At 67.0% G+C, this 56954-nt stretch carries 53 protein-coding genes and 2 pseudogenes (2 of these 55 cut by a window edge); 23 read left to right on the forward strand and 32 right to left on the reverse strand.

What is annotated here, in order from left to right:
* Window positions 1-634, forward strand: partial view of an IclR family transcriptional regulator gene (locus A5724_RS26635; RefSeq protein ID WP_067809304.1) — the 3' portion only. 170 nt of this gene lie to the left of the window's left edge; 634 of the gene's 804 nt are visible here — the last part of the coding sequence; its start codon lies off the left edge, out of view; it ends in the stop codon at window positions 632-634.
* Here the strand turns inward: A5724_RS26635 and A5724_RS26640 are convergent.
* The 5 genes from A5724_RS26640 to A5724_RS26660 all read right to left on the reverse strand — a co-directional run bounded on the left by A5724_RS26640 (window position 616) and on the right by A5724_RS26660 (window position 5681).
* A complete protein-coding gene (locus tag A5724_RS26640) occupies window positions 616-1827 on the reverse strand; it encodes an MFS transporter (RefSeq protein ID WP_082965293.1) in 1212 nt (403 codons plus the stop codon). The two genes, A5724_RS26635 and A5724_RS26640, sit on opposite strands and share 19 nt — an antisense overlap.
* Window positions 1815-2207 (reverse strand): VOC family protein, encoded by a 393-nt coding sequence (locus A5724_RS26645; protein ID WP_067809307.1) that lies wholly within the window; start codon window positions 2205-2207, stop codon window positions 1815-1817. The genes A5724_RS26640 and A5724_RS26645 overlap by 13 nt, the downstream gene beginning before the upstream one ends.
* A gap of 102 nt (window positions 2208-2309) precedes the next feature.
* Complete coding sequence (locus A5724_RS26650; protein ID WP_067809309.1) at window positions 2310-3611, reverse strand: amidohydrolase family protein; 1302 nt, start codon at window positions 3609-3611, stop codon at window positions 2310-2312.
* Window positions 3605-4678: a CoA transferase gene (locus A5724_RS26655; protein WP_067809311.1), complete on the reverse strand. Its 1074-nt coding sequence runs from the start codon at window positions 4676-4678 to the stop codon at window positions 3605-3607. Before A5724_RS26655 ends, A5724_RS26650 begins: the two co-directional genes overlap by 7 nt.
* A 13-nt stretch (window positions 4679-4691) precedes the next feature.
* Complete coding sequence (locus tag A5724_RS26660; protein ID WP_197518788.1) at window positions 4692-5681, reverse strand: MaoC family dehydratase; 990 nt, start codon at window positions 5679-5681, stop codon at window positions 4692-4694.
* A gap of 21 nt (window positions 5682-5702) precedes the next feature.
* Here A5724_RS26660 and A5724_RS26665 point away from each other — a divergent pair, with 21 nt between their 5' ends.
* Together A5724_RS26665 and A5724_RS26670 are read left to right on the forward strand one after the other, a co-directional pair.
* Window positions 5703-6857, forward strand: coding sequence for an acyl-CoA dehydrogenase family protein (locus A5724_RS26665; RefSeq protein WP_067809315.1), 1155 nt, complete (start codon window positions 5703-5705; stop codon window positions 6855-6857).
* Window positions 6857-7576: a GntR family transcriptional regulator gene (locus tag A5724_RS26670; RefSeq protein WP_067809317.1), complete on the forward strand. Its 720-nt coding sequence runs from the start codon at window positions 6857-6859 to the stop codon at window positions 7574-7576. Before A5724_RS26665 ends, A5724_RS26670 begins: the two co-directional genes overlap by 1 nt.
* On the opposite strand, the gene A5724_RS26675 is transcribed toward A5724_RS26670, so the two are convergent.
* The 3 genes from A5724_RS26675 to fadD4 are packed head-to-tail and all read right to left on the reverse strand — an operon-like array spanning window position 7546 to window position 10951.
* The gene (locus A5724_RS26675) at window positions 7546-8502 is read right to left on the reverse strand and encodes a Rieske 2Fe-2S domain-containing protein (RefSeq protein WP_067809570.1); all 957 of its coding nucleotides are present in this window, start codon (window positions 8500-8502) and stop codon (window positions 7546-7548) included. The two genes, A5724_RS26670 and A5724_RS26675, sit on opposite strands and share 31 nt — an antisense overlap.
* Before the next feature lie 26 nt (window positions 8503-8528).
* On the reverse strand, window positions 8529-9413 hold the full coding sequence (locus A5724_RS26680; RefSeq protein ID WP_067809319.1) for an enoyl-CoA hydratase/isomerase family protein: 885 nt from the start codon (window positions 9411-9413) through the stop codon (window positions 8529-8531).
* A complete protein-coding gene (fadD4, locus tag A5724_RS26685; RefSeq protein WP_067809321.1) occupies window positions 9410-10951 on the reverse strand; it encodes a fatty-acid--CoA ligase FadD4 in 1542 nt (513 codons plus the stop codon). The genes A5724_RS26680 and fadD4 overlap by 4 nt, the downstream gene beginning before the upstream one ends.
* Before the next feature lie 107 nt (window positions 10952-11058).
* On the opposite strand from fadD4, the gene A5724_RS26690 reads away from it, so the two are divergent.
* From A5724_RS26690 to A5724_RS33970, 3 genes are all read left to right on the forward strand, one after another.
* On the forward strand, window positions 11059-13746 hold the full coding sequence (locus tag A5724_RS26690) for an adenylate/guanylate cyclase domain-containing protein (RefSeq protein ID WP_067809323.1): 2688 nt from the start codon (window positions 11059-11061) through the stop codon (window positions 13744-13746).
* The gene (locus A5724_RS26695) at window positions 13743-16397 is read left to right on the forward strand and encodes an adenylate/guanylate cyclase domain-containing protein (RefSeq protein WP_067809329.1); all 2655 of its coding nucleotides are present in this window, start codon (window positions 13743-13745) and stop codon (window positions 16395-16397) included. The genes A5724_RS26690 and A5724_RS26695 overlap by 4 nt, the downstream gene beginning before the upstream one ends.
* Before the next feature lie 180 nt (window positions 16398-16577).
* On the forward strand, window positions 16578-16793 hold the full coding sequence (locus A5724_RS33970; protein ID WP_156752462.1) for a hypothetical protein: 216 nt from the start codon (window positions 16578-16580) through the stop codon (window positions 16791-16793).
* Window positions 16794-16810: 17 nt separating this feature from the next.
* Here A5724_RS33970 and A5724_RS26700 read toward each other — a convergent pair whose 3' ends face one another.
* The 3 genes from A5724_RS26700 to A5724_RS26710 form a co-directional block, all read right to left on the reverse strand.
* Entirely contained in the window at window positions 16811-18640 is a 1830-nt protein-coding gene (locus A5724_RS26700) for a phosphoenolpyruvate carboxykinase (GTP) (protein ID WP_067809331.1), read from the reverse strand.
* 217 nt (window positions 18641-18857) lie between these two features.
* Window positions 18858-20297: a hypothetical protein gene (locus A5724_RS26705; RefSeq protein ID WP_067809334.1), complete on the reverse strand. Its 1440-nt coding sequence runs from the start codon at window positions 20295-20297 to the stop codon at window positions 18858-18860.
* Window positions 20290-21237 carry a hypothetical protein gene (locus A5724_RS26710; protein ID WP_067809336.1) on the reverse strand — a complete coding sequence of 316 codons (948 nt, stop codon included), beginning with the start codon at window positions 21235-21237 and terminating at the stop codon, window positions 20290-20292. The genes A5724_RS26705 and A5724_RS26710 overlap by 8 nt, the downstream gene beginning before the upstream one ends.
* A 149-nt stretch (window positions 21238-21386) precedes the next feature.
* On the opposite strand from A5724_RS26710, the gene trmB reads away from it, so the two are divergent.
* The 3 genes from trmB to A5724_RS26725 all read left to right on the forward strand — a co-directional run bounded on the left by trmB (window position 21387) and on the right by A5724_RS26725 (window position 25822).
* Window positions 21387-22148 (forward strand): tRNA (guanosine(46)-N7)-methyltransferase TrmB, encoded by a 762-nt coding sequence (gene trmB / locus A5724_RS26715; RefSeq protein ID WP_067809340.1) that lies wholly within the window; start codon window positions 21387-21389, stop codon window positions 22146-22148.
* 62 nt (window positions 22149-22210) lie between these two features.
* The gene (locus A5724_RS26720) at window positions 22211-22846 is read left to right on the forward strand and encodes an NYN domain-containing protein (protein ID WP_232004997.1); all 636 of its coding nucleotides are present in this window, start codon (window positions 22211-22213) and stop codon (window positions 22844-22846) included.
* Window positions 22847-22891: 45 nt separating this feature from the next.
* Entirely contained in the window at window positions 22892-25822 is a 2931-nt protein-coding gene (locus A5724_RS26725; protein ID WP_067809345.1) for an MMPL family transporter, read from the forward strand.
* Here the strand turns inward: A5724_RS26725 and A5724_RS26730 are convergent.
* Complete coding sequence (locus A5724_RS26730) at window positions 25819-26976, reverse strand: AI-2E family transporter (protein ID WP_067809347.1); 1158 nt, start codon at window positions 26974-26976, stop codon at window positions 25819-25821. The two genes, A5724_RS26725 and A5724_RS26730, sit on opposite strands and share 4 nt — an antisense overlap.
* 110 nt (window positions 26977-27086) lie before the next feature.
* Here A5724_RS26730 and A5724_RS26735 point away from each other — a divergent pair, with 110 nt between their 5' ends.
* Together A5724_RS26735 and A5724_RS26740 are read left to right on the forward strand one after the other, a co-directional pair.
* Complete coding sequence (locus tag A5724_RS26735; protein ID WP_067809349.1) at window positions 27087-28208, forward strand: YbhN family protein; 1122 nt, start codon at window positions 27087-27089, stop codon at window positions 28206-28208.
* 12 nt (window positions 28209-28220) lie between these two features.
* A complete protein-coding gene (locus A5724_RS26740; RefSeq protein WP_067809572.1) occupies window positions 28221-28589 on the forward strand; it encodes a DUF3054 domain-containing protein in 369 nt (122 codons plus the stop codon).
* On the opposite strand, the gene A5724_RS26745 is transcribed toward A5724_RS26740, so the two are convergent.
* The 4 genes from A5724_RS26745 to A5724_RS26760 form a co-directional block, all read right to left on the reverse strand.
* Window positions 28586-29923, reverse strand: a complete 1338-nt coding sequence (locus tag A5724_RS26745) for a HAMP domain-containing sensor histidine kinase (protein ID WP_067809351.1) — start codon at window positions 29921-29923, stop codon at window positions 28586-28588. The two genes, A5724_RS26740 and A5724_RS26745, sit on opposite strands and share 4 nt — an antisense overlap.
* Before the next feature lie 3 nt (window positions 29924-29926).
* Entirely contained in the window at window positions 29927-30595 is a 669-nt protein-coding gene (locus A5724_RS26750) for a response regulator transcription factor (RefSeq protein ID WP_197518795.1), read from the reverse strand.
* Window positions 30596-30651: 56 nt separating this feature from the next.
* Window positions 30652-31035 carry a heme-binding protein gene (locus tag A5724_RS26755; RefSeq protein WP_067809356.1) on the reverse strand — a complete coding sequence of 128 codons (384 nt, stop codon included), beginning with the start codon at window positions 31033-31035 and terminating at the stop codon, window positions 30652-30654.
* A 162-nt stretch (window positions 31036-31197) separates the two neighbouring features.
* Complete coding sequence (locus A5724_RS26760) at window positions 31198-31767, reverse strand: hemophore (RefSeq protein WP_067809358.1); 570 nt, start codon at window positions 31765-31767, stop codon at window positions 31198-31200.
* A gap of 318 nt (window positions 31768-32085) precedes the next feature.
* Between A5724_RS26760 and A5724_RS26765 the strand changes: the two genes are divergently transcribed.
* Genes A5724_RS26765 through A5724_RS26775 form a run of 3 tightly spaced genes read left to right on the forward strand, consistent with a single transcriptional unit; the run spans window position 32086 to window position 35950 of the window.
* Window positions 32086-35022, forward strand: a complete 2937-nt coding sequence (locus A5724_RS26765; RefSeq protein ID WP_067809359.1) for an MMPL family transporter — start codon at window positions 32086-32088, stop codon at window positions 35020-35022.
* Entirely contained in the window at window positions 35019-35540 is a 522-nt protein-coding gene (locus A5724_RS26770) for a hypothetical protein (RefSeq protein ID WP_067809362.1), read from the forward strand. The genes A5724_RS26765 and A5724_RS26770 overlap by 4 nt, the downstream gene beginning before the upstream one ends.
* A 2-nt stretch (window positions 35541-35542) precedes the next feature.
* A complete protein-coding gene (locus tag A5724_RS26775; protein ID WP_067809363.1) occupies window positions 35543-35950 on the forward strand; it encodes a CoA-binding protein in 408 nt (135 codons plus the stop codon).
* Here A5724_RS26775 and A5724_RS26780 read toward each other — a convergent pair.
* Window positions 35947-36636: a hypothetical protein gene (locus A5724_RS26780; protein WP_067809365.1), complete on the reverse strand. Its 690-nt coding sequence runs from the start codon at window positions 36634-36636 to the stop codon at window positions 35947-35949. The two genes, A5724_RS26775 and A5724_RS26780, sit on opposite strands and share 4 nt — an antisense overlap.
* Window positions 36633-37205 (reverse strand): hypothetical protein, encoded by a 573-nt coding sequence (locus tag A5724_RS26785; RefSeq protein WP_067809367.1) that lies wholly within the window; start codon window positions 37203-37205, stop codon window positions 36633-36635. Before A5724_RS26785 ends, A5724_RS26780 begins: the two co-directional genes overlap by 4 nt.
* 152 nt (window positions 37206-37357) lie before the next feature.
* Here A5724_RS26785 and A5724_RS26790 point away from each other — a divergent pair, with 152 nt between their 5' ends.
* Complete coding sequence (locus A5724_RS26790; RefSeq protein WP_067809369.1) at window positions 37358-39334, forward strand: M13 family metallopeptidase; 1977 nt, start codon at window positions 37358-37360, stop codon at window positions 39332-39334.
* A 55-nt stretch (window positions 39335-39389) separates the two neighbouring features.
* Here the strand turns inward: A5724_RS26790 and A5724_RS26795 are convergent, their stop codons facing one another.
* Both A5724_RS26795 and A5724_RS26800 read right to left on the reverse strand, forming a co-directional pair.
* Entirely contained in the window at window positions 39390-40436 is a 1047-nt protein-coding gene (locus A5724_RS26795) for a L,D-transpeptidase family protein (RefSeq protein WP_067809371.1), read from the reverse strand.
* Window positions 40437-40579: 143 nt separating this feature from the next.
* Window positions 40580-41812 carry an MFS transporter gene (locus A5724_RS26800; RefSeq protein WP_067809373.1) on the reverse strand — a complete coding sequence of 411 codons (1233 nt, stop codon included), beginning with the start codon at window positions 41810-41812 and terminating at the stop codon, window positions 40580-40582.
* A gap of 96 nt (window positions 41813-41908) precedes the next feature.
* Between A5724_RS26800 and A5724_RS26805 the strand changes: the two genes are divergently transcribed.
* The gene (locus A5724_RS26805; RefSeq protein WP_067809375.1) at window positions 41909-42298 is read left to right on the forward strand and encodes a PPOX class F420-dependent oxidoreductase; all 390 of its coding nucleotides are present in this window, start codon (window positions 41909-41911) and stop codon (window positions 42296-42298) included.
* A pseudogene (locus tag A5724_RS34795) lies at window positions 42295-42490 on the forward strand (MTH1187 family thiamine-binding protein); the annotation flags it as partial. The gene A5724_RS26805 and the pseudogene A5724_RS34795, both read left to right, overlap by 4 nt.
* Window positions 42491-42521: 31 nt before the next feature.
* On the opposite strand, the gene A5724_RS26815 reads toward A5724_RS34795, so the two are convergent.
* Window positions 42522-42812: a metal-sensitive transcriptional regulator gene (locus tag A5724_RS26815; protein WP_067809376.1), complete on the reverse strand. Its 291-nt coding sequence runs from the start codon at window positions 42810-42812 to the stop codon at window positions 42522-42524.
* 1 nt (window position 42813) lies between these two features.
* Window positions 42814-43404 (reverse strand): DUF305 domain-containing protein, encoded by a 591-nt coding sequence (locus tag A5724_RS26820; protein WP_067809378.1) that lies wholly within the window; start codon window positions 43402-43404, stop codon window positions 42814-42816.
* Between the two features lie 73 nt (window positions 43405-43477).
* Here A5724_RS26820 and ilvD point away from each other — a divergent pair, with 73 nt between their 5' ends.
* The gene (ilvD, locus tag A5724_RS26825; protein ID WP_067809381.1) at window positions 43478-45178 is read left to right on the forward strand and encodes a dihydroxy-acid dehydratase; all 1701 of its coding nucleotides are present in this window, start codon (window positions 43478-43480) and stop codon (window positions 45176-45178) included.
* Window positions 45179-45215: 37 nt separating this feature from the next.
* Here ilvD and A5724_RS26830 read toward each other — a convergent pair whose 3' ends face one another.
* From A5724_RS26830 to A5724_RS26855, 6 genes are read right to left on the reverse strand one after another with little or no spacing between them, the layout of a single operon-like run.
* On the reverse strand, window positions 45216-45584 hold the full coding sequence (locus A5724_RS26830; protein ID WP_067809383.1) for an SRPBCC family protein: 369 nt from the start codon (window positions 45582-45584) through the stop codon (window positions 45216-45218).
* A 37-nt stretch (window positions 45585-45621) separates the two neighbouring features.
* Window positions 45622-46284, reverse strand: a complete 663-nt coding sequence (locus tag A5724_RS26835; RefSeq protein ID WP_067809385.1) for an O-methyltransferase — start codon at window positions 46282-46284, stop codon at window positions 45622-45624.
* 10 nt (window positions 46285-46294) lie between these two features.
* Window positions 46295-46771, reverse strand: a complete 477-nt coding sequence (locus A5724_RS26840; protein ID WP_067809386.1) for a TIGR04338 family metallohydrolase — start codon at window positions 46769-46771, stop codon at window positions 46295-46297.
* The gene (locus tag A5724_RS26845) at window positions 46768-47517 is read right to left on the reverse strand and encodes a DUF2786 domain-containing protein (protein WP_067809389.1); all 750 of its coding nucleotides are present in this window, start codon (window positions 47515-47517) and stop codon (window positions 46768-46770) included. Before A5724_RS26845 ends, A5724_RS26840 begins: the two co-directional genes overlap by 4 nt.
* A gap of 50 nt (window positions 47518-47567) precedes the next feature.
* Window positions 47568-48554 carry a hypothetical protein gene (locus A5724_RS26850; protein ID WP_067809391.1) on the reverse strand — a complete coding sequence of 329 codons (987 nt, stop codon included), beginning with the start codon at window positions 48552-48554 and terminating at the stop codon, window positions 47568-47570.
* Window positions 48551-49390 (reverse strand): alpha/beta hydrolase, encoded by an 840-nt coding sequence (locus A5724_RS26855; RefSeq protein WP_067809393.1) that lies wholly within the window; start codon window positions 49388-49390, stop codon window positions 48551-48553. The genes A5724_RS26850 and A5724_RS26855 overlap by 4 nt, the downstream gene beginning before the upstream one ends.
* A gap of 13 nt (window positions 49391-49403) precedes the next feature.
* On the opposite strand from A5724_RS26855, the gene A5724_RS26860 reads away from it, so the two are divergent.
* Window positions 49404-50423: a sigma-70 family RNA polymerase sigma factor gene (locus A5724_RS26860; protein WP_304528355.1), complete on the forward strand. Its 1020-nt coding sequence runs from the start codon at window positions 49404-49406 to the stop codon at window positions 50421-50423.
* Window positions 50424-50499: 76 nt separating this feature from the next.
* Here the strand turns inward: A5724_RS26860 and A5724_RS34800 are convergent.
* Window positions 50500-50604: pseudogene (locus A5724_RS34800) on the reverse strand (hypothetical protein); the annotation flags it as partial.
* Window positions 50605-50709: 105 nt separating this feature from the next.
* On the opposite strand from A5724_RS34800, the gene A5724_RS26870 reads away from it, so the two are divergent.
* The gene (locus A5724_RS26870; protein WP_067809397.1) at window positions 50710-51834 is read left to right on the forward strand and encodes an NDMA-dependent alcohol dehydrogenase; all 1125 of its coding nucleotides are present in this window, start codon (window positions 50710-50712) and stop codon (window positions 51832-51834) included.
* On the opposite strand, the gene A5724_RS26875 is transcribed toward A5724_RS26870, so the two are convergent.
* The gene (locus A5724_RS26875; protein WP_067809399.1) at window positions 51815-52258 is read right to left on the reverse strand and encodes a MarR family winged helix-turn-helix transcriptional regulator; all 444 of its coding nucleotides are present in this window, start codon (window positions 52256-52258) and stop codon (window positions 51815-51817) included. The genes A5724_RS26870 and A5724_RS26875 overlap by 20 nt on opposite strands.
* Before the next feature lie 68 nt (window positions 52259-52326).
* On the opposite strand from A5724_RS26875, the gene A5724_RS26880 reads away from it, so the two are divergent.
* Together A5724_RS26880 and A5724_RS26885 are read left to right on the forward strand one after the other, a co-directional pair.
* Entirely contained in the window at window positions 52327-53079 is a 753-nt protein-coding gene (locus A5724_RS26880; RefSeq protein ID WP_067809402.1) for a pirin-like bicupin family protein, read from the forward strand.
* Window positions 53057-54328, forward strand: coding sequence for a sorbosone dehydrogenase family protein (locus A5724_RS26885; RefSeq protein WP_067809404.1), 1272 nt, complete (start codon window positions 53057-53059; stop codon window positions 54326-54328). The genes A5724_RS26880 and A5724_RS26885 overlap by 23 nt, the downstream gene beginning before the upstream one ends.
* On the opposite strand, the gene A5724_RS26890 is transcribed toward A5724_RS26885, so the two are convergent.
* On the reverse strand, window positions 54325-54618 hold the full coding sequence (locus A5724_RS26890) for a GlsB/YeaQ/YmgE family stress response membrane protein (protein ID WP_067809407.1): 294 nt from the start codon (window positions 54616-54618) through the stop codon (window positions 54325-54327). The two genes, A5724_RS26885 and A5724_RS26890, sit on opposite strands and share 4 nt — an antisense overlap.
* A gap of 165 nt (window positions 54619-54783) precedes the next feature.
* Between A5724_RS26890 and A5724_RS26895 the strand changes: the two genes are divergently transcribed.
* Window positions 54784-55866, forward strand: a complete 1083-nt coding sequence (locus tag A5724_RS26895; protein WP_067809410.1) for a phosphodiester glycosidase family protein — start codon at window positions 54784-54786, stop codon at window positions 55864-55866.
* A gap of 82 nt (window positions 55867-55948) precedes the next feature.
* On the opposite strand, the gene A5724_RS26900 is transcribed toward A5724_RS26895, so the two are convergent.
* Window positions 55949-56954, reverse strand: partial view of a PE-PPE domain-containing protein gene (locus A5724_RS26900; RefSeq protein WP_067809412.1) — the end only. 1271 nt of this gene lie beyond the right edge of the window; only the last 1006 of its 2277 coding nucleotides appear in the window; the start codon falls outside the window, past its right edge; the stop codon is at window positions 55949-55951.

Below are 56954 nucleotides of genomic sequence, written 5' to 3' on the forward strand. Positions count from 1 at the left end.
GTTGGCGCATCACGGCTTTGTGCAGCAGGAACCGGTTACCCGGGCGTATGTCGCGGGCCCCGCGCTGGTGGAGGTCGGACTCGCCGTGGTGGGTTCCCTCGACGTTCGCGAGCAGGCGAGGCCCGTCATGGAGGAGCTTGCCGCGGAGACCGGCGAGACCGTGCACCTCGGTGCGCTCGAAGGAAATCAGGTCCGCTACGTCGACGGGGTCGAGTCCGAACGCGCGCTTCGGGTGGTCGCGCGGACCGGAACCCTGGCCCCCGCGCATTGCACCTCGCTGGGCAAGGCTCTGCTGGCCCAGTTGACCGATGACCAGGTGTGCCGGTTGTACCCGACGTCGGCGGAACCGTTCCCGGCCCGCACGGACAAGTCGATCACCACCCAGGCCAAGTTGTTGAAGGAGTTGGCGAAGGCCAGAATGCGCGGCTATGCCGTCAATTCGGGCGAAACCGAGGAGGACGTAGGTTCGGTGGCCGTCGCGTTTCGCGACTTCGCGGGCCGGCCTGCCGCCATCGCCGTGGCGGCACCGACGAGTCGGCTTACCGCGCAACGGGTTTCACGCATCGGTGAGCTGATGATCGAGACGATATCGCGGACGCCGATGTCGCCGGGTGCTCAGGCGCCTGCGGACTGAGCACCGCGGCGCGCGCTTGCGAAGCCCGAGGCGGCGGTCGCCAGCATGACCACCGCCAGCAGCACGAAGGCCGCCTCGACTCCCCACACCCCTGATATGGCGCCTGCGACCGCGAGGATGAACGCCTGCCCGACGCGGTTGGTGGCCACGCGCAGGCCCAACGCCGAGCCTCTGCTGGTGTCGTCGACCAGGTTGACGACCCAGTCCATGGTGGTGGTCTGTGACAGACCGAGCGCGAAGCCCAGCACCGACATCGCGATCATCATCGGTGCGAGGTTGCCGCTGATCGCGAGGACCAGCAGGCAGCAGGCGGCGACGCCGGTCGCGACCACGGTCAGCCGCACATTCGGGATCCGGCGGACGAAGAACGGCGTCGCAGCCCGCGCGAGAAGGGCTCCGCTGGAACTGATGCCGAGCAGGATGCCGACTTGTGACGAGGTCAGCCCGACGGCGACGCCGAGCAGTGGCACGTAGACCAACAGCAGATCGACACCGCTCTTGGCGGAGAAACTCGTCATCAAGGCCGCGGTCATTCCTTTTCTGCGCAGCAGACCCCACACCCGTTCGGCCTTGCCCTCACGCACTGTCGAGGGCTGGATGCGGGTCTTCAGCGCGATCGCGGCGGCAGGCAGGGCTGCGACAAAAGCCCACGCCGCGACCAGCAGGGCCGACGAGGTGGATGAGACGCTGGGCTGTTCGGTGTGGCCGATGATCACGCCGCCGACGACCGGTCCGATGATCTGGCCCAGCGCCGAAACGGTGGTGAGGGTGCCGAACCTGCCGATGCGCGCGATCGTGCTGTCGGCCTGGGCCATGATGCTCTGCCCGCCGATGGTCGCGGAGGTGTGTCCGATGCCGAGCGCGGTGGTAGCGAGCGCGATGGCCCAGACCTGTTCTGCGACAACAAGGGCGAAAGCCGATGCGGCCCCGATGGCAAGTCCGAGGCCCAGCATGACCGCGGGGTGGTGGCGCTCGGTCCACCTGCCGAGGCTGACGGCAAGCACGATCGGCGGGACGGCGAAACATGCGGCCGTCACGCCGACCGTGGCGCCGTCAGCGCCAAGGGCGAGTAGTCGGTACGTCGACACCGGCCGGGCCAGGGTGACCGCGACCTGAAGCAGGAAGATCCCTGCGATCGTGCCGAGAAGCCACAGCGGCGGAAGCGAGCGGCCCCTGGTGCTCAGAACTTCCAGCCACGCTCCGGCGTGGCGACGTCGACCTCGACACCGTCCGGATCACGGAACTTGAAGAACCGCGGCGGGTCTGCCGCTTCTGCACCGTAGACCTCGATGCCGCGGTCCTTGAGCGCACGCACGACGGCGCCGGTGTCTTCGATCGTCACGCCGATGTGGTTGGGGCCCATCGCGCCGTAGGTCCATTCGGACCGCTCGATCTCCGGGTTGGGTTGCAGCAGCGAGTAGTTCACCTCGCCGTCGCTGAGGTCGAGGGCCTTGCCGGGGTAGTGGCCCGGCGTCCGTGCGTCGCCGAGACGCTTGAAGCCCAGCACGTTCTCGTAGAACTCGGCGGTCCGCTCGAGGTCTTGTACAACGATTCCGAGGTGTCTGATGCGCACTGTTGTCTCCCTGTTCTGCGGTGAGTAACCATCTTCCGTACTGAGGAAAGCTTTTCTGCAAATCAGACTCTAGGGCTGTCCGAGGTCCGAGTCAACGGCGTCTCAGCGACGTTCGAAGACGACCTGGCCCGCGACAACCGTCGCGGCGACCATCTGCGGGTCGAGTTCGTCGAGCACCTGCGCCGGCGGCGCAGACAGCAGGGCCAGGTCGCCGGGTTCGCCGGCCGCGAGGGCCCGTGGGTGGGCGGGCGCGTCGGCGGAGCCGCAGAACATCGTCAGCGCCTGTTCCGCGCTGACGCATTCCTGCGGCCCGAGTCGGGCGCCCGCGGCGGTGGTTCTGGCCACGGCCGCGCGCATGGTCGCCCAGGGGTCGCCGCGGCCGAATGGCATGTCGGTGGACAGCGCGACCTTCACCCCTGCCTGCAGCAACGACCGCAGTCGCCACAGCGCGTGGTGTTCCTCGGCGGGGACGTCGGTCAGATACTGGTCGCCGCGCTCGGCGACGAAGTTGGGTTGGGTCACGACGGTGACGCCGAGGTTGGTCAGCTCGGACACCATGTCGTCGGGCACGACGGCCGCATGCTCGATGCGGTCCTGCGGGTGCACACTCGCCGCACGCAACGCCGACAGCGTGACGACCAGTTGAGCGGCCGTGACGCAGTGCACGGCGACCGGGGCCTCTTCGGCATGCCGTTCGGCGATCCACGCGGTGAGTTCGTCGAGGTCCAGTTGCGTGTCGTGCAGGATGCGCTTGCCCGGGGCCAGGCAGTGCACGCGCTGCAGCAGTTCACCGTGGCGATGGGCCTGCATCAGTTTGACGACATCGCCGACTTCGAGGTCCGGTGTCGCATCGGTGACGCCGGTGACGCCTGCCGCGGCGAGCCTGCGGCTGACATCGGCCAGGCCACTTTCGTTGCGCTGCAAGTTATCCGACCAGCTACGGTCGGCGCTGCGCAACCGGCCGTCGGGATGGTCGGCCAGCCCGACCCTGTCCAGTCCCGCGGAGTTCAGCGTCCACAGCACACCGCTGCGGTGCTGCACGCGCACCGGCAGCGCTGGGGACACCTCGTCGAGCACGTCGCGGTCGAGTGGTCCGGCGACGGCCTCGTGGTAGCCGACGGCCCTGATCCACCCGTCGCCGCCGACGGGGGCGGCGGCCAGCGCGCGGGCCAGATCGTCGCGGTCGCGCACTTCCGCGGGTCCGACGCGGGCGGAGGTCAGCGCCGCGGCGGCCGAGCGCAGGTGGACATGATGGTCGTGCAGGCCGGGGATGGCGGTGGCGCCCGCGGCGTCGAGTACCTGCTCTCCGGTGTCGGGCGTGAGTGCGCCGACGCCGAGGATCCGCTCGCCGACGCGGATGTCCGCGGGGGTGCCGTCGAGCAATGTCGCGCGCTGAATCAGCATGTTGCCAACAGCTTTTCGACCGACGCGTTGTCTGCACCCAGGGGTGCGCTCTGCGGCACCCTGGCAGGCGTCGCGGTGCACTGCGCGTGGGCGGTGCGGTCGTCGGCGGCGTAGGTGGCGGCGACGGCCGCCATCGACAACTCGATCAGTTCGCCGCCTCCCCGGCTCAACGACTCCACCACCGCGAGCGCGGCGTGCAGGCCGGTCAACGGGTCGGCGATCGCGTCGCCGCAGAACTGAGGGGCGTCCGCAGGGCCGTCGACCAGGCCGCCAGCAACCGCGGCGTCGTCGCCGAACGCCACCCAGTTGGCGCGCTCGCCGTCGGTGCCGTGTCCGGTGATCCGCAGCCAGACCTGGCCGTCGCGCGGGGCGGGCCCCAGGCCACGGCGGGTGAGCGCCGCTGGGCGCGACGACTCGATGACGACGTCGGCGGTGTCGAGCAGGTGCCGTAGCGCCGGGTCGTCGAAATCGACTGCATACGACAGCTTTCCGCCGTTCATCCAATCGAAGAAGGCCTGCGAGCCCGCGCGGGTGCCGTCGGGCCTGGCGCGGGTCTCCACCTTGACCACCGTTGCGCCGGCACGCGCCAGCAGTTGACCACACAGGGGCCCGGCCCACATCGACGAGAGGTCGGCGACCAACAACCCGCTGACGTTGCGCGGCGTGACCGGCGCGGCAAGTGTCATGAAAACTGTTGGGGCGGGCAACGTTTCACCGAGCGCGGCGACAGGAAGGCCGAGCAGGCGGGCCCGCGCGGTGACCTCGGCGGAGGTACGCGTCGCCGTCCATGCCTGCACGGCGGCCCAAGGTTCGACCGCGTCGGATTCGACCAGCGCGGGCACGAGGTCGATGTCGTCCTGCCGCGACAGCGTCAGCGCGCACCAGCCGCCGGCGCTGGGCATCAGCCTGGTGGCCCCGCCCGCGGAGACCCGGCCCTGAGGCGAGAGCCCGAGCAAGGCGGCGCGGCCCGCGATCAGTTCGCCCACGTCGATCGGCACCCCGGTGCACTCGCCGAACGCGTCGGCGGTGTGCCGCGCCCTGGTCAGCACGGCGACCGGGATCCTCATACCGCCATTGTGCTCAGAACTGCACCGCCGAAAACCTCCAGTCCAGCACTTTCCGATCAGGTTCACCGACCGCGTACACCTGTGACCTCAACTTCAACACCCCGCCACGCCCGTCCGGCAACGGATCGGCGGCCTCGACGTGCAACTCGCTGTGCAGGGTGTCGCCTTCGTGCACCGGGCCGATGTGGTCGCAAGACTCCCAGCCGAGCACGGTGACCAGATTCGGCAGCAGTCGCGTGGTCTGCGCCAGAGCCAATCCGATGGTGTGCCCGCCGTAGACCAGCCGCTGCCCGCCCACCCGCCAATCATGGTGTGTGGCAGCGACATTGAGCGTCAGTCGGGCCAACTCCGGTGCGCTGGTGACCACGTCGGCCGTGCTCTGCAGCACCGCGCCCGCCATGCCAGGGTCGAAGTGTGCCCCGGGCACTCGCTCCCGGTACGCCTCGGCGTCCCAGTCGGAGGTCGGATCGGGCGGCGTGGTGAGTTCCGCGCCGATGTTCGAAAGGTTGTCGTTGCGCCCGGTTTCGCGGTCGGCGCTCAACGGCAGCATCGCGCAGCGGTAGAAGTCGAGCACCAGGCGGCCGACCTGGTCGACGGTGGTCATCCGCAGCGCCGCCAGTCCGGTCGGGGCGCGACCCGGTTTGGCCGAGTTCTGCTTGAGGCCCACCACCTCCGTGCGGGTGAACAGGCTGTCGCCGATGACGGGATAGCGGTGAAACTCCAGGCCCCGATAGAACAGGTTGGCCTTGACCCGCAACGTCGCCAGCGTGCTCTGGCCGATCGCCACGTCGCAGACCAACGCCGGGTGCGCGAGCGGCGCGGTCGCCCCGGTGACCGCATAGGCCAGTTGCGCATCCAGTGCGAGACGCAGGCGGTCACCGATGATCGCCTGGTGCACGCCGGCGGCGCCTTCACTCAGCGTCATCGACGGCGCCGAGTCGAAGACTTGACCGACCTCGAGGTCGTCGAAATATGGGCCGCTCACGAGCGCCGATGTTGCCATTTGGTCGGACAAAGTGTCAATATGGCCGTACAAATGGATCCAGAAGAAACCATGCTGGTCGAAACGGTGCGGGCATTCGTCGACCGGGATGTGAAACCCACTGTCCGCGACGTCGAGCACGCCAACACCTACCCCGAGGCGTGGATCGAAGAGATGAAGCGCCTTGGCATCTACGGGTTGGCGGTGCCCGAGGAGTACGGCGGGGTGCCAGTGTCGACGCGCTGCTACGTGCTGGTCACCCAGGAACTCTCGCGAGGCTGGATGAGTCTGGCGGGCGCGATGGGCGGCCACACCGTGGTCGCCAAGCTGCTGACGCTGTTCGGCACCGAGGAGCAGAAGCGCGCCTACCTGCCTGCGATGGCGACCGGTGAACTGCGGGCCACGATGGCGCTGACCGAACCCGGCGGCGGCAGCGATCTGCAGAACATGAAGACCACCGCGTTGGCGACAGGCGACGAGTTGGTGATCAACGGTTCCAAGACCTGGATCAGCAACGCCCGGCGTTCCGGTCTGATCGCGCTGCTGTGCAAGACCGATCCCACGGCCACTCCTGCGCACAAGGGCATTTCAGTCGTCCTCGCCGAACACGGTCCCGGCCTGACGGTGTCGCGGGATCTGCCCAAGCTGGGCTACAAGGGTGTCGAGTCCTGCGAGTTGACGTTCGACGACTACCGGGTGCCTGCGTCGGCGATCCTCGGCGACGAACGGGGTAAGGGTTTCGCGCAGATGATGAAAGGCCTTGAGACCGGCCGCATTCAGGTGGCCTCGCGCGCGCTGGGCGTGGCGTCGGCGGCGCTGGAGGACGCGTTGCAGTACGCGCAGGATCGGGAGAGTTTCGGCCAGGCGATCTGGAAACACCAGGCCGTCGGCCACTACCTGGCCGATATGGCCACCAAGTTGACCGCCGCCCGCCAACTCACCTTCTACGCCGCCGACCGCTACGACGCGGGCGAACGCGCCGATATGGAGGCGGGTATGGCGAAATTGTTCGCCTCTGAGGTGGCCATGGAAATCGCGTTGAACGCCGTTCGGATCCACGGCGGCTACGGCTATTCCACCGAATTCGACGTCGAACGGTACTTCCGCGACGCGCCGCTGATGATCGTCGGCGAAGGCACGAACGAGATTCAGCGCAACGTGATCGCGAGTCAATTGGTGGCGCGCGGCGGAATCTGATGAAACCCGCGTACCAGGTGCTGCGCGAAAAACTGCGCGAGGAGATCGCCGCGGGCCGGTACAGCGACGGGGCCCGACTTCCCACCGAGTCGGAACTGGTTGCGCAGCACGGCTTGTCGAGGCAGACGGTGCGGCGGGCGTTCCAGGACCTGGTGGCAGAGGGTGCGGTGTACCGGGTGCCGGGCCGCGGCACCTACGCCAGCGAACCGGGGCGGTATCTGCGCCAACTCGGGTCGATCGAGGACCTGATGAGCCTGTCCGACGACACCTCGATGGAGGTGCTCGCGGGGTTGCGGCGCCGCGTCGACGTCGATGCGGCCAGCAGGCTGCGCCTGGACGACGACGTGGTGTATTCGGTGGTGTTCCGGCGACTTCACGACGGCGTTCCGTTCGTGGCCACGACCGTCCACCTGGTGCCGTCGGTGGCCCAACAGGTGCTGACGTCGGACGCGCTGACCGACGGCGCGGTGGGCACGCACACGGTGATCGGGTTACTCGAGCCGCATCTCGCCGAGCCGATAACCGAAGCGGCGCAATCGATCACGGTGGCGCCCGCCGATAACGCCGTTGCCGCCGCGGTTGGCTGCCAGCCAGGGCACGCCATGCTGCGGGTGGACCGGTTGTATTCGGATGCGAGCGGCAGGCCGGTGGAGTTGTCGGTCAGCCACTTCCTGCCCGAGCAGTACACCTACCGAGTGACGCTGCGCAGATCGGGCTGATTGGGTGGGTAGAACTCGCGCGCCCAGGCCCGCAGGTCGCGATGTTCGTCGGCCTCCGACGGCGCCAACGCGGGACGGTCGAGATACCGCAGGTGCGACCAGATCTCTACGTCGGCGGGCAGCATCCGCTTGGCGGCGGCCAGGCGGTCGTCGTAGTCGAGGTCTTCGGACACCCAGTAGGTGGCGAAGATGTCGGTGGTGTTGTCGTCGACCGGCGTCGGGCAGATCGAGATGATCTGCATGCCGTCGCCGTGGTCTTCGCAACTGAAGCTCAAACCCAGTCCGTACCAACATATCTCGACAGGATCGCCGCCTCCGAAGCCGATGGTGGCCTGCCAGCTGCAGGTGTCGGACCGTGATGCGAGCAGGGTGGGGCTGACCGGGACGTTGTGCACGAACCGGTAGTGCTGTCGATCGACCGAGCTTTCGGCGACCACCTGGGGATGCACCGTCACACCGGCGAAGAACTGCTTCTCGTCCGGCCCGATCGGGCGGAACCAGTGCTTGCCGATCCGGCCGTCCATTCCGCCCCACGCCCGGGGCGCGGGCCACGCGGGCTCCCGGCGCCGCTGATCGTGCCACACGTAGATGCTCTCGTTGAATTCCGCCGTCGGCCAGCAGCGCACCCGGCCGTTGTCGTCGGCGCACGGTTCGTACGGGATGCGGACATTGTGTCCGTCGGCGCCGCTCCACACCCAGCCGTGGAACGGGCACTGGATACCGCCCTCGACCACGAAACCACCCCGGGACATGTCGGCGCCCATGTGCTGACAGTGCGCGTCGAGGACGCGCACGACCCCGTCGAGATCGCGGAAGGCCACCAAGTCGGCACCGAAGTAACGCAGCGGCTTGACGTCGCCGACCTCCAGGTCGGCACTCCAAGCGACCTGGAACCAGCCAGTGGGTCGCATGCTGGGCAACCCCATGCCGATTAGCCTGCCACTGTTGGCCGCTACCCGCTGCGACACTCGTCGATCAGCCCCCACCGCAGGGCGGTCGCCGTGTCGATGGTGCAACCGGACAGCACCAGATACGCCGTCCGCCACCGACCGATGCGCCTGGTGATGCTCACGGTCCCTCCGGCGCCGGGGATCAGACCCAGGCCGAGCTCCGGAAGCCCGAGCACGGCGTCGGGATGCGACCGCACCCATCCGCAGTAGGCAGCCATCTCCAACCCGCTGCCGAGCACCTGCCCGTGCACCTCGGCGCGGCAGTTGCGGCCAAGGCGGGCGGTCAACTCGTCGAGCACGAGCGCAGGGCTGTAGCGCGTGCGGGCCAGGTGTGCGGTGGCCGGATCGGCGAAGGTGCCGAATTCGGCGAGATCGCCGCCGCTGCAGAACGAGGGGCCGTTGCCGGTCAGCAGCACCTGCGCCACCGACGGGTCCAGCCGGGCGACCTCGAGCGCTTCGAGCAGGGCTGCGCGCATGTCGGTGGAGAACGCGTTGTGCCGCTGCGGGCGGTTGAAGCGGATGTGCAGACGATCGCCGATGCGGTCGGCCTGTACGGGGTCCGGGAGGGCGGGCACGGTGGCGGGGCCGCGTTCGGCGAGCCAGCGCGCGAACTCCGGACCGGACTGCAGGGTCGAGTAGGCCAGCGATTCGGTGACGACCCCTGCGCGGGTGGATCCTGCCGGATCGATCGAGCGCAACACGTCGTCGCAGACGGCGGCGGCCTGCGGCCAGCGCGCGCAGCGCTCGGTGAGTTCGGCCAGCGCGTAGGACACCGAGGGCACGGTGATCGCGCGACGGTCGTCGCAGTCGTCTTCGGTCAATGTGAAAGTCGCGTCGTCGGAAGGCGTGCCGACGGCGAGGAGCACACCTCCCGACAGCTCGATCACGAGTACTTGTTTATCAGCTCCTGCTTGTACAGCTTGCCGGTATCGGTGCGCGGCAATTGGGCTTCGAACGAAATCGTCCGCGGACACTTGTAGTGCGCCAACCGATCCCGCAGCCAGCCGAGTAGTTCCTCGCCGAAGTCGTCGGTGGCGTCGGCCGGATCGACCGTCTCGACGACACCCTTGACGCTCTGCCCCATTTCGTCGTCCGGGATGCCGAACACCGCGGCGTCCATCACCTTGGGATGGGTCACCAGCATGTTCTCCGCCTCTTGCGGGTAGATGTTCACCCCGCCGGAGATGATCATGTGGTGGCGCCGGTCGGTCAGGTAGAGGTAACCGTCCTCGTCGAGGTAACCGATGTCGCCCACGGTTTTCCAGCCGTGCACATCGCGTGACTTGGCGGTCTTCTCCGGGTCGTTGAGGTATTCGAAGTCGAGGCCGCCCTCGAAGTAGATCTCACCCGCCTGGCCCGGCGGCAATTCGTTGCCGTCCTGGTCGAGGATGTGCAGCGCACCCGCCATCGGCTTGCCCACCGACCCGGGATGCGCCAGCCAGTCGTCGGCGGTGATCAACGTCGAACCGATGGCCTCCGAGGACGCGTAGTACTCGTCGACGATCGGCCCCCACCAGTCGATCATCTGCTTCTTGATCTCGACGGGGCACGGTGCGGCGGCGTGCATCACCCGCTTCAGGCTGGACAGGTCGTAGCGCTCGCGGACGGATTCGGGCAACTTCAGCATCCTGGTGAACATCACCGGCACGAACTGGCCGTGGGTGACGCGGTGCTGCTGGATTGCCTGCAGACAGCCCTCGGCGTCGAACTTCTCCAGCACGACGGTGGTGATGCCGCCGGCCTGAATCTGCATCGACCACACCGACGGTGCGGTGTGGTACAGCGGGGCGGGGCTGAGGTAGACGGCGTCGGGATCGAGCCAGAAGCTGACCAACATCGACATCAGCCCGGGCACTTCGGCGGGCGGCAGGTGCGGCAATTCGCGTTTGATGCCCTTGGGGCGGCCGGTGGTGCCCGACGAGTACTGCAGCAGGTCGCCTTCGATCTCGTCGTCGATCGGCGTATCCGGTTGGTCTGCAACGCATTCCGGGTAGCGGTGCCAGCCGTCGAGGTCGTCGGAGGCGCATGTCGCCGACGTTTCGGCTCCGGAGGCGACGATCCGTAAGTCTGGCGCGGTGTGCTCGGCAAGGTTCTCGCACGTCTTCCTGAGCGCGGCGGAACCGACGACGGCTTTGGCGCCGCTGTTGTCGATGATGTAGGCGACCTCGGCCGCGGTCAGATGGGTGTTGATGGGGACGTAGTAGAGCCCGCAGCGTCGCGCTGCCCACATCACGGCGTGGAAGTGCTCGTTGTTCTCCATCAGGATCGCGACGGCGTCACCCTCGTGCAGGCCGTGCTTGCGAAAGAAGTGGGCGAGGCGGTTGGCTCGGGCCTCGAGTTCGGCGAATGTCAGCACCGTCCCCGACGGATGGATGATGATGGCCGGCTTGTCGGGGTTGGCCGCTGCGTGTTCGCGAATCTGCATACGCCGACTTTACGATGATCCACTTGACAGGTGTCAAGACCCCTGTGTTCACCCCCGTTGTGCTGCGCCAACCTACGATTACGGCACCGGGGGAACGGGGGTGCGTGATGGCCGTCGACCAAGCGCCGCACCCTTCCTCCGCGCTTCTTACTTTCCTTTTCACGGATATCGAGGGGTCGACGCGGCGCTGGGAGGTCGACCCGAAAGCGATGCGGGGGGCGTTGGCGGTCCATGACGAGCTCCTTGGCCGAGTGGTCGATGAGCACGGAGGGCACCTGTTCAGCCACACAGGCGACGGGGTATGTGCGGCGTTCTCCTCGCCACGCGCGGCCGTCGACGCCGCCGTCGCCGCTCAACGCGCGCTGGAGTTACCGGTGCGGATGGGCATCGCGACCGGGGAGGCGGAGGCGACGGGACGCGACTACTTCGGCCCCGTCTTGAACCGGGCTGCCCGCGTGATGGCAGCAGGGCATGGCGGCCAGATTCTGCTCGACGGCACGACTGCCGGCTTACTGAGCGGGGTTGATCTGAAGCCAATGGGGAGGCGGCGCCTACGCGATATCACCAAGCCGACCGAGCTGTTCCAGGTCCGAGATTCCGGCCTGCCGACGGATTTCCCCCCGCTGCGGACGCTCGACCCAAGTGTGGGCAACTTGACGCCTCAAGCCACCAGCTTCCTCGGTCGCGAGGCGGAACTGGATCAGGTACACGCGGTGCTGAGCGCCCATCGCTTGGTCACGTTGACAGGCGTCGGCGGCGTCGGCAAGACGCGACTCGCGCTCGAAGTCGCCTCCCGCACCGCGCCCGACTTCGTCGACGGAGTATGGGTGATCGAATTGGCTCCCGTCGGTGATCCTGCCGCGGTGCCCGAAGCAGTGGCGGCGACCCTTGGCATCACTCAGCAGCCCGGCATGACTACGGCGCAGAGTGTCGCGGCCGCATTAGAAGGCCGCTCGCGGTTACTGGTTTTCGACAACTGTGAGCACGTTCTCGACGCCGTGGCCAACCTGGTGCAGGCGATCTTGGACCACTCATCTACCGTCGCCGTCCTTGTGACGAGCCGGGAAGGCCTGCGGCTCAACGGCGAACAGCTATGGCCGGTCCGGCCGCTCGACGTACGGGGTGGGCCGGACTCGGCCGCGGCGAGGCTGTTCCTCGATCGGGCGTGGGCGGTGTCGCCGGAAATCTCGCTGTCGGACCCGCACGAGGCCGACACCGTGGTCGAGATTTGCCGCCGGCTCGATGGCATCCCGCTGGCCCTCGAGTTGGCCGCGTCACGAATGCTTTCCATGACCGCGACTGAATTGCTGGATCGTCTTGATGATCGCTTCCGGCTGCTCGCCGGTTTCCGTCGAGGGGTAGAGCGGCATCAAACGTTGCACAATGCCGTCCAGTGGTCATATGACATGCTCGACGTGAGCGAGCGCGTACTACTCAACCGTTGCTCGGTGTTCGCCGGCGGATTCGATCTCGGGGCGGCGGCGGCGGTTACCGGTCAGCAGGATGAATACGCCACTCTTGAACTGCTTGACGCGCTGACGCGCAAATCCCTTGTCATGGCCGACAAGTCGGCTCGGCAGACGCGCTATTCGATGTTGGAGACCATTCGGCAGTTCGCCTACGAGAACCTGGAGACAGCAGGCGAAGCCGACCAAGCCCGCACCGCGCATTCCCGCTACTTCGCGGATTGTGAGGCAGCTGTGCTCACCATGTGGGACAGCTCGCGCCAGCGTGAAGCCTACGACTGGCTCACGAACGAATTGGCGAACTTGCGCACGGCTTTTCGATGGGCAACTGACCACAGCGACCTTGACACCGCAGCAACGATTGCCGCCTACACGGCATTCCTTGGCGGATGGATAGAGCTGCACGAGACGTCAACGTGGGCTGAGGAACTCGTTGCGCGGGCGCGAGTCGTGGACCATCCGCGCTTGGCGCAGCTGTATGTGGCGGCGTCGGAATGCTATCGGACCGGTCGGATCGACGACGCGCTCGGCTATGCCGAAGCAGGCGTCACCTTGATCCAATCCGGTCGATACGACCCGATCATTCACGACATCGAACCCACTGCGTTGGGTGGCACCTACATCACGAAGGGGATGGCCGATCGATGGCTTGGCCTGTGCCGCGACAGGTTGACCGACGAGGCACGTGCGCATCCATACAATCGAGGCTCCCTCGTGATGGCACTCCTCACCGCAGGCAAGCACGAGGATGCCATCGCGGCCTGCGACGATGTGTTGAAGTCGATTGACCACACCGACAACCCGGGTGCGGTCGCGTATGCGTTGCTTGCATACGGATACGCCTGTCGAACCAGCCGCCTCCGCGATGCGTATGAAGCCCTGCGCCGCGGTCTGGATATCGCGCAGGCGAGCGGAAATCGGATGATCGAGTCATACTTGGCGGTCAATCTCTCGACGTTCGGCCCCGATGACTCCACACCGGCGGAGACCCTCGACTTCCTCTCTCTCGCAATAAACATCCTGTACGACTCTGGCACGTACTCGCACATGGTCAGTCCATTGGGCGTCCTTGCGGCGCACTTCGACAGGATCGGTAGATACGAAGCAGCCGCGACGCTCATCGGTTTCGCCGCGAACGCGTTCGCGCTGGCAACGTTCCCTGAGATCAGGAGGACCGGTACCCACCTCCGAGAGGTACTGGGAGATCAGGCTTTCGAATCATGTACCGCGTTGGGCGGCGATATGACGAATGCGCGCGCAGCCCAGTATGCGCTGGAGCAGATCGCGGATGCGCGCGCAGATCTGCTCGGTGTCGGCGGGCCGCCATGACCGTGCTGACTTTCTTGTTCACCGATATCGAAGGGTCCACCCGGCGGTGGGAGGCCGACGCCGACGCGATGCGGACGGCGCTCGACGCGCACAACAGAACCCTTCGGGCTGCGGTCGAGGCGCATGCCGGCAGCGTCTTCAACTACACCGGCGACGGCATGTGCGCGGTATTCGCTTCTCCCCGTTCGGCTGTCGACGCAGCGGTAAGTGCGCAGCGGAGTTTGGAGTTGCCCGTGCGGATGGGCATCGCGACGGGTGAAGCCGAGTTGCGCGGTGACGACTACTTCGGCCCTGTGCTCAACCGCACCGCACGCGTGATGGCGGCAGGCCACGGTCGCCAGATCCTGGTCGACGCGGCCACGGCTGACCTCGTTACCGGCGTTGACCTCATTTCGCTTGGCCCCAAGCGGTTACGCGATATCACACGTCCCGTCGGCATCTACCAAGTCAGCGCACCCGGCCTGCGCACCGACTTCCCTCCGCTGACGACCGCTGACTCGGTCCCCGGTAACCTGCGCTTGCCAGCGACCAGTTTCATCGGCCGCGACGCCAACGTCGCCGAGGTCGAGACGGCGTTGAAGGCGCATCGCATGGTGACACTGACCGGGGTTGGCGGCGTCGGCAAGACACGGCTGGCCTTGGAGGTCGCCTCGCGTGCGGCAACCAATTTCGCCGACGGCGTGTTCGTCATCGAGTTGGCTGCCGTTGACGACTCTGCCGCTGTTCCCGATGCTGTCGCTGCCACGTTGGGCATCACCCAGCAGGCAGGTCAACACATGTCAGAAAGTCTTGCAGCGGCTTTGGAGGGCCGTGTCCGGCTCCTGGTGTTCGACAACTGCGAGCACGTGCTCGACGCCACCGCCGACGTCATCGACACCATCTTCACCCGATCGACATCGGTGAAGATCCTGGCCACGAGTCGAGAAGGTCTCGGCCTCAACGACGAACAGCTATGGCCGGTGCCCTCCCTCGACGTCGCCGCCGGGGCCGACTCGGCCGCTGCGGCGTTGTTCATGGACCGCGCGCACACCGTTTCACCCACGGCGTCGATGTCGGCGCCTGACGAGGCCGCAGCTGTCGTGGAAATCTGCCGCCGACTCGACGGCATCCCGCTTGCGATCGAGCTTGCCGCGTCGCGCATGGTGTCGATGACCGCAGTGGAGGTACGCGACAGACTCGACGACCGGTTCCGATTGCTCGTCGGTTCTCGGCGTGCGCTGGAACGCCACCAAACGCTGCGACACGCGGTGCAGTGGTCCTACGATCTGCTCGACGAGCCCGAGAAGGACCTACTGGCACGGTGTTCGGTGTTCTCCGGTGGATATGACCTGTCCGGGGCATGTGCCGTCGGCGACTCCGCTGACGAGCTGGCAACGCTCGATGCCCTCGACGCGTTGGTGCGCAAGTCCCTTCTGGTCGCGGACAAGTCGACATCGCGGACTCGGTACGTGATGCTGGAAACCATTCGGCAGTTTGCGGCTGAACAGCTCGTCGCCGGTGGTGCAGCCGACACGGCACGCTTCGCGCACGCGCGCTATTTCGCTGAGCGTGAGGCAGATGTGATGGCGCTCTGGGTGGGTCCTCGTCTGCGTGAGGCGCACGAATGGTTCGCGGTGGAGTTGCCGAACCTACGTACCGCCTTCCGCTTCGCGGCAGATCGAAACGAACTCGACATCGCAGCTCCGATCGCGGTGTGCGCCGCCTTCGTCGGTTACTACGTCGAGCAGTACGAACCGGTCGCGTGGGCAGAAGAATTGGTGGAACCGGCGCGGGCAGCAAACCACCCGCGGCTTGCCCAGCTCTACATGACGGCGGCCATGTGCTACTTGGTCGACCGAACCGATGACTTCTTGGCGTATATCGCGGCCGGCGAGAAGGCGATGGAGAGCGGCGACTTCGATGTGGTACCCGTCGAACTCGAGGCTACGCTCGGCGGTGGGTGGCTCTATTCCGTCGGCGCCGAACACAGTCTCGAGTGGGGTCGCCGGATGCTCGCGCGCTGGCCGGACCGCCGTGACTGGGTACTTCCCCATCTCGTGTTCGCCTTTACTTTCGCAGGCGAGCACGACCAGGCGTTGGCGGCTTCGGAGGAATTGTTCGCGAATGTCGACGGGATGCGAAATCCGGCCCTGGTCACCGGCGCTCTGTTCGCGTACGGCTACACCCATCGCAGGCGAAAGCCCGATGTTGCCTACACAGCCCTTCAACGCGCGCTGGCCGTCGCACAAGCCAACGGCATCCGGCAAATGGAATCGGTTCTTGCGTCTACCCTTTCGAGCATCGCAGTGGGACACGCCAGCCCAGCGGAGGCGCTCGACTACCTCGAGCTCGCCATCCGGAGCTACTACGACTCCGGCAGCCTGACCTTCATCTCAGGCCCGTTAGGACTGCTCGTCGCCGTGTTCGACCGCCTCGGCTGCTACGAGCAGGCGGCTACGATCAGCACGCTGTCCGCCCCCGCGATCTCTCGCGCGACGTTCCCTGAAATCACCGCCGCCATCGCGCATCTGCGGCGGGTGCTGGGCGATCAGACCTACGACTCGCTCACGCGGTCGGGTGCCGAGATGACCCACGCCGCGCGGGCGGCGTATGCGCTCGATCAGATCGAACGTGTTCGCGCCGACCTGCTGAATGCGGATGGGTCACGATGAACGTCGTCACGTTCTTGTTCACTGACATCGAGGGCTCGACGCGGCGCTGATCGCTTTCGCGTTCGAGCAGACCGACATCACGCGGGCCCACCTGCAGCAAACGTAAAGCGCCCTGTGGATTCGCCACCAAGCGTCTGTGCCGGATCATTTCAGCGCGTCAACAACGGTAAATTCGGCTGAGTGCGTAGATATTTCGGCATGCTCGGGGCTACTGCCGTAGCCACTGCCGCGATGGTCGTCGTTCTGACCGCACCTGCACCGCAAAGCCCCATCAACGTGTGCGCGCTGCTGCCGAGCATGGACGCCTGCCAGCCACCGGATGTCCGTAGAAGCGCTTTCGTCCGAAAGACCAATCCGCCGACCATCACCCAGGTCGCCCCGAACTCGGGCTACTGAGCGCTGCGAGCGGAAGACTAGTCGGCTTCGGCCAAGCGGTGCTTCAGTGCGTCGAACTCGTCCTTGATGCCGGTCGGCAGCTTCTCGCCGACGAACTCGAACCACTCCTCGATCAGCGGGATCTCCTGGCGCCACTCGTCGACGTTGACCGCCAGCGCGGCGTCCACGTCGGCGGGGTCGACGTCGAGCCCCGACAGATCCAGATCCGCGGCGGTCGGCACGATGCCGATCGGCGTGGTCTTGCCGTCCGCCTTGTGCTCGACGCGGTCGATGATCCACTTCATCACGCGGCTGTTCTCGCCGAAGCCCGGCCACAGGAAGCGGCCGTCGTCGCCGCGGCGGAACCAGTTGACGAAGAAGATCTTCGGCATCTTCGACTCGTCGGCGTTCTTGCCGATGTCGATCCAGTGCGCGAAGTAGTCGCCGACGTTGTAGCCGAGGAACGGCAGCATCGCCATCGGGTCACGGCGCACGGTGCCGACCTTGCCTTCGGCGGCGGCGGTCTGCTCGGAGCCCAGCGTGGCACCGATGAAGACGCCGTGCTGCCAGTCGCGGGCCTCCGTCACCAGCGGCACCGTGGTCTTGCGGCGACCACCGAACAGGATCGCCGAGATCGGCACGCCCTGCGGGTCGTCCCACTCCGGTGCCAGCGTCGGGCACTGCGACATCGGGGTGCAGTAGCGCGAGTTCGGGTGCGCGGCCTTGCTCTCCGTCTCGCGCAGGACCCAGTCGTTGCCCTTCCAGTCGATGAGGTGATCGGGCTCGCCCTCCAGGCCTTCCCACCACACGTCATTGTCGTCGGTCAGCGCGACGTTGGTGAAGACGGTGTTGCCGGCCTCGATGGTCTTCATCGCGTTCGGGTTGGACTTCCAGTTGGTGCCGGGAGCGACGCCGAAGAAGCCGAACTCCGGGTTGACCGCATACAGCCGGCCGTCCTTGCCGAACCGCATCCACGCGATGTCATCGCCGATGGTCTCGGCGCGCCAGCCCGGAATCGTCGGCTGCAGCATCGCGAGGTTGGTCTTACCGCAGGCCGACGGGAATGCGGCGGCCACGAAGTAGGCCTTGTTCTCGGGGGAGATCAGCTTGAGTATCAGCATGTGCTCAGCGAGCCAGCCCTCGTCGTGGGCCATCGCCGACGCGATGCGCAGCGAATAGCACTTTTTGCCGAGCAGCGCGTTGCCGCCGTAACCCGAGCCGTAGCTCCAGATCTCGCGGGTCTCGGGGAAGTGGCTGATGTACTTGGTGTCGTTGCACGGCCACGGCACGTCCTTCTGACCGGGCTCGAGCGGTGCGCCGATCGAGTGCAGTGCCTTGACGAAGAACCCGTCTGTTCCCATCTTGTCCAGGGCGGCCTTGCCCATCCGAGTCATCGTCCGCATCGAGACGACGACGTACTCGGAATCGGTGATCTCCACGCCCAGCTTCGGATCCTCGGCGCCGAGCGGGCCCATGCAGAACGGCACCACATACATCGTGCGGCCCCGCATGCTGCCGCGGTACAGGTCTGTCATGATGCGGCGCATCTCGGCCGGGTCCATCCAGTTGTTGGTCGGGCCCGCGTCGATTTCGCGCTCACTACAAATGAAGGTGCGGGATTCCACCCGCGCCACGTCGGAGGGGTCGGACAACGCAAGGTACGAATTCGGTTTCTTCTTGTCGTCGAGTTTCTTGAAGGTCCCCGCCGCTTCCAGCTGTGCGCACAGCCGCGCGTTTTCCTCGTCGGAGCCGTCGGCGAACACCACCCGGTCCGGCTGGGTCAGCTCCGCGACCTCGGAGACCCAGGCGAGCAACTCCTTGTGCTTAGTCGGTGCGGTGTCCAGACCTGGAATGGTCGCTGCTGTCATCAAAACTCTCCTGCGTAGGTTTCTGCCAGGACGCAGGCCCCGATGCACCACCCCATTCGGAACGGCGGCGCATTCGGTCGTCCCTTTACAGAGGTTAACGTGGGTCACATACCCGCCGTTAGTGGGGATTATGTCCGATCACTCACAGGAACGATTCAGATGCGCAATTGGAGGCGTTGTACCGATTCAGTTCTCAACTGACTACATATATAGGTAGCTAGTCCGATCGGACCGCCGCGCCGTACAGCTCCTCGCGCACCGCATCGAGGGCCTGCCGCAACGGCGGCAGCCTGCTATCCCGCGCGACCGCCGCCTTGGCCGTGGCCGCCGCATGCTCACGCAGTTCGGCGTCGATCTCGGCAATCCGGTCGGTCGCGGTCGCGCTCTCCATCTCGTCGCGAGCCGCGAGCGCCGTGGCGAGTGACGTCTCCGCCGCCAGCACCCGGGTGGCCACCCGCTCCTCGACCGTCGCGCGCAGCGCGGCCGTCACGTCGGTGACCCAGCGGTCCAACACCGCCCGGTCCTGCAGCAGACCGCGGATGCCGACGACCCAGACCGTCAGGAGCAATCCGACCAGGCCGCCCGCCACCAACCCCGCGATCGTCAGCCCCGGCGCAAGCCCCGCGAACAGGCGGGTGGTGGCGAGCGCGACCCCGAAGCCGAAACCTGCACCCAGGACCATCGTCAGCTGCGTCTCCAACCGCCGGGACTTCACCGGTGGGCGGGTCACCTCCGGTTTGACCGCAGGCGGGGGCGGTTCGGGCGCCGGCAGTCCGAGTTCGGTCGCGACGTCGCTGAGGTGTGTGGTGACGCCCTCGTCCACTTCGTCGATCACCTCGTCGACCCGGGTGTGCACGTAGGACTCGAAGGCGCCGAGCTTTCGCCGGGTGACGTCGGCGGCGTCCTCCTGCAGTTCGGCCCGCACCGATGTGCAGCGGTTGCGCGCGAAATAGGTCAGCTGCACTCGGGCCTGCTGGATCTGGCTGCGCAGCGCGATGGTGTGTTCGGACTTCGACAGGCGCCTGCTCCGCAGGATGTCGTCGCGGCTCTTGCGCAGCGCCGTCACTCGCGCCTGGCGGTCCGCGCCCTCCGCCTCGGCCTGATAGCGGTCGATCACCGCGGTGAGTCGAACTTCCCACGCGCGCAACCTGTTCCGCCGTGGCACGTCAGGATCGTCGAGCCGCTGGCGCAGCACGTCGACGAGTTCGTCGAGCTTCGGTTCGCCGAGATCCGGCGCGGCCGCCGCGCCCACCCACTGCACATGCTCATAGCGTGGCGCACGCGCCGCGAGCAACGCGCGATCGGTGGCCAGCACGTCGCGCCAATTGCGGTGCGCGTCGATCTTGGTTACCACGCCGACGATCAGGTCGGTGTAGTTGCCGGCGAGATCCAATAGGGCGCAATCGGATTCGGTCAACGAGGCGATCCCCGACACCGCGAACACCACCGCGGTCGGCGCGTGCGTGGGCCCCAACTCGTCGGATTCGACGAACGTGCGGTCCGGCATCCGCTCCCGCAGCGCGGCGATCAGGCTGCTGGTGCCCGCCAGCCACGGGCCCGTCACGAGCACCACGTCCCTGGTCTGCACGCCGGGCGACGTCAGGCCCGGATTGACGGCCGCCACCACGGCATCGGCCTTGGCCACCGGATCAGACATGGTCCTGCCCGAGCAGACGCAGGGAGCCCCGCACGATGTCGGCGCCGCATTGGCGGTGCAACGCGCTGACCGGTCCCCGGCTGTAGCGCCGCCATTGCACCGCGCGACACAGGTGCGCCGCCGCGTCCCGGCCGCGGTCCACGCCGACTCCCGCGGCCTCCAGCACGTCCACCGCCGCCGTCATCGCGGCCAGCACAGCCGCGTCGGCGGTGAGCAGTCGGCTGAGCTCGTCGTCCCCGAATTGCACCGCCAGAGCATGCAATTGGGTGATCGCGGCCCGCAACCGGAGATACCGCACCGGTGCGCCTGCGGCGTGGACGTGTGCGACCACCCGGTCGATCTGGCTGGCGCGCCGCAGCACCGCTGAAACGTCGCCGCCCTCGTCGAGGGTGAGCAGCGCGCGGGCGATGCCGAACCGGTCCAACGACGCGAGCAGTCGTCGGCGCAGCACGGGCGTAAGGGAATGCCGACACGACACGAACCCGTCCGTCGACGTCACATCCGCGGGCTCGGCGAGCAGCGTGTGCAGCGCCCGCATCAACTCGTCGTCCAGTTCGGCGGTGGCCAGCAGTGCGACCATGGGCACCGTCGGCACCCCGGTTCGCGCCCGCAGGTCGGCAGCGCGCCGATGCGCCCGCGGCAGCGGGCCGCCGTCACCGACGCCGGTCAGGTCGGCCTTGTTGAGCACCGTCACCACCGGCCGGTCGGCGGCCGCCAACGCGGCACGGTCCTCGGGTTTGAGGGTCTCCGCGAGCACCAGCACGTGCACATCGGCGTCCGCTGCATCGGCCGTGACGGCGACGCCCGCCGCCGCCAGTGCTGCCGCCACGGTGCTGCGGCCGACGCCGTCGCGACCCAGCACAGCAACCGGCAATGGATCCGTGAGCTGCGCGATGACACGAGCTAACCGCGGATCTCTGCGGTGTTCAGCGAATCGAATCAGGGTATCGACGAAAATCTGGCGGCCTTCCCGAGTGGTGCCGTCATCGTGGCACCTTCAGGCGCGGGTCGCGAACGGTTGTCCCCAGTACCAGTGGAAGGCAACTGTTGCGTATCAATCTGTACCACGATGCGGGTACTCAGCTTGTTATGAGCGACCATGGACGGATGCAAGCGCCCGGGTCTGATGTCGCCGGCTGCGCGGCTCCGGAGTCCGCGCCGCATCTGCATCGTCGGGTGACCAGCTTTCGGGCCAGGCGTTCAACCCTGTCCGGCGGACAACAGGCCACCTGGGAGCGGCTGTGGCCCGAAGTGGGCATGCAGGCGCGCGACGCCGAGGGACCCGCCACGCTGTTGGACACCGAAGCCTGGTTCGGCCGCTCGGCGCCGGTCGTCCTGGAGATCGGCAGCGGCACCGGCATCTCGACACTGGCGATGGCGAAGGCCGAACCGCATCTCGATGTGGTGGCGGTCGAGGTCTACAAGCGCGGCCTGGCCCAGCTGCTCAGCGCGATCGACCGCGAGGGCGCCACCAACATCCGGTTGATCCGCGGCGACGGCGTCGACGTGCTCGAGCACATGTTCGGGCCGGACTCACTGACCGGCGTTCGGGTCTTCTTCCCCGACCCGTGGCCGAAGGCGCGCCACCACAAGCGCAGGCTGCTGCAACCTGCGACGGTCGCGCTGATCGCCGACCGCCTACGGCCAGGCGGGGTGCTGCACGCCGCCACCGACCACGCCGGTTACGCCGAACAGATCGCCGAGGTGGGGGACGCCGAACCGCGGCTGCGCCGCGTCACCGAGCAGCAGGCACTGCCGATCTCGGTACAGCGACCTGTGACCAAATATGAAGGCAAGGCCCAGCATGCGGGCAGTGCCGTTGCCGAACTGCTCTGGGAGAAGCAGCCATGAGTCTGACCGAAGACATCCGGCACGTAGATCCACAAATAGACGACGTGGCGCCGCCGCAGGCGATGCCGACGGACGCGACGGCCCGCGTGCTGCTGGTCTGGGACGCACCTAACCTGGACATGGGCCTCGGCTCGATCCTCGGCGGCAGGCCCACCGCCGCACACCGGCCGCGATTCGACGCCCTCGGCCGCTGGCTGCTCTCCCGCACCGCCGAGTTGTCGACCGCCCGTCCCGACCTCACACTCGAGCCGGAGGCAACGGTGTTCACCAACATCGCCCCAGGTAGCGCCGATGTTGTTCGACCGTGGGTGGAGGCATTGCGTAACGTGGGTTTCGCGGTCTTTGCCAAACCGAAGATCGATGAAGACAGCGACGTCGACAGCGACATGCTCGACCACATCGCACTCCGGCGCAGTGAAGGGCTGGCCGGCGTGTTGGTGGCTTCCGCCGATGGTCAAGCGTTCAAAGCTCCGCTGGAGGAAATCGCCCGCGAGGGTGTGCCCGTCCAGGTGCTGGGATTTCGCGAACATGCCAGTTGGGCGTTAGCGTCGGATACCTTGGAGTTCGTCGATCTGGAAGACATACCTGGTGTTTTCCGGGAGCCGTTACCGCGAATCGGCCTTGATTCGCTGCCCGAGCAGGGGGCTTGGCTGCAGCCATTCCGGCCGCTGTCCTCGCTACTGGCCTCGCGCGTGTAGACAACTGGAAATGCGCGAGTAGCCACAGACTTAGAAGGAGTTCACGTGTTCGCCTGGTGGGGTCGAACGGTGTACCGATACCGATACATAGTGATCGGTGTCATGGTCGCACTCTGCCTGGGGGGCGGCGTCTTCGGCATCAGCCTCGGCAGCCACGTCACCCAGAGCGGCTTCTACGACGACGGCAGTCAGTCCGTGCACGCGTCCGTGGTCGCCGACAAGGCCTACGGACGCGATACGTCGGGCCACATCGTCGGGATCTACACGGCGCCCGAGGGCAAGACCGTCGACGACCCCGACTTCAAGAAGAAGATCCTCGACAACCTGGACAAGGTCGAAAAGGACCATCCCGACGAGATTCTGCGGTCGATCGGCTACTTCAAGAGCCCCGATGTGCTCAAGACCATGGCCGACGCCGACAAACAGCACGCGTTCATGTCGATTCAGCTCAAGGGCGACAACGACGACGCGATCCTGAACAACTACAAGAAGGTCAAGGACGACCTGCTCAGCGTCAAGGACGAGGGCGTCGACTTCAAGATGGCCGGCCTGCAACCGCTGGCCGCCGAACTGACCGGCACCATCGGCGACGACCAGAGGCGCGCCGAGGTCGCCGCCATCCCGCTGGTGTGCGTGGTGCTGTTCTTCGTGTTCGGCGGCGTCGTCGCGGCCGCGCTGCCCGGCGTCATCGGCGGCCTGACCATCGCGGGTGCGCTTGGGATCATGCGACTGGTCGCCGAGTTCATGCCGGTGCACTTCTTCGCTCAACCGGTGGTGACCCTGATGGGCCTGGGCATCGCCGTCGACTACGGGCTGTTCATGGTCAGCCGGTTCCGTGAGGAGATCGCCGAGGGGTACGACACCGAGGCCGCCGTCAGGCGAACCGTGATGACCTCGGGCCGCACCATCATGTTCTCCGCGGTGATCCTGGTGGCCTCGTCGGTGCCGCTGCTGTTGTTCCCGCAGGGCTTCCTGAAGTCCATCACCTACGCGATCATCGCCTCCGTCATGCTCGCGGCGACGTTGTCGATCACCGTGCTGGCCGCCGCGCTCGGCATCCTCGGTCCCCGCGTCGACGCGCTCGGAGTGCGCACCCTGCTGCGAGTGCCGTTCTTCCGCAACTGGAAGCCGATGCGGGTCTACCTGGAGTGGCTGTCGGAGAAGACGCAGAAGACCAAGACACGCGAAGAAGTCGAGAAGGGCTTCTGGGGCAAGCTGGTCAACCGGGTGATGAAGCGGCCTGCCGCATTCGCCGTGCCGATCATCATCGTGATGATTGCGCTGATCATTCCGTTGGGCGCGCTGTCCCTCGGCGGCATCAGCGAGAAATACCTGCCCCCGGACAACTCCGTACGCCTCGCGCAGGAGGAGTTCGACAAGATCTTCCCGGGCTTCCGCACCGAGCCGTTGACGATCGTGATGGAAAGCGACAACGGGCAACCGATCACTGACCAGCAGGTCGCCGAGGTCCGCAACAAGGCGATGCAGATCTCCGGGTTCACCGATCCGGACAACGACCCGACGAAGATGTGGCAGGCGCGCCCGTATCTCGACGGCGCGTCGAAGGATCCGTCGGTTCGGGTGATCCAGAACGGTCTGGTGAACCGCAACGACGCCGCCAAGAAGATCGAGGAACTGCGCGCGTTGACACCTCCGCGCGGCGTCACGGTGTCCATCGGCGGTACGCCCGCACTGGAACAGGACAGCATCCACAGCCTGTTCGACAAGTTGCCGCTGATGGTGGTGCTGCTGATCACCACGACCACGGTCCTGATGTTCCTGGCGTTCGGATCGGTGGTGCTGCCGATCAAGGCGGCCGTGATGAGCGCGCTCACACTCGGATCGACGATGGGCGTGCTGACCTGGATGTTCGTCGACGGGCACGGGTCCGGGCTGATGAACTACACGCCACAACCCTTGATGGCGCCGATGATCGGTCTGATCATCGCGGTGATCTGGGGTCTGTCCACCGACTACGAGGTGTTCCTGGTGTCCCGCATGGTGGAGGCCCGCGAACGCGGTATGTCCACCGCCGAGGCCATCCGCATCGGCACCGCCACCACCGGTCGGTTGATCACCGGTGCCGCACTCGTATTGGCCGTTGTCGCAGGCGCATTCGTGTTCTCCGACCTGGTGATGATGAAGTATCTGGCGTTCGGTCTCCTGATCGCCCTGCTGCTCGACGCCACCGTGGTCCGGATGTTTTTGGTGCCCGCCGTGATGAAGTTGCTCGGCGACGACTGCTGGTGGGCGCCACGCTGGATGAAGCGGATTCAGGAGCGCCTCGGCCTCGGCGAGACCGAATTGCCCGACGAGCGCAAGCGGCCCGCGGTGCGTGAACCTGACGAAGCGCTGGTCGGCGCCGGCGCACCTGTGCCGCCGCGGCCTCGGCCGCCGCATGACCCGACGCATCCGGAGGGTTCGCCCCGACCGGGTCGGATCGCGGCGCCGCCGCGGGCCAACGTGCCGTCCGGCGCTGGCACCACGCGGATCCCGACCGCGCGTGTTCAGGCCGACGAGCCGCAGACCACGCGGCTGACGATGGCCAGGAACGCGGTCCGTAACGTGGTGAACAACGCGACCGGCCACCGGCCTGCGCCCCCGCCGCCGCGCGAGGAACGCGAAATCGAGTCGTGGCTTGGCGAATTGCGCGGCACCGGGCCCTCGGCCGGTCAACCCGTTGCGCCCCCGGCGCGGCCGTCGGCCGATGCCACCAGGGCCATGCCAACGGGCGCCACGGGACAACGTCCGCGTCCGCCTCGACCGCAGCCCGGCAATGAGCCGACCACCGCGATTCCGGCGCAGAAGCCACCGCTGCAGAACGCCGATGCGCCCGCGACGACGGCCATCCCGACCGCGCGGAAATCCGACGCCGAGGCGGCCACCGAGAAGCTGAACACCCCCGACGAGGAGCGCAAGCGCCGCGGCGGCGGCGTCAGCGCACAGGACCTGCTGCGGCGCGAGGGCCGAATCTAGTCCGCAGCCGGCTCGTCCAGCTCGTCGGGTTCGGCCGCCACCACCGGGGCGCCTTCGGCGTCCTGCGCGGCTTCTTCCGCTGCGGGATCTCTGGCCATCAGCACGCGCACCGCGCTGTTGAGGAACGCCACCGTCGGAACGGCCAACAGCGCGCCGACGATACCGGCCAGCACGCCGCCGCCCGCGATAGCCAGCACCACCGCCAGCGGATGGATGGACACCGCGCGCCCCATCACAAGTGGTTGCAGCACATGGCCTTCCAATTGTTGGACAGCGATGATCAACCCCAGCGTGATCAGCGCGTAGATCACGCCCTTGGCGATCAGCGCGACCACGACCGCGAAGAATCCGGCCACCACCGCACCGACGAGCGGGATGAACGCGCCGAGGAAGACCAGCGATGCCAGCGGCAACGCCAGCGGCACGCCCATGATCGCCAGGCCGGTGCCGATGCCGACGGCGTCGACGAGGGCCACCAGGAACGTCGCGCGCACGTAGCCGACCAGCGACCGGAAACCGGCCCGGCCCGCGTCGCGGACCCGCTCGCGCACGTCGTCCGGGAAAGCCTTGGTGACGAATCCGTAGATGTTGCGGCCGCCGTGCAGCACGAAGATCAGCGTGAAGAGGACCAGCAACGCGCCGGTGACGATTTCGGTCAATGTGCCTGCTGTCGACAACGCCCCGCTGGTGAGCTTCTCCTGATTGTTCTGCAGCGCCTCGATCGCAGACTTGCGGGCACTGTCGATCTGTTGCTGGTTGACGTGCAGCGGCCCCTGGGTCAGCCAGTCCCCCACCCCTTTGATGCTGGTGCTCATCTGGTCGACGAGGGCGGGGGCGCCCTCGACGAACTGGGTGACCACGAACGCCAGAATCCCGCCGACGACCGCGAAACCGCCCAGCAGCACCAGAGCGACCGCGCCGCCGCGCGGGGCGCCGCGCCGGTCCAGGAAATCGACAACCGGCAACAGCAGCGCGGCCAACAGGGTCGCCAGCGCCACGGGCACGACGAGGATTTCGAGCTTCTTCACCACCCACAGCAGCGCCACCACGAACCCGCCGATGACGAGCAGTCGCCAGGCCCAGGCGGCCGTTCTGCGGACTAGCGGAGACACCGACTGATCGGCGACGGAATCGAAAGACGGGGCCGCTGGCATGCCGGTAGCGTAACGGCAGGCCGCGGCGCGACAGGGAATCTCGCGAATCGTCTTCGGCACGCCTGCGTCACCGCCATTATCCGCGCGAACTGCACCGTTACCCTAGTGACGTGTCCCACGACGCGCCGGCGAGCCACGCGCGCAGCCAGGAACGCCCCACCCGGGGCAAGTACTGGTGGCTCCGCTGGGTGATCCTCGGCGCGGCCGCGCTCGTGCTGGCGGTGGAGTTGACGTTGGTGCGTGACCAGTTGGCCAAGGCCTGGCACAGCGTCTACTCCGCGAACTGGTGGTGGGTGCTGGTGGCCATCGTCGCGGCGATGGGCTCCATGCACAGCTTCGCGCAGATCCAGCGCACGCTGCTGCGGTCGGCGGGCGTCAAGGTCAAACAGTGGCGCTCGGAGGCGGCGTTCTACGCGGGCAATGCGCTGTCCACCACGCTGCCCGGCGGCCCGGTGCTGTCGGCCACCTTCATCTACCGCCAACAGCGGATCTGGGGCGCGTCGCCCGTCGTGGCGTCGTGGCAGCTGGTGATGTCGGGCGCGCTGCAGGTGGTGGGGCTTGCGCTACTCGGCCTCGGCGGCGCTTTCATGTTGGGCGCCAGCAAAAACCCTCTGTCGCTTATCTTTTCGCTTGGCGGCTTCCTCGCGTTGATCATCCTGGCGCAGGCCGTGGCGACCCGCCCGGAGTTGATCGACGGCATCGGGGTGCGGCTGCTGTCGTGGTTCAACTCGGTGCGCGGTAAGCCGTCGGACACCGGACTGGACAAGTGGCGCGAGACGTTGAACCAGCTGGAATCGGTCAGCCTGTCGCGCCGCGAGCTCAGCGAGGCATTCGGTTGGTCGCTGTTCAACTGGGTGGCCGATGTCGGCTGCCTGCTCGCCGCGTGCTATGCCACCGGCGGACACCCGTCGATCGCGGGTGTGACGGTGGCGTACGCGGCCGCCCGCGCGGTCGGGTCGATCCCGTTGATGCCCGGCGGCCTGCTAATCGTCGAGGCGGTGCTGGTGCCCGGCCTGGTGTCGTCGGGTATGACGTTGGCCGCCTCGATCTCAGCGATGCTCATCTACCGGTTGGTCAGCTGGATCTTCATCTCCGCGATTGGCTGGGTGGTGTTCTTCTTCATGTTCCGCACCGAGAAGGACATCGACCCCGACGCCACCCTCGACGACGACCAGGCGCCGCAGTTCAGCCCCGACCCCGAGGTCCGACACGAGCCCGAACCCGAAAAGTGAACTCCGCCATTGATTGACACCGAAAGACGGGCCAAGCGAACGGCCACCGCTCTGCTGGCGGACATCCTCTGCGTGATCGTGTTCTGCACCATCGGCCGGCGCAGCCACGCCGAGGGCCTCACAGTCACCGGCATCGCGCAGACCGCATGGCCTTTCCTGGCAGGCACTCTCGTCGGCTGGGTGCTGATCCGCGGATGGCGCAAACCATACACCGTGATCCCCACCGGGGTCGCAGTGTGGATATGCACCGTTTTGGTGGGCATGCTGCTGCGCAAGGCGACGTCAGCTGGTGTACAGACCAGCTTCGTCGTGGTGGCCTCGGTGGTGACGGCGGTGCTGCTGCTGGGCTGGCGAAGCGTCGCGGCGATGGTCCGTCGCTAATCCGAGTTCGCGGGTGGCTCAGGCGAAGTCGAGATGGTCAGCGTTGCCCGAAGACCGCCGAGCGGTCCGTCGGACAGCTTGATGTTGCCGCCGTGCAACGCCGCCTGCTGTGCCACCAATGCCAGGCCGAGACCAGAACCGCCGGGCGCGGCGTTACTGCCGCGGGAGAACCGGCCGAGCACCGTCTGATGTTCCTCCTCGGGCAGCCCACGGCCGTTGTCGTCGACGACGATGGTCAGGGTGTTCTGATACCGGTTGGCGGTCAGCACAATTCGTGTGGCCTGCCCGTGCGTCACCGCGTTCCGCACCAGGTTGTCGACGGCAATCCGTAAGCCGCCCGGCCAGCCCCAAATCGCGCCGAGATCGTCGGCGGCTTCGATCACGATCTCGACTCCGGTTGCGGTACGCATGTTTTCGCGTGCGACGCGGTCGAGCATATCGGTGACGTCGATGAGTTCACGATCCTCTGCCTGCGCCAACTGGCCCGATGCGAGTTGACCGAGCGCGGTGATGATGGCCTCCACGCGGCGCTGCGCCCGCGACAGGTCCTGGACCACCTCTGCTCGTTCCTCGGCGGGCAGATCGTGGATGCGCAGGGTGTCGAGGTCGGCGCGCATCGCGGTGAGCGGGGTGCGCAGTTCGTGTGCGGCGTTGGCGGCGAAATCCTGGGCAGCCTGAAGCGAATTCGTGGTCGCGCGCTGAGCGGCGGCCAGTCGGTACAGCATCTCGCTCATCGCCTCGGACAGGTCCTCGGCTTCCCTGACGCCGCGCACCTCCGGCATCTCCTCGGTGCCCTCACGCAGCCGTTTGGTATGTTCGGTCAGTCTGCGCAACGGCCGGATCGCCGGGCCGGCCAGCACCCATCCGAGCCCCGCGGCGATCAGCACGGTGCCGACACCGACCGCCACGTAGAGCGGAATCCTGGCGCGGTTCAACAGGATACTGTCGGCGCGGATGCCGACAGAGACCAACACTCCGCCCTGTTGTTCGACGGCCACCGTGCGCACCCGGTACTCCACGCCGTTCACGTCGACCGTCGCGGTGCCCAACGGTAGCGACGGCAATTGCAGGCCGCGCTGGAACATCACCTGGCCAGTCGACTTGGACCGCCCTGTGGTCAGCACACCGCGCCGCGGATCGTTGAGCTCAGTGGGGTTGATACTCGCGTCGACGATGGCGTCGAGCCGCCGATCCAGTTGCAGCGCATCGTTGTTCGCAAGGACCACAGAGGTGAGGATGGTGAAAACCGCGACGACCGCGGACGCGGCAGCGGCCGACGCTATCGCCACCCGGGTACGTAGCGACGCGGACCGCAGCGACCGCGGCAACCTCATCGCCTACGGCTCGTCTCGCAACACGTACCCGATCCCGCGAACCGTGTGGATCACCCTCGGCAGCCCGTCGCGTTCGAGCTTGCGCCGCAGATACGAAATGAACACGTCGGCCACATTGGTGTCGACGTCGAAGTCATAGCCCCACACCAGTTCGAGCAGCCGTTGTCGCGACAACACCACACCGGCGTTCTCGGCCAGCACCGCCAGCAGATCGAACTCACGCTTGGTCAGTTCCACCCGCTCGCCGCCGACGAACACCAACCGGCGCGCGGTGTCGATGGTCAGCGGTCCGACGGTCATGGTGTCGGACGCGCGATCCGAATTGGTCGCCCTGCGCAGCAGCGCATGCAACCGCGCCACCAACTCGCCGAGGTCGAACGGCTTGGTCAGGTAGTCGTCGGCGCCGGCTTCCAGCCCGGCGATCCGGTCGTTGACCGTGTCACGCGCGGAGAGCACACAGATCGGGATGTCGTTGCCCAACGCGCGCAACGCGGTGACGACCGCGACACCGTCGAGTTCCGGCATCTGCACATCGAGAACCAGCGCGTCATGCGATTCGCTGGACAACAGCCGCAGCGCTTCTTTACCGGTCGCCGCGACCCGAACGTCGAAACCCGAATGCCGCAGTCCGCGGGCAACGGAGGTTCTGACGTCCGGGTCGTCGTCGACCATCAGTACCGTGCGGCTCGCGCTCTCCTGCGCGGGTGATTCACCAACCCGCACGCGAATTACGGAATGTTGGGCGAAGGGGCGGTACCGCAGCGGTTCTTCAGATCGACCAGCGGCTGCCGGATCCCGGTCAGATCAGCCTTGGTCTGAGGGTTCTGGTTCAGGTAGTCGGTGACCTGGCTGCGGACCTGATCGCGGTTGAGCCCTTCGAGGCTGGTGAAGAACCAGTTCACGTCGGGGTGGGTGAACAGGTATGCCGACGTCGACGCCGAGACACCCGATGCCACGCCTGCCAAGTCGGCAGCGGTGCAGTTGGGCGGGTTATTCGCCGGGTCGTCGGCCATGGCCGAGGGCAGGGCACCAAACAACATCGCACCGGCGATCGCACCGGTGCCGACCGCGCCAGCTACCGCACGACGCGCGGTACGGGCCGAGAGCAACATGGACAGGCTCCTTCAGACGAAGTGGAGAGACCGTAACCATTGGCGGTTCCGACAAATAAGAAGCTAAGCAGAAAGAGGCTCGACTTTCTTGCCTTGCGGTTAACCAATCGTGAGAAATCCACGAAACCGCAGCTCACCCGCCGTCGCGAAAAGGCAGCGTGGCTAACGACTGGTGGCCAGCGACGGACCCGGTAACGGCCCGGAGCCCTGGGTGACCACCGAGGCCGGCGACGGTGTGGCGGGCAGGACCGCGCTGGGAACGCCCACCGTCTGCCTGGTCTGCAACCCACCAGGCAGATTGCCCACCGGCGATACCGGCGACCCCGCCCCCTGCTGCTGGGTGGCCTGCATCAGGCCCATCAGCGCAGGCAGGCTGATCGGCAACTGGCAGCGGGTGGAAAGGCTGATCAACGGCTGCTGCAACTGTTGCATGTCCTTGGCGGCCGCCGGGTTGGCGTCGAAGTACGCCTTGACCGCCGCCAGCGACTGCGGACCGGCCTGCTGCTGCGAGATCGTCGTCAGCGCCTGGTTGGTCTGCGGGTGGCTGTCGAGGTAGGCGCCCATGGAGGTGGCCACCGAACCGATCGTCTTGGCCAGCTCGCTCGCAGCGCAGGGATCGGTGGCCGCCGTTGCTGATGGAACCGCCAGCGCCGCGACCGTCGCGCCACCGACCGCCGAGGCGGCGAACACCGCATACAGGCTGCGGCGCAACGCTTTCGTGGACGAAATCATTGGGTAACTCCTTATGGTTTGCGAACGCTTTTGACGCTTCCGCAAACGCCATGCGATCGGACGATTGGGCTTCCCCGACCCTGGAGTCCTCGGCCACATAGTGCCATTGGAGTCGCTGCGGCCGCCAATCCGGCGAATGGACGCGCAGGCGAAGGACAGGAAGTCCGCAGCATGCGTAACGCTGCGCCGGCCAATCACGAGAGGTGGGTTAGAGCTGCTTAAGGCGTTGCTCAGGGGGCCGATACCCTACCCGACGCTGATATAGGCTCAGCTTCGCAACGCCGGGCAGAAAGCGGGGAGTTCGCTATCCAGCAGTTCATGATGCGCTTGAGCAGCAACCTGCGCAGATATCGCTGGGCGGTGTTCGCTGTTTGGCTGCTTCTCCTGGTGCCCTCGGTCTACCTGGCCGTCAACCAGTCCGGCAATCTCACCGGCGGTGGCTTCGAGGTCGAGGGCTCCCAGTCGCTGCACGTTCAGCGCGAACTCGAGCAGCACTTCCCCGACCAGGGCGCCTCGCCGCTGGCCCTGGTCGCGGCCCCGCGCGCGGATGCCTCCTTCGAGGACATGAACGCCGCGGTGGCCCAACTCCACCGCATCGCGGCCGAGGTGCCCAGCGTCAAGGTGTTGCCGAACCCGCTGGGGGCACCTCCCGGCCAGGGGCCAGGGGGACAGCCGCCGCCGCAACCCGACCGCCCCTACGTGCTGACCCTGCAACCCGACTTCAACAACACGGGCGTGGTCGACGTCGCCAAACAACTGCGCCAGAAGGTCGGCATCAACAGCGACCAGCCCGGCGAGACCGAGAACGGGAAGGTCAAGCTCTACGTCATCGGGCAGGGCGCGCTGGGTGCGGCCGCGACGCTGGCCACCAAACACGACATCGCGCAGGCCGAGCAGTGGAACCTTCCGATCGTCCTGATTGTTCTGCTCGCGGTGTTCGGCTCGCTGGCGGCCGCCGCGATGCCGCTGGTGTTGGGCATCACCACCGTGGTTGTGACGATGGGACTGGTCTACCTGTTGTCGATGTACACCGCGATGTCGGTGTTCGTCACATCGACGGTGTCGATGTTCGGCATCGCGCTGGCCATCGACTACTCACTGTTCATTCTCATGCGGTTCCGCGAGGAACTGCGCGCGGGCCGCGATGCGCAACAGGCCGCCGACGCGGCCATGGCCACCTCCGGTCTGGCGGTGCTGCTGTCGGGGCTGACCGTGATCGCGTCGGTCACCGGCATCTACCTGATCAACACCCCGGTGCTGCGGTCGATGGCCACCGGCGCGATCCTCGCCGTGGCGGTCGCGGTGCTGACGTCGACCACGCTGACCCCCGCGGTGCTCGCCACCTTCGGGAGGGCGGCCGCCAAGCGGTCGTCCTATCTGCATTGGTCGCGGCGGGTGGAAAGCACGCAGTCGCGGTTCTGGAGTCGGTGGACCGGTTGGGTGATGCGGCGGCCGTGGCTGTCGGCACTGGTGGCGGCGGCGTTCCTGCTGGCGCTCGCCGCCCCGGCGTTCTCGATGGTGCTGGGCAACAGCATGCAGCGGCAGTTCGACCCGACCCACGAGATCCGCGGCGGCGTCAACGCGGCGGCTCAGGCGTTGGGCCCGGGGGCGCTGGGGCCGGTGCGGGTGCTGGTGACGTTCCCCGAAGGCAATGCGGCGTCCGCGGAGGCCAAGCAGCCCGCGATCGACGCGGTGCGGCAGAAGATGGCGCAGGGCCCCAACGTGGTGACGGTGTCGCCGCCGGTGTTCGGCGACGACTATCGGCGGGCGCTGCTGTCGGCCGTGTTGTCGGTCGACCCCGAGGACATGGGGGCCCGCGACACCGTCGACTGGATGCGGGCGCAACTGCCGAAGACGCCCGGCGTCGACGCGCGCATCGACGTCGGCGGGCCGACCGCGCTGATCAAGGACTTCGACGACCGGGTGGCCTCGACCCAGCCTCTGGTGTTCGGGTTCGTCGCGCTGATCGCGTTCGTGATGCTGCTGATCTCGATCCGGTCGGTGTTCCTGGCATTCAAGGGCGTGCTGATGACGGTGCTGTCGGTGGCGGCGGCCTACGGCAGCCTGGTCGCCGTCTTCCAGTGGGGCTGGCTGCAGGATCTGGGCTTCAAACCGATCTCGTCGCTGGACAGCACGATCCCGCCGCTGGTGCTGGCCATGACGTTCGGCCTGTCGATGGACTACGAGATCTTCCTGCTGACCCGCATCCGGGAGCGGTTCCTGCAGACCAAGAACACCCGCGACGCCGTCGCCTGGGGTGTCAGCACCAGCGCCCGCACCATCACCAGCGCCGCGCTGATCATGATCGCGGTGTTCATCGGGTTCGCGTTCGCGGGCATGCCGCTGGTCGCGCAGTTGGGTGTCGCGTGCGCGGTCGCCATCGCCGTGGACGCGACCGTCGTGCGGTTGGTGCTGGTGCCCGCGCTGATGGCGATGTTCGACGAATGGAACTGGTGGCTGCCGCGCTGGCTGGCGCGCGTGCTGCCGTCGGTGGACTTCGAGAAACCGATACCGAAGGTCGACCTGCCCGACCTGGTCATCATCCCCGACGACATCTCGTCGCTCGGCCCCACCGGCTCCGACCTACGCATGGTGGTCAAGTCGGCGGCGAAGCTGAAAAGCCTTGCCCCCGATACGATTACAGTCGCCGATCCGCTGGCGCTCGGCGTCGCTCCCGCCACCCAGCCGATGGCTGCGGTCGGCAACGGGCACGCCAACGGCCGCTCGCACCGCAACGGCGCGAGGAACGGCCACACTGGACCGGTGGGCCTACCGGGAGTCCATCCGGTGACCATCTGGCGCGGCAGGCTCTCGGTGGCACTGGACGCGTTGGAGACCGAAGCCGACTTCGACCAGACCCCGGTGGCGCGCCGCAGCCCGGTGGAGACCACCAACGTGCAACTACCCACCGGCGATCGACTCCAGGTCCCTACCGGCGCGGAGACGCTGCGGCTGAAGAGCTACCTGCTGATGTGCCGAAACACCACCAGGGATTTCGCCGAGTTTGCCGAATTGGTGGACTCCATGGAAACTCACACTGCTGCAGTCGTGCTGGCATCTATGGATCGGTACTACTGTGGGGACCGCTCACGGAAACAGTGGGTCGCCACCCAGTTGGTACGCCGCCTGGCCGATCCACAACCATCGGATGAGCACGACGCCAGGATGTCGGGCCCTGAGGCGGAGGCCGATTGGGCCAAGGTCAGGGAGCGCTGCCTATCGGTGGCAGTGGCGATGCTTGAGGAGGCGAGGTGACGTTGGCACCGGAGATTCGGGATGCGCGCCGCGACGCGGTCGCCGGACCGAAGCGACCCGCGCCGCCGACGAACGGACGCAGGCCACCGCCCGACGATCGACCGGTCGAGTTCTGGCCGACATCTGCGATCCGGGCGGCGCTGGAAACCGACGACCTCGCGGTCTGGCAGCGCATCGTGGTCGCGATCAAACGCGATCCCTACGGCAGGACCGCACGCCAGGTCGAAGAGGTGCTGGAAACCGCGCGGCCGTACGGCGTTTCCAAGGCGCTTGCCGAGGTGCTGACCCGCACCCGCGAGCACCTGGAGGCCAACGAGCGCGCCGAGGTGAGTCGGCACATTCAGAGCCTGCTGGAACGATCAGGCCTCGGCCAGGATGAGTTCGCGTCGCGTATCGGCGTGCCCAGCAAGGACTTCGCGGCATACATCGACGGCGCGACGTGTCCACCCGCGTCGCTGATGATCCGGATGCGCCGATTGTCCGACCGATTCGCCAAGATGCGCGACCAACGCCACTAGGCATGACGCGCACGCCGAACATCGAGCAGATCCTCCGCGACACAAGAACGGTGGCGATCGTCGGCGTCTCGGACAACCCGCTTCGGCCCAGCCACGAGGTGTGGAGCTACTTGAAGTCCGCCAGCGACTACGAGCTGTACCTGGTGAACCCGACGATCAGCGAAGTGGACGGCACACCTGTCTATCCGTCGCTGGCCGAACTGCCCGTCGTACCGGATCTCGTCGACGTGTTCCGCCGTCACGAGTTCCTGCCCGCGGTGCTGCAGGACACCATCGCCGTCGGCGCGAAAACGCTGTGGCTGCAACAGGGTTTGTGGCACGAGCAGGTGGCTCGCGATGGCGAGGCGGCAGGACTGCAGGTGGTGATGGACCGCTGTCTGAAGGTCGACTACGCCAGGCTGCTTCGCTAGCGCGAGTGGATCGGGCTGACGTCGTCGACCAGCCAATGCCCGTCCGTCTTCGACAACTGCACGCGAAGCGCGAGCACCGCGGTGTCGTTCGGCTTACCCGGTGAGCTCTGCGTTGCGCGCATGATCACCGCGACGCTCGCGGCGTCCGGTCCGATCGCCTCGACGCCCGCCGACACGGTGCTGGCCTGCGCGGAGATGCTCTTGCTCGTCAAATCCTGTGCGACTTTGGCGAATTCGTTCTTGAACACCTCGGCGCTCTTTGGTGCCATCTTCGCCACAGCGCGGTCGATCGACCCGGTGGGGTCCTGCGGCGTGAACGTCGCGGACGCCTCCGCGACGCTGCTGGCGATGCCGACCACCTCTTCGCTGTCGTTGGCCAGCGTGCGGGCGGACACCGTCCACCGCAGGTAGCCGATCACGACGGCGGCCGCAAGGGCCGCGGTCGCAACGGCGACGACGGCCAACCGTAGCCCAGGTCCGTCGTCATCGGTGCCGACGGTGACCGAATCACGGCGCGCCAGAACAATGTTCACGACGACGCCCTCGACGATGAGCAGGCACAGCACCGAACAGACCGACACCCACCACAGCGGCCAGGCCAGCGCGATGCCGATATAGATCAGTGCGACGATCGCGGCTAGCGGGGCCAGGATGTCGAAAGCCAGTACGCGCCAGAGGTTTCTCATCGGATCGGTTCCAGCCGCGAGATGAGCAGCTTGCCGTCGACGTCGGCGACGTCCAGCCGCAGATTCCAGCGCACGGTCTGCGGCTTGTCGGTGCCCGCGTTCTGGCTGACCGACGTCGCCACCACCATCACCGTGTCGGTGCGTGACGCGGCGTCCAGCAGTTCGGGCTGCTGCTGCCGCGGCGGCACGCCGTTCGGCCCTGGCGGTGCGTGGTGGATGGATTCCACGGCCACCGAGTCCACCTGGCCAGTCGTCTTGGCTTGCAGTTTGGCCACCAGAGCCCGGTAAGGCTGCACGGTGGCGTCGAAGTCGGCGTTGAGTTGACCGACGGTGCCCTCGTGCAGCTTGTTCAGATCGGTGTCGACGGTGTCTTTGTTCATGTTGATCAGCACGCTGGTCCAGTCGGCGGCGGCCTGCATGACGCGCGTCCGGTAGTGCAGTTCGTCGACATCGCTACGGTGTTGCGTCCAGATCAGGCCGACGAGGACGACGGCTGCGACCGCGACGGCACCCAACGCCGCCGACGCGATGCCGAAACCGGTGAAGACGCGATTGTCGTCGTCGGGCATGCGCGTGAGGGTACCGGTCGTGACTTTGGCGACTGGTTACCCCGGGTTGCCTGCGGCACCGGCCTGGCCCGGGCCTTCGAAGCCGGCTTTCGAATGGTCGAGGGTGACGGCGCTCACGCGGGGCACTTTTGCGGCTCTGGCAGTCTGGTGGGGTGACGGTTGAAGCCATTCGCTCGGGAATCGACCTGAGCCACGTCGATTCCAGTGCCCGCCCTCAAGACGACCTGTTCGGCCATGTCAACGGCCGCTGGTTGGCCGAATACGCGATCCCGGCCGACCGCGCGACCGACGGCGCGTTCCGGTCGCTCTACGACCGCGCCGAGGAACAGGTCCGCGACCTCATCACCGAAGCGGCAGCGTCAGGGGCCGCGAAGGGCACTGACGAACAGCGCATCGGCGACCTGTACGCCAGCTTCATGGACGAGGAGACGGTGGCGCAGCGCGGTGTACAACCGTTGCTCGACGAACTGGTCGCGATCGACGCCGCGCACACCCCGGATGCGTTGGCGGCGGTCATCGGCGCGCTGCAGCGCAGCGGCGTCGGCGGCGGTACCGGGGTGTACGTCGACACCGACTCCAAGAACTCGACCCGTTACCTGGTGCACCTGACCCAGTCCGGGCTCGGCCTGCCGGACGAGTCGTACTACCGCGAGGAGCAGCACGCCGAGATCCTCGCCGCATACCCGAAGCACATCGCCGCGATGTTCACGCTCGTCTACGGCGGCGACCACACCGAGACGGCCGCCCGCATCGTCGCGCTGGAGACCAAACTGGCGGCCGCGCACTGGGACGTCGTCAAGCGGCGCGACGCCGACCTCACCTACAACCTGCGGACCTTCGCCGATCTGCCCGCCGAAGCGCCTGGATTCGACTGGGCCGGCTGGATCACCGCGATGGGCGCAACGCCAGAGCAGGCCGCGGAAGTCGTTGTGCGTCAACCGGATTACCTGACGGCCTTCTCGGAGGCGTGGTCGGCCGAAGACTTCGAGGACTGGAAGAACTGGGCCCGCTGGCGGCTGATCCGGGCACGCGCGTCGGTGCTGACCGACGACCTGGTGGCGCAGGACTTCGAGTTCTACGGCCGACTGCTGAGCGGCACCGAGCAGATCCGCGACCGGTGGAAGCGCGCGGTGTCGGTGGTCGAGGGTCTGATGGGCGACGCCGTCGGCAAGCTCTACGTCGAGCGGCACTTCCCGCCGGAAGCCAAGGCGCGCATGGACGAACTGGTGGCCAACCTCCGCGAGGCCTACCGGGTCAGCATCGACGAACTCGAGTGGATGACGCCGGAAACCCGTGCGAAGGCGCTGGCGAAGCTCGACAAGTTCACCCCGAAGATCGGCTATCCGGCCAAGTGGCGGGACTATTCGAAGCTGGTCATCGAACGCGACGACCTCTACGGCAACTACCGCCGCGGACACGAGATCGAATCCGACCGCGAACTCGCAAAACTCGGCGGCCCCGTCGACCGCGACGAGTGGTTCATGACGCCGCAAACCGTCAACGCCTATTACAACCCGGGGATGAACGAAATCGTCTTCCCCGCAGCGATTCTGCAACCGCCGTTCTTCGACGCCGACGCCGACGACGCCGCCAACTACGGCGGCATCGGCGCGGTGATCGGGCACGAGATCGGGCACGGGTTCGACGATCAGGGCGCCAAGTACGACGGCGACGGCAATCTCGTCGACTGGTGGACCGACGCGGACCGAACCGAATTCGGCGCTCGGACAAAGGCTCTGATTGAGCAGTACGAGGAGTACACCCCTCGCCAACTCGGCGACGGACACCACGTCAACGGGGCGTTCACCGTCGGGGAGAACATCGGCGACCTCGGCGGGCTGTCGATCGCGCTGCTGGCCTACCGGCTCTCACTCAAGGGCAAGGAAGCGCCGGTGATCGACGGCCTGACCGGCGAGCAGCGAGTGTTCTTCGGATGGGCGCAGGTGTGGCGCACCAAATCCCGTGATGCCGAGGCGATCCGACGACTCGCGATCGATCCGCACTCACCGCCGGAGTTCCGCTGCAACGGCGTGATTCGCAACATCGACGCGTTCTACGACGCGTTCGACGTCAGTGAGTCCGATGCGTTGTACTTGGAACCGCAACGGCGCGTGCGTATCTGGAACTAGGCACTTGCGAAAAAGCCCCCGGCACGCAGTCGGGGGCTTTTTCCGTTTCAGTTCTCTAGAACATCTGCCAGTCCGATGCACCGTCGGGTGCGTTGTAGATGCCCTTCGAATTCTTGATCACCACCGGATCGCCGCTGCCGAAGTTGTCGTAGAACCACTTCGCGTTCTCCGGGCTGAGGTTGATGCAGCCGTGGCTGACGTTGCGCTTTCCTTGGTCACTGACCGACCAGGGCGCGCTGTGCACGAACGAGCCACTGTTGTCGATGCGGACCGCATCGGCGACGTTGAGCTTGTAACCCTCCGGCGAGTTGACCGGCACGCCGTAGGTGGAGGAGTCCATCACGATGGTCGGGAACTTCTCCAGCACGTAATAGGTGCCGTTCTTGGTCTCGTGCTTGCCGTCCGGCCTGCCCATCGAGACCGGGAACGTCTTCTCCACCTTGCCGTTACGCACGACGGTCATCTGGTGAGCGGTGTCGTCGACGGTGGCCACCAGTTGCTCGGGCACCGTGAAGCTGGACTTGGTGCCGCTGGCGTCGATGTTGACGACGGTGCCTGCGGGCCAGAAGTCCTGCGGCCGCCAGCGCACCTGGGTGTCACTGGTCCAGTAGAACCGGCCGGGCACCGGCGGGACCGACGAGATGTGGATCGCCTTCTCGGCCATCGCCCTGTCGGCGATCGGTCGCGCGAAGTTGATGTAGATCGGTTTGGCGGCGCCGACCTTCGCCCCGTTGGTCGGGTTGAACGTCGGCGGCGCGAAAACCGGGTCGCCGACATACGGCGTCGGATTCTGGCCTGCCGGCGTGCCCTCCGGAATCGCCATCGGCTGCGCGGCAGGCGGCCCGAACGGGTTCGGCAGCGCGAACGGTGGCGGCGCGGGTGGCGCGGCCGGATCGGCGGGCGGAACCGCGAGCGGTTCGGCCGGTGGCGGCGGAGCGAACGGATCCGGTGCCGGCACCGGGGCTGCGGCCGGATCGATCGGCGCTGGTGGCGCCGGAACCTCCGGGTCGGCCAGCGCCGACGGGCTGCCCAACGCCAGTCCACCGACGAGGCCAGCCGCAATCAGAGCGGTGACCAGTCTCCCCCTGATCCGCATACGCATACGTCACCTCCAGTCACAAAAACTTCGTCCAGTCTCGCACAACGAAAACACCGGCTACCGCCGCGAGAATGCTGGCCGCACCTGTGCGAACGCCCAGCCCAAGCCGCTGACCTGCATAGTCCATCGCCACGGGGTGGCGAATGTTACTTCCTGCTGATTGCCTGAGGGACGTCGAACAGGGCCCGGGTGGCGGTGACACCGGTCAACGCGACCACCACCAGGACCGTCGACACCCCGATCATCGGGGCCAGCCCCGCGTGTTCGTAGAGCAGTCCGCCGGAGAGCGAACCGGCCATGATGCCTACCTGGAAACCCGCGACGTACAGGCCCGACGCGCCGTCGGGATCGTCCGGTGCGGTGCGCATCGCGGCCGCCTGCAGCATCGGCGGCAGCGCGGTGGACGCCGCACCCCACGCCACCATCGCCGACCCGCCGACGATCAACGTGACCAACCCGGTCGAGCGGTCGAACGCCAACGACGTCAGCACCACGAACGCAGAGGCCAGCACCGCCAGGCAGGCGACCACCGAGGCGTGCGGCCACCGGTCCAACGGGCGGGCCATCGCCGCCATCGCGGCCAGGCCCGCGACGCCGAACGCCGCGAGCAGCCAGGCGAGGTTGGCACCGTGCACGCCGACAACGTCGCGGATGATCACGACGATGAACGTGTAGGAGATGAAGTGCGCGGTCACGCCGATCAGGGTCAGCACCGTCAACGTGACCAGGCGGCTGTTGCGGTGGTGCCGGGCGCGGGGGCCGATCTGTGTGTCGCCGCGGGGCATCACCATCGCGGGAAGCACGACCCATGCCGCGACGGTGACGGCCGCGGCGGCCACCGTCACCACGACGACGGCCACCCGCCACCCCCACAGTTCGCTCATCGCCGCGGTCAGTGGATTACCGACGACGAGCGCGACGCCGGTGCCGACGTAGACCGCGGTGGTGGCCCGCCCCGCGTGGCTGGCAGGCACCAACCGTGCGCCGATCGGCGCAATCACCGACCACATCAGTCCGTGGGTCAGCGCGCACAGCACCCGACCGGCCGCCAATACCTCGAAATTCGGCGCCAACGCCGAAATCAGTTGCGACGCAGTCAAACACAACAACGTCAGCAGCAACGTCGTGCGTCGTGGCCAGCGCGCGGTGAGCCGCACGAGCGGAACGGTGGTCAGCGCGGCGACCAGTGCGTAACTGGCGAGCAATGTGCCCACCAGCGCCTCGCTGACCCGCAGGTCGGCCGCGATGGTTGGCAACGCGCCGACCGGAACCATCTCGGCCGTCACGTACACGAACGCCGCGGCGGCCAGCACGCCGAGTTGCACGGTGACGCGCGGCGTCCACGTGTGAGTGACGACTGGTGTGCAGGTATCGGTCATGGCACGAGCAACCACCGTAACGACGGAGGATGGATATCGCGCTAGAGCGAGTTGTGAGCTGGTAGCGGATTGCCGCTGAACCGAGAGAGGATTGTGATGGTCGAGATCCCCGAGGGGTACGAGACGCTGCTGGAACGTCCGCTGTACGGGCACCTGGCCACGACACGGCCCGACGGAAATCCCCAGGTGAACCCCATGTGGTTCGACTGGGACGGCGAAGTGCTGCGGTTCACCCACACCTCCAAGCGGCAGAAGTACCGCAACATCGCCGACAACCCGAATGTCGCGATGTCGATCAGTGATCCCGACAACCCGTACCGCTACCTGGAGGTGCGCGGTCTGGTGGAGAAGATCGAGCCCGATCCGACCGGCGCGTTCTACATGCACCTCAACGACCGCTACAGCGGGCCCAGGACGGAGCCTCCTGAGGACAAAGCCGACCGGGTGATCCTCGTGGTGCGGCCGACCGGGTACAGCAAGCAGTGATCGTCGCGTTCAGCGTCAGCCCGACGGGTGGCGACGCCAGCGTCGGCGCCGCGGTCGCCGAAGCGATTCGGGTGGTGCGGGCCTCAGGCCTGCCCAATGAGACAAACGCGATGTTCACCAACATCGGGAGGCCGTGGGCCGCCAAAAACAGATGAAGTGATGGCGGTCGTGAAGCAGGCGGTCGACGCCGTCTTCGACCGGCGCGCATCGAGGACGCGCTGGGCTAAGAGCGGACCAGGCGGGCGATGGCCGCCGACGCCTCGGCCAGTTTGGCGTCGGCCTCATCGCCGCCTTCGGCGACGGCCTGCGTGACGCAATGGCCGAGGTGCTCGTCGAGCAATCCGAGGGCCACCGACTGCAGCGCGCTGTTGACGGCGCTGATCTGGGTGAGCACGTCGATGCAGTACTTGTCCTCTTCGATCATCTTCGCGATGCCGCGAACCTGACCCTCGATCCGGCGCAGCCGCTTGGCGTAATTTTCTTTCTGCTGCGAATATCCGTGTGCGGCAGTCATTTCAGCCTCCCAGCATCTGCTTCATCTGGCCGATCTCGGCTTCTTGGGCGGCGACGATCTTGCCGGCCAGGTTCTTGGCGTCGACGTTGTCGCCGTTCGCGATCTCGGCCTTGGCCATTTCGATGGCGCCCTGGTGGTGGCTGATCATCGAGTCCAGCCACAGTTTGTCGAATTCCGCTCCGTTCAGCGACCGCAACTTCGTCATGGTCGCGTCATCGACCATGCCCTGCATGGCGGTGCTGTGCCCGCCGTGGCCTGAGTTCGTGTCGGGATTCTCGTTCCACTGCACCAGCAGCACCTTCATCACCTCGATCTCGGGTTGCTGTGCGGCGGAGATCTGCTTGGCGAGGTCGACCAGTTGCGGGTTCGTCGAGCGGCCGGGCACCAGTGCCGACAGGTCGACGGCCTGTTGGTGGTGCGGAATCATGTTGGTGGCGAACGCGACGTCGTCGGCGTTGTAGCCCGCCGGCTGCCCGGTGATCACCGGCTCGTCGGTCTTCGAATGATCGGTGTGGTCCGCCGTCGAGTCGCTGCACGACGACAGGACCAGCGCGGCGGCCAGCGCGACCAGCAGACGGGTCATCAACGTCATACGCCAAGGGTACCCCGTGGGGGTATCGATAACTGGTTTGGCCTCTCGAAACGCCGACGGCATACTGAAACCCATGCCCTCGAACTCTCCTGACATCAAGCCCCGCAGTCGTGACGTCACCGACGGTCTGGAGAAGACCGCAGCCCGCGGGATGCTGCGAGCGGTGGGCATGGGTGACGAGGACTTCGCCAAGCCGCAGATCGGTGTCGGGTCGTCGTGGAACGAGATCACGCCGTGCAACCTGTCGCTGGACCGGCTGGCCAAGGCCGTCAAGGACGGCGTGCACGCGGCGGGTGGTTATCCGCTGGAGTTCGGCACCATCTCGGTGTCCGACGGCATCTCGATGGGCCACGAAGGCATGCACTTCTCGCTGGTGTCCCGCGAGGTGATAGCCGACAGCGTCGAGACCGTCATGCAGGCCGAGCGGCTGGACGGGTCGGTGCTGCTGGCCGGCTGCGACAAGTCGCTGCCGGGCATGCTGATGGCCGCCGCCCGACTGGACCTGGCGTCGGTGTTCCTCTACGCAGGGTCGATCCTGCCCGGCATCGCCAAGCTATCCGACGGCACCGAGAAGGAAGTGACGATCATCGACGCGTTCGAGGCCGTCGGCGCGTGCGCGCGCGGGCTGATGTCGCGTGAGGACGTCGACGCGATCGAACGCGCCATCTGCCCCGGCGAGGGCGCGTGCGGCGGCATGTACACCGCCAACACCATGGCGTCCGCGGCGGAGGCGCTGGGCATGTCGTTGCCCGGGTCGGCCGCCCCGCCCGCCACCGACCGCAGGCGCGACGGCTTCGCGCGGCAGTCCGGTCAGGCCGTCGTCGAACTGCTGCGCCGCGGCATCACCGCGCGCGACATCCTGACCAAGGAGGCGTTCGAGAACGCCATCGCCGTGGTGATGGCGTTCGGCGGCTCGACCAACGCGGTGCTGCACCTGCTTGCCATCGCGCATGAGGCGAACGTGAAGCTGACGCTGGAGGACTTCACCCGCGTCGGCAACAAGGTGCCGCACCTGGCCGACGTGAAACCCTTTGGCAGCCACGTGATGACGGACGTCGACCGGATCGGCGGAGTGCCCGTCGTGATGAAGGCGTTGCTGGATGCCGGTCTACTGCACGGTGATTGCCTGACGGTGACCGGCCAGACCATGGCGCAGAACTTGGCGCACATCGCCCCGCCCGATCCCGACGGCAAGGTGCTGCGGGCGCTGTCCGAGCCGATCCATCCGACCGGCGGCATCACGATCCTGCACGGTTCGCTGGCGCCGGAGGGCGCGGTGGTGAAGTCGGCGGGCTTCGACTCCGACGTGTTCGAGGGCACCGCAAGGGTTTTCGAGCGGGAGCGGGCAGCGCTCGATGCGCTCGAGGACGGCACCATCACCGCGGGTGACGTCGTGGTGATCCGCTACGAGGGCCCCAAGGGCGGGCCGGGCATGCGCGAGATGCTCGCGATCACGGGCGCGATCAAGGGGGCAGGTCTCGGCAAGGACGTGCTGCTGATGACCGACGGCCGGTTCTCCGGCGGCACCACGGGCCTGTGCGTGGGACATATCGCACCGGAGGCCGTCGACGGCGGGCCGATCGCGTTCCTGAACGACGGCGACCGGATCCGCCTCGACGTGGCGAAGGGCACGCTCGATGTGCTCGTCGACCCGGCCGAATTCGAGGCCCGCAAGGCGGGTTTCGAACCGCTGCCTCCGCGCTACACGACCGGCGTGCTGGCGAAATACACCAAACTCGTGGGCTCGGCGGCGGGCGGCGCCGTCTGCGGTTAGTGCACCGCCTTCGCCACCGAACTCGGTGACCTGGTCGTTAGCGGGCCATCCTGGCGATCCGCTCCAGCGCGATCATGCAGACCGGCAGATACGCCGTCGCCCACCACGGCGCGCCGAACCGCACCCGGCATCCGCCGTCGGCCGGTTCGACGGCATGCCAGGTGGCGGGTATGCCCGCGACCTCCCATCGCCAGCACCGGCCCGCGTCGAATTCGACGACCGTGAATGGCAGCCAGACGCCGACGGGCGTCCAGATCCGCCCCCGCGAGTGCAGGCCCAGTGGGCCGGCGCCGTCCAGTTCGGCGCGCGACACCGTCGGCCCCCACTGCGGCCACGCGTCCAGGTCGACCAGGATGTGCCACACCGTTTCGGGGGACGCATGAACAAGTCGCGACACGGTCGGCATGCCATCCGCATGCCCGCTCGGCCCGCCGCTAAACGGCCTACTTGATCACAGCGACGGCGAAGCCGTCCCACCCCTTGGTGCCGACGGTCTGGATGGCCGCCGCGTCGAGTCGAGGGTGTGCGCCGATCAGGTCGAGCATGTCTCGCACGGCGCGGGCCTGCATGTCGTCGGGTGCCGGGTCGAGGACGCGTCCGAAGCGAGCGATGTTGTCCACCACGATGATTGAGCCCGGCTTGCCGAGCTTGATCGCCCACTCGACGTAGCCGACATTGTTCTCCTTGTCGGCGTCGATGAAGATCAGGTCGAAGGTCTCGCCGCGGTCGGCCAGCGTCGGCAGCGTGTCCAGCGCCGCGCCGACGATCACCTCCACCCGGTCGCCGACCTGGGCGTGCGCCAAGTTCTTTCGCGCCACCTCGGCGTGCTTGGATTCGAACTCGAGGGTGACGACGTGGCCGCCGGCGCCGACGGCGCGGGCCAGTTGGATCGTGCTGTAGCCGGCCAGCGTGCCGATCTCGAGCACACGGTTGGCCCGCATCGCGGTTGCGAGCAGGAACAGCAGCTTGCCGTGTTGGGCGGACACCTCGATGGCAGGCATGCCCGCGGCGTCACCGGCTTCGCGCGCCGCTCGCAGCGCGTCGTCCTCGGTACGCAACACGCGGTTGAACAGTTCGTCGAGCGCCTTGGGATCCGGCTCAGCCACCTGACAAACGCTACCGGACACCCTCTTTGGCGTAGACCACGCGGAGGATGTGCGCGGCTTCGGCCCCCATCACCGCCGCGGCGAGGTCGCAGAACGTCGCGACGAATTCCGGTCCGTGCGGCGGCTCCGCGTCACAGAGGTGGTGCGCGATCTCGTGCAGCACGACGAGTTCGCGCAGCGCCCACGTCGAGCGCCGATCGGGCACCGCAATGGTGGCGCCGTCGTCGGAGCGCTCGTAGTGGGCCGCGGTGGCGCCGCGGCGGGCCCGCACGGTCAGCGGCCGCTGCACGCCCATGTGCGTCAGCACCTCGTCAACGTAGCGCTGGACCGCAGCCACCGACGCGAACCGCCCTTCGGGAGGCAGCGTCAACTGGGTGCCGAAAAATTCGACGACGCGATTGCCGCGCTCGGCCGCCCGATCGAACAGCGTCCGGACGAATTCCTCAGCGGCATAGACCTTCGCCCGCTGGGTGTCGCGTGGCGTCACTTCTCCAATGCGGACCGTGCCCCGGCCAATTCCGGGCTGCCACCGAGGCGCGCCCTGCGGCCCGCCCGGTCACCCGCGCGCCGGGCGGCCGACGAGTAGCCAGCCGTGGCGCTGGACACCCGCCAGGTGCCGCGCGCCTGGGAGGTCTCCTTGTAGAAGTCACGCAGCTCGATGTCTTTGTTGCGCAACGCGATTGCAGTGCCAGGCTGGCTGCCGCGGCCGTTGGTGGCTTCACGCTGGGCCTGTTCACGCGCGTCCACCAGACGCTGGCCGATGCGGGCGCCGAACGCCAGTTGGAAGTTGATCCGCGCGGTGATCGTCGGGGTCGGCCGGTGCGCCCCCGACGAGATGTAGGCCTCAGAAGCCCGCACCATCTGCATGACCAGGCTGGCGTACAGCGCATGGCTGGCGTCGATGTCCTCGGCGAAGCCGTAGGCGTAGACGAACGTGGAGTTCGACGCCACATCGCATTTCACGTCGTTGGCATGCGCGATCACCGTGAACAACTGCACATAGGTGCGCAGCCCGCGCGTGCCGGCATTGCCGATGGTGATGGTGCGCTGCACCGGGGCCTGCGCCTTGGTGCGCTGATCGGAGTGCGCGCGGGCGACTGCCAAATCGATGGACGTCGCCGTGGCGAGCCGTTGCGCGGCGGCCATGAACGCGTCGGCCTCGTGCTGGTTGTCGGTCCCCTCGGCCTGGCGGAGCAGCGCGGCGATCCGCGCCAGCATCTTGTCGTCAGTCATGCGCGATCCGTTCCACTTCTCGCTCGCAAGTCATAACCGTCAGGCTATTTCTACTTGCTGACAAACACGTCGAGCGCGCCGACGACCTGTGGAGAAAGTGGGCCCTGTTTGGTCAGGTTGGCGACGCTGTCGCTGGGATCGTCGCGTAGCACGTGGTTGACGCCCTGCAGTCGCACCTCGGTGAGCGCGGTGTGCTTGAGCGCGTCGACCAGTGATTGTTCGGCGTCGCACTTGGCTTGGCTGTCGGTGTCCGAACAGGTCAGCAGGACGGGCGTGCCCGCGGGGATTCTCGCGGCCAACGCCAGCGGATCGATCTTGTCGGTCTCGACGACGGCCTTCACGTTGCCCGCGTTGACAATGGCGCCCAGCCCCTCGGGCAGCTTGTCGGGCACGGTGCCTTTGGTCCGGATCTGGTCGACGGCGGCCAGCCACGCTGCGAGGGTCTGCGCGCTGGCGTCACCGCGTACCCGGCTGGTGATGATGTCGAGATAGCGGCCCGGCAGCGGTTGAAACAGGCCCAGCGAGTGGATCTTTGGCGCGCCCGGCGTGGTGTCGTCGGCCAGCGTCATCGCATGGATGGCGCCTTCGCCGACGCCGTAGACCGAGAGCTTGTCCTTGTCGATGCCGGGTTGGCCGGCCAGATAGCGGATCGCCGCCTCGGCGCCTCTGGTGTAGACGGCGCTGACGACGTCGTTGGGCCTGCCCTGGTAGGGACCCAACCCGGTCTTGCCGGTGCCGACCTTGTCATAACGCAGGCTGGCGACGCCGTGGTCGGAGAGCAGTTCGGCGAGTTGCCTCATGTTGCCGATGGGCCCGACGACCGCGTTGTCGCCGTTGCGGTCCGTCGGCCCGCTCTCCGAGATCAGCAGCACCGCCGGTGCCGACCCAACGCCCTGCTGGTGGCGGTAGGTGCCGTGAATGGTCAGCCCGTCGGCCACCTCGAAGGTGACGTCGTCGTCGACCCAGGGATGCTCGTCCGACGAACAGCCGGCGAGCAACACGACCAGCGAAACAACAAGGAGTACAAAGCCTTTCAAAGGCGGACCTCGATCCAGGACGTGACGTCGTCGAGTACCACGGCGCGTTCGGGCTCATTGAACACCTCGTGGTACAGCTGGGGGTAGATCTTCAGGTGCACGTCGGCCGAGCCGACGCATTCGACCAGACGCTTGCTGCCCGCTACGGGAATCAGCTTGTCCTGCTCGCCGTGCACGACCAGCAGCGGCGCGGTCAGCGCGCCCGCCCGCTGCGGCATGGTTTCCCCGACACCGATCAGCGCCCGTGCGATGCCTGCGGGCAGCTTGCCGTGATGGACCATCGGGTCGGCGTTGTAGGCAGCGACCACTTCGGGGTCGCGGGACACCGCGTCGGTGGGCAGTTGTTCAACGGGCAGTCCGGGCGCGACCTTGCCGAGCAGTTTGGCGGCGAACACCATCACCGGGGACACCGCGTCGCTGGCGTCGACGGCCGGACCGGACAACACCATCAGCGCGTAGTCGGTCGGGTGCTCGACGCCGTAGGCGAACACGATGCCGCCGCCCATGCTGTGGCCGAGCACGATGCGCTTGAGCCCAGGGTGATCGGCGGCGGCGATGCCGACGAGGGTGTGGAAGTCGTCGGTGTACTCGGACATGTCGCGCAGGTAGACGCGTTTGCCGCCGGACCGGCCGTGGCCGCGGTGGTCGAGCGCGTAAGTGATCAGACCGGATTCGCCGAACCGCTGCGCGACGTGGTCGTAGCGGCGGGCGTGTTCGCCGTAGCCGTGGGCCAGCACGACGACTCCGGTCGGTTCGATGTCCGGCGTCCATACGTCGTAGACGATGCGCACACCGCCGACGCCGTCGAAGCTGCGTTCTTTGCGGGTAGTGGCCATCAGGGGAACATTAATGAGTGCGTGGCCCGCCTTGTCGGAGGGGCTGCGTAAGCTCGGCCAGGTGACCGTCCTCGCGCACGAAACCGATGACGAGTTCCTGCTCAAGGCTGAGCCGCACCGGCGTGAACTGCTCGCGCACTGCTACCGGATGACCGGCTCGTTGCATGATGCAGAGGACCTGGTCCAGGAGACATATCTGCGTGCCTGGAAGGCCTACGGCGGCTTCAAGGGCCAGTCGTCGCTGCGGACCTGGCTGTATCGGATCGCCACCAACACGTGTCTGACGGCACTGGATTCGCGACAGCGCCGCCCGTTGCCGACGGGGCTGGGCCTGCCCAGTTCGGATGCCAACGCAGAGCTGACCGAACGCGCCGAGGTGCCGTGGCTGGAGCCATTGCCGGACGACTCGGCTGACCCGTCGACAATCGTCGGTTCGCGGGAGTCGGTGCGGTTGGCGTTCGTGGCGGCGCTTCAGCATCTGTCGCCGCGGCAACGGGCGGTGCTGGTGTTGCGCGACGTGTTGCAGTGGCGGGCCGCGGAGGTTGCTGAGGCGATCGGCTCGTCGACGGCGGCGGTCAACAGCCTGCTGCAGCGGGCCAGGGCGCAACTCGACGAGGTCGGGCCGAGCGAGGACGACCAGATCGCCGAGCCGGAGTCGCGGGAGAGCAAGGACTTGCTCGACCGCTACATCGCGGCGTTCGAGGCGTACGACATCGACGAGCTGGTGAAGATGTTCACCGACGACGCGATCTGGGAGATGCCCCCGTTCGACGGCTGGTATCAGGGGCCGGAGGCCATCGTCACGCTCACCCGGGTGCACTGCCCCGCGGAGGGGCCGGGCGATATGCGGTTTCTCCGCACGACGGCCAATGGTCAGCCGGCGGCGGCGCTGTACATGCGCAACAAGGAGACCGGCAAGCACGAGGCGTTCCAGTTGCATGTGCTCGACATCGAGCCGGGTGGGGTTTCGCATGTCGTGGCGTTCCTCGACACCGCGCTGTTCGAGAAGTTTGGCTTGCCCGCGTCGCTCTAGGCGTCGAGTGCTCGCACACCCGGGCCACTATCACCTGCGGCCGGTATCGCAACATCTCCCCGCTGACACGGACGATCATCCACCCCCGCGCGAGCAACTCCGCGTGCCGTTCGATGTCGTACGCATATTGCGGGTGCTCGCCGTCGTGCTCGACACCGACCTTGAACTCCTCGCAGCCCATGTCGACCTTCGCGCACTGGGCGCATGACTCCGTCTAGGCTGCCATCAGCACTGGCCAAGCGGTTAATTGACAGCTGTTTTGGAACGTGTTCTATGATCGCGACTCATGAAGACCAAAGGGGCCCTGCTGTGGGAGCTCAACTCTCCGTTCCGCGTCGACGAGATCGAGCTCGGCGACCCGGTCGCCGATGAGGTGCAGATCCGGATGCATGCCGCGGGCATGTGCCACTCGGACTACCACCTGACCACCGGCGCCACTCCCATCGGTCTGCCCGCGCTCGGCGGCCACGAGGGCGCAGGCGTCGTCGTCAAGGTCGGCAAGAACGTCACCGGCATCGAAGAAGGCGACCACGTCATCCTCGCGTTCATCCCGGCCTGCGGCGAATGCCCCCCATGCCTGAAGGGCTACCGCTCGCTATGCGACCGCGGTGCGGTGTTGCTCGGCGGCAAGGCCATCGCCGACGGCACCAGCCGCGTGCACGCGGGCGGCACCGAGGTATCGCCGATGAACCTGCTCGGCACCTTCGCCCCGTACATGACCGTGCACAAGGACTCCGTCGTCAAGATCGACAAGGACATCCCGTTCGAGACCGCCGCGATCATGGGGTGCGCGGTGCCGACAGGCTTCGGCTCGGCCACCAACGTCGCCCAAGTGCAGCCCGGTGAGACGGTCGCGATCGTCGGCGTCGGCGGCATCGGCATGAGCGCGCTGCAGGGCGCTGTCCTGTCCGGCGCCCGCAACGTCATCGCGATCGACCCCAACGAGTGGAAGCGCGACCAGGCCATCAAGTTCGGCGCCACCCACGTCTACCCGTCGATGGCCGAGGCCATCGCTCCGATGATCGACGTCACCCACGGCCTGATGGCCGACAAGACCATCATCGCCGTCGGCGAGATGCGCGGCGAGTACCTCGAAGAAGCGATGATCCTCACCGCCAAGACCGGTACCTGCGTGGTGACGGGCATGGGCGCGATGACCGACGTCGACGTCAAGCTCAACCTGTTCCTGTTCACGATGTTGCAGAAGACGTTGAAAGGCAACATCTTCGGCGGCGGCAGCTCGCACATCGAGACGCCGAAGCTGGTCGGCCTCTACAAGTCCGGCCAGCTGAAGATCGACGAGATGGTCACTCAGACGTACTCGCTGGAGAACATCAACGACGGCTATCAGGACATGCTGGACGGCAGAAACATCCGCGGCGTCATCAAATTCAGCGAATCCGACTGGTAACCGATTCGATCACCGCCCCGAACGCTCGCAGCTGCGCGGCGGTCAGCCCGTCGAACACCACCGACCGCACCAGTTCGGCGTGACCGGGTGCGGCGGCCTCCAACGCCGCGCGCCCGGCGACGGTGAGCGAGACCGTCGCGCCGCGACGATCCTCGCCGCTGCCGCGCCGGTCCACCAGGTCGCGTCCGCGCATCCGCCGCAACTGATGTGACAGTCTGCTCTGCTCCCAGCCCAGCACCTCGGCGAGTTCGTTGATCCGTTGCGGCCCGCGCTCCGACAACGCCACCAGCACGTCGTAGTCCGCCAGCGACAGCTCGCAATCCTGCTGTAGTTGGCGGTGCATCGCGGTTTGCAGGCGACTGGTCATTTCCAGGTACCCTCGCCAGATCCGCTGTTGCTCGTCCGTCAGCCACACGGAATACATGACACATCATCTATGTTGTCGCAGTCAACGCCGCCCGCCTAGGCTGGCCGAGACAACAGGAGCAAGCCATGACCATTGACATCCGGCGCGCCGACGATCGCGCGAAGACCAAGATCGCCTGGCTCGACTCCAAGCACTCGTTCTCGTTCGGCAGCCACTACGAGCCGGAGAATACCCATCACGGCCTGCTGCTGGTCAACAACGACGACATCGTCAAGCCCGGCACCGGGTTTGACACCCACCCCCACCGCGACATGGAGATCGTGACGTGGGTGCTACGCGGATCACTGGTGCACCAGGACTCCACCGGCCACTCCGGAGTCATCTATCCCGGTCTGGCCCAGCGGATGTCGGCCGGGCGCGGCATCCTGCATTCCGAGAAGAACGACTCGTGGACGCTGACCGGATCCGAAACCCACGACCAACCAGTGCATTTCGTGCAGATGTGGGTGGTGCCCGACGAATCCGGTATCACGCCCGGCTACCAACAGCTCGAGATCGGCGACGAACTGCTGCGCGGCGGCCTTGTCACCATCGCCTCGGGCATGCCGGAGCACAGCGACGACACCGCCATCACCATCCGCAACCGCTACGCCGCGCTGCACGGCGCGCGCCTGCAACCGGGGCAATCCGTCGAGCTGCCCGAGGCGCCGTATCTGCATCTGTTCGTGCCGCGCGGTGAGGTGACGATGGAGGGCGCGGGCGAGTTGCACGAGGGCGATGCGGTGCGGTTCACCGCGTCCGGCGGTCAACGCGTCACCGCCACCGCTCCCGCCGAGATCCTCGTCTGGGAGATGCATGCGAGTTTGGCTGCGGCATAAGCGAATTAGCGTCGCGCTGCTTGGCGTCGCGCTGATCGCGGGCTGCTCGTCGGAGCAGCAGGCACCCGACACCTCGACCGTGACCGCGACACCCACGGCGGTCCGTCTTGTGCCGGTCGCCGTGCAGGTCGATCCACGTCTGACGCAGGCCCCGTTCGACCAACCGCGCCAAGCGCTTGTGCCGCCGGGTTGGACGCTGTCGGTGTTCGCCCGCATCCCCAAGGCCCGCCTGGCCGCGTGGACTCCCGACGGCAAACTGCTGATCTCGGTGCCGAGTCGCGGGCAGATCGTCAAGCTGGACGCCGGCCGCGACACAGTGCTACTCGACGGGCTCGACCAACCGCACGGAATGGCCTTCGCGGGCAGGGCGCTCTACGTCGCGGAAAGCGATCAGGTCGACGCCTACGACTACACCAACGGCGCCGCCGTCAACCCCCGCACTGTCGCAGGGGGACTACCCGACGCCAAGAGTCCCGACCTGGGCGGCGCATACGCCCATGCCCTGAAGAGCGTCGCCGTTGGGCGCGACGGCGCGGTGTACTTCTCCATCGGGTCGACGGGCAACATCACCGCCGACGACCGCACCGCCACGCCGCCGCGTGCCACCATCATGCGGATCCCGCCCGGTGGCGGACCCGCCGCACCGTTCGCGACGGGCGTGCGCAATGGCACCGGCCTGGCGATCGCTCCCGACGGTTCGGTGTGGACGGCGGTGAACAACCGCGACAATGTGGCAGACCCCGCGACCGGACAGGTCGACGCCGGCTACGTCGGCGAGCACCCGCCCGAATCTGTCGCCCGGCTGACGCCCGGACGCGAATTGGGTTGGCCCTATTGCAATCCCGATGGCGGCCCAGCCAACTTGCCCCTGATCCGCGACGTTCAGACCAACGCCGGCGGCGCCAAATTGGACTGCGCATCGCTGCCGCCGATCGAGCAGAGCCTCGGCGCGCACGCCGCTCCACTCGGCATGAGCTTCACCCAGAAGGCCCTGCCGGCCCCGTATTCCGTCGGCGCGCTGATGGGTGTGCACGGGTCATGGAACCGGCAACCGCCGTATCCACCCGAGGTGGCGTTCTTCCCTTGGCGGGACGGCAGACTAGGCGACAAACAGACGTTGGTCGGCGGATTCCAATCCGATGACGGGACGCGCTGGGGCCGCCCGGTCGCCGCGGTGGCGGGACCGGACGGCGCCGTCTACATCACCGACGACTACGCGGACGCCGTCTACCGGCTAGCGCCGCGTTAGTGCGCCGCCCCGGTGCGGGGACCCGCGCCGCGCTTGCCGGTGATCGCGAGGTACAGCGCGATCAACACGATGGCGACGACGATGCCGACCAGGAACGGGATGATCGCGAACCCACCATTGGAATTCGAGTAGCCAATTTGATAGGTCACCCATGACCCGATCAGGGAGCCGAGCGCGCCCAACACGATCGTCATGATCACGCCGATGTTCTGCTTGCCCGGCATGACGAGCCGAGCGAGCGCGCCGACGATCAATCCGACCACGAGTGCGCTGATTATTGTGCCGATCATTTCTGCTCCTCACGTTGGAAGTCCGACCCAACGCGGATTACCCGCTCCGGCGAAAATGACTCAGCTAAACCTGCGATCCAACCGATGCTGAGCTGTTACCAAAGTTGACTGTGTGTTCGCTGTGACTAATGTTGTGTAGTTCCTAGCAGTTTCAGCAAAGGGGCGATCGTGCCGACAGCACCCGGATACCTGCGGCGATTCGCCGCGTGTGCCGCCGCGCTGACGGTATCCGCCGCGGTGGCGACGATGGTCTCCCCCGCCGCCCGCGCGGCCGATGGCCGCACCTTGTTGGCCAACGCGATCGCGTCAACCCGAGGCTCCTACCTGGTCTACAACTTCGGGGGCGGCGCGCCCGCGCCGATGCTCAACGCCGCCGGCAACTGGTATGAGATGACCAGCGGTGGGCACCTGATGATCATCAAGGCGGCCGCACAGCGCCTCACGCCGCGTCTGCTCGTCGACTCACACGCTGGCTACCAGAGCCGCTGTGAACGCGACCCACGGGCCCGCACCGGCGAGGGGCTGTGGCAGGCATCGGAGATCTACACCCCACTGCAGGCGTGGCAGGCCCTCGGGCAACCGACCATCGCCGTCAACGCGAACTTCTTCGACGTCCGCGGCCAGCAGGGTGGTTCGTGGAAGTCGACCGGATGCAGTTCCCCACTCGGCGCGTATGTCGACAACACCCGCGGCCAGGGCCGGGCCAACACCGCGGTGACGGGCACCGTCGCCTACGCGGGCAAGCAAGGGCTGTCGGGCGGAGGCGAACACTGGAGTGCGCTATCCACCATGATTCTTCCGGTGGCGGGTGCGCCATATGTGGTGCCGCCCAAGGGTCCTGGCGATTACGACGCCGCGACGCCAGCGATCCAGGGTCTGCTCGACAGGGATGTCCGGTTCGTGGCGGTCAGCGGCATCGGATTGCTCGCCCCCGGCGACACCGGGCAACTCAACGACGCCGGTCCCAGCGCTGCGCGTACCGCGCTGGCGTATTCGAAGGCCAAGGACGAGATGTACGTCTTCCAGGGCGGCAGCTATACGCCGGACCAGATCCAGGATCTGTTCCGCGGGCTCGGCAGCGACACCGCGATCCTGTTGGACGGCGGCGGGTCGTCGGCCATCGTGCTGCGCCGCGACACCGGCGGCATGTGGGCGGGCGCGGGAGTGCCGGACGGCAACTGCGACACCCGTCAGGTGCTGTGCGACTCCCGCGAACGTGCGCTACCGAGTTGGCTTGCGTTCAATTGACGGCTCAGCCGTCGGCGTTCCATTGACGGCTCAGCCGTCGGCGTTCCATTGACGGCTCAGCCGTCGGCGTTCCATTGACGGCTCAGCCGTCGGACGATGATCCGCCCGTCAGATTCTTCGTCAACCCGCCGAGGGCGCCGGTCAGGCCGCCAGTGACACCGCCGACGGTGTTCGTCACACCACCGACGACGCTGCCTACCGGATTGCTCGGCGGCTTCGGGGACGCTGACGGCCCTGCCGGCTTGACGGTTCCGGTGGAACTGGTCGACCGCGACGTCGTGGTGCTCCTGGTGGTGGTCGGCTTCGTCGTCGACGTGGTCTTGGTCTCGGGCTCCTCGGCCGGTGTCTGCTCAACGGCGGTGGTCTGCGACTGCCAGACCGGGACGGCCGGCGGTGGCGCGGCGGCCGTCGTGGTCGACAGCGTTACCGACTTCGCGGCTGCCTCCGGCAGCGCGTTGGCGGCCACCGGCGCCACCTGTTGCGTGATGACGCCGGGCAGGCCGTTGAGCAGATCGCCGAGGCCGCCGAGCGGGCCTAACACACCGGTCAGCAGCTTGAGCAGGCCGGTGATCGCGTTCGGCGTCCCCGGCGTCGGGTGCCCGCTGAAGAACTCCTTCTGGAAACCCCGCACCAACGATCCGACGACGTCGGCGGGCACCTGCGCCCAGTTGATGTCGGGTAGCGACATGAACGGAGTTGGTACGCCCGCCTCGTCCAGGGTTCTGGTGTACGTGCCGTCCGGGTTGCGGACCACGTCGGTGTAGCCGAGATTCACCAGACTGGTCATCGCCGGGGCGAGCGCATTGGCCAGCATGCCAAGCGGATTCATGTTGGCGAACGCGCCCATCGTCATCAAGTTCGTCAAATCCGTTGCCAGATAAAGGGGTTCCAGCAGCGGCAGGCTGTTCGTCGGCAGCGTCAGGTAGAGGTTCAGCGCCAGTGGGTCGTTCAGGTTGAGCGTGCCCGCCAGCAATGCCTGGACCTGCGCGAGAAGTTGTGGACTGATGTTGGAGGTGTCGATGCCACGCAGCAAGTATGTCGGCAGCATGGCGCCCACTACCGAGTTCGCCATCGAGAACGGGTTGGGC

The organism is Mycobacterium sp. ACS1612 (genome assembly GCF_001667505.1).
Classification (GTDB): domain Bacteria; phylum Actinomycetota; class Actinomycetes; order Mycobacteriales; family Mycobacteriaceae; genus Mycobacterium.

What these genes read in the sequence shown, in the direction of transcription:
- A5724_RS26650 (WP_067809309.1), bottom strand. Translation starts at nt 3,611, where the DNA reads ATGCTGATTCAGCGCGCGACATTGCTCGACGGCACCCCCGCGGACATC.
- A5724_RS26655 (WP_067809311.1), bottom strand. Translation starts at nt 4,678, where the DNA reads ATGAGGATCCCGGTCGCCGTGCTGACCAGGGCGCGGCACACCGCCGAC.
- A5724_RS26660 (WP_197518788.1), bottom strand. Translation starts at nt 5,681, where the DNA reads ATGGCAACATCGGCGCTCGTGAGCGGCCCATATTTCGACGACCTCGAG.
- A5724_RS26665 (WP_067809315.1), top strand. Translation starts at nt 5,703, where the DNA reads ATGGCCGTACAAATGGATCCAGAAGAAACCATGCTGGTCGAAACGGTG.
- A5724_RS26670 (WP_067809317.1), top strand. Translation starts at nt 6,857, where the DNA reads ATGAAACCCGCGTACCAGGTGCTGCGCGAAAAACTGCGCGAGGAGATC.
- A5724_RS26675 (WP_067809570.1), bottom strand. Translation starts at nt 8,502, where the DNA reads ATGGGGTTGCCCAGCATGCGACCCACTGGCTGGTTCCAGGTCGCTTGG.
- fadD4 (WP_067809321.1), bottom strand. Translation starts at nt 10,951, where the DNA reads ATGCAGATTCGCGAACACGCAGCGGCCAACCCCGACAAGCCGGCCATC.
- A5724_RS26690 (WP_067809323.1), top strand. Translation starts at nt 11,059, where the DNA reads ATGGCCGTCGACCAAGCGCCGCACCCTTCCTCCGCGCTTCTTACTTTC.
- A5724_RS26695 (WP_067809329.1), top strand. Translation starts at nt 13,743, where the DNA reads ATGACCGTGCTGACTTTCTTGTTCACCGATATCGAAGGGTCCACCCGG.
- A5724_RS26700 (WP_067809331.1), bottom strand. Translation starts at nt 18,640, where the DNA reads ATGACAGCAGCGACCATTCCAGGTCTGGACACCGCACCGACTAAGCAC.
- A5724_RS26705 (WP_067809334.1), bottom strand. Translation starts at nt 20,297, where the DNA reads ATGTCTGATCCGGTGGCCAAGGCCGATGCCGTGGTGGCGGCCGTCAAT.
- trmB (WP_067809340.1), top strand. Translation starts at nt 21,387, where the DNA reads ATGAGCGACCATGGACGGATGCAAGCGCCCGGGTCTGATGTCGCCGGC.
- A5724_RS26720 (WP_232004997.1), top strand. Translation starts at nt 22,211, where the DNA reads ATGCCGACGGACGCGACGGCCCGCGTGCTGCTGGTCTGGGACGCACCT.
- A5724_RS26730 (WP_067809347.1), bottom strand. Translation starts at nt 26,976, where the DNA reads ATGCCAGCGGCCCCGTCTTTCGATTCCGTCGCCGATCAGTCGGTGTCT.
- A5724_RS26745 (WP_067809351.1), bottom strand. Translation starts at nt 29,923, where the DNA reads ATGAGGTTGCCGCGGTCGCTGCGGTCCGCGTCGCTACGTACCCGGGTG.
- A5724_RS26750 (WP_197518795.1), bottom strand. Translation starts at nt 30,595, where the DNA reads ATGGTCGACGACGACCCGGACGTCAGAACCTCCGTTGCCCGCGGACTG.
- A5724_RS26755 (WP_067809356.1), bottom strand. Translation starts at nt 31,035, where the DNA reads ATGTTGCTCTCGGCCCGTACCGCGCGTCGTGCGGTAGCTGGCGCGGTC.
- A5724_RS26760 (WP_067809358.1), bottom strand. Translation starts at nt 31,767, where the DNA reads ATGATTTCGTCCACGAAAGCGTTGCGCCGCAGCCTGTATGCGGTGTTC.
- A5724_RS26765 (WP_067809359.1), top strand. Translation starts at nt 32,086, where the DNA reads ATGATGCGCTTGAGCAGCAACCTGCGCAGATATCGCTGGGCGGTGTTC.
- A5724_RS26775 (WP_067809363.1), top strand. Translation starts at nt 35,543, where the DNA reads ATGACGCGCACGCCGAACATCGAGCAGATCCTCCGCGACACAAGAACG.
- A5724_RS26780 (WP_067809365.1), bottom strand. Translation starts at nt 36,636, where the DNA reads ATGAGAAACCTCTGGCGCGTACTGGCTTTCGACATCCTGGCCCCGCTA.
- A5724_RS26785 (WP_067809367.1), bottom strand. Translation starts at nt 37,205, where the DNA reads ATGCCCGACGACGACAATCGCGTCTTCACCGGTTTCGGCATCGCGTCG.
- A5724_RS26795 (WP_067809371.1), bottom strand. Translation starts at nt 40,436, where the DNA reads ATGCGTATGCGGATCAGGGGGAGACTGGTCACCGCTCTGATTGCGGCT.
- A5724_RS26800 (WP_067809373.1), bottom strand. Translation starts at nt 41,812, where the DNA reads ATGACCGATACCTGCACACCAGTCGTCACTCACACGTGGACGCCGCGC.
- A5724_RS26805 (WP_067809375.1), top strand. Translation starts at nt 41,909, where the DNA reads ATGGTCGAGATCCCCGAGGGGTACGAGACGCTGCTGGAACGTCCGCTG.
- A5724_RS26815 (WP_067809376.1), bottom strand. Translation starts at nt 42,812, where the DNA reads ATGACTGCCGCACACGGATATTCGCAGCAGAAAGAAAATTACGCCAAG.
- A5724_RS26820 (WP_067809378.1), bottom strand. Translation starts at nt 43,404, where the DNA reads ATGACGTTGATGACCCGTCTGCTGGTCGCGCTGGCCGCCGCGCTGGTC.
- ilvD (WP_067809381.1), top strand. Translation starts at nt 43,478, where the DNA reads ATGCCCTCGAACTCTCCTGACATCAAGCCCCGCAGTCGTGACGTCACC.
- A5724_RS26830 (WP_067809383.1), bottom strand. Translation starts at nt 45,584, where the DNA reads ATGCCGACCGTGTCGCGACTTGTTCATGCGTCCCCCGAAACGGTGTGG.
- A5724_RS26845 (WP_067809389.1), bottom strand. Translation starts at nt 47,517, where the DNA reads ATGACTGACGACAAGATGCTGGCGCGGATCGCCGCGCTGCTCCGCCAG.
- A5724_RS26855 (WP_067809393.1), bottom strand. Translation starts at nt 49,390, where the DNA reads ATGGCCACTACCCGCAAAGAACGCAGCTTCGACGGCGTCGGCGGTGTG.
- A5724_RS26860 (WP_304528355.1), top strand. Translation starts at nt 49,404, where the DNA reads ATGAGTGCGTGGCCCGCCTTGTCGGAGGGGCTGCGTAAGCTCGGCCAG.
- A5724_RS26870 (WP_067809397.1), top strand. Translation starts at nt 50,710, where the DNA reads ATGAAGACCAAAGGGGCCCTGCTGTGGGAGCTCAACTCTCCGTTCCGC.
- A5724_RS26875 (WP_067809399.1), bottom strand. Translation starts at nt 52,258, where the DNA reads ATGTATTCCGTGTGGCTGACGGACGAGCAACAGCGGATCTGGCGAGGG.
- A5724_RS26880 (WP_067809402.1), top strand. Translation starts at nt 52,327, where the DNA reads ATGACCATTGACATCCGGCGCGCCGACGATCGCGCGAAGACCAAGATC.
- A5724_RS26885 (WP_067809404.1), top strand. Translation starts at nt 53,057, where the DNA reads ATGCGAGTTTGGCTGCGGCATAAGCGAATTAGCGTCGCGCTGCTTGGC.
- A5724_RS26890 (WP_067809407.1), bottom strand. Translation starts at nt 54,618, where the DNA reads ATGATCGGCACAATAATCAGCGCACTCGTGGTCGGATTGATCGTCGGC.